This window comes from Streptomyces sp. PA03-5A (genome assembly GCF_033792725.1).
In the GTDB taxonomy this organism is placed as follows: Bacteria; Actinomycetota; Actinomycetes; order Streptomycetales; family Streptomycetaceae; genus Actinacidiphila.
The window spans coordinates 112,402-170,072 of sequence record NZ_JARAVL010000014.1; the positions used below are offsets into that span (position 1 = coordinate 112,402).

Here is a 57,671-nt window from a genome sequence, read left to right on the forward strand (position 1 = left end):
AGGTGTCCACCGCACCGCGCAGTTCCGTCATCACCTTGACCGATTCCTGCTGCCGGTAGGAGTTGAGCGCCACCGTCGTGGAGGACGTGTCGCCCTCATCGGACGTGCGACTGACGATCTTCGCGACCTGCCACACGGGCTGGTACCTGCCGACGAACGCGGTCATGTCGTTGAGCGGCTTGCACCGCGCGGGGACGGGGGCAACCGGGCCCACCACCGGCTGACCGGCCCCCACGTCGCCCACCACGGGGCCGACGCTGAATCCGTCGACGTCCCCCGACCCGAGAGCGGTCCGCTCCAGTTCCCGGTGACCCAGGACTTTCGCGGGTGCCGCGGCCTGCCTCCCGGAGTGCGAGGCCCCCGCACCGTCCAGGCCCCCGTCCCCGCCCCCGCGCCCGCATCCGCATCCGCATCCGACAACGGCCACGGTCAGCACGCACACCGCCGCGGCTGCCCGCGCCACCCCTCTGCCCACGTTCCCCACCTGGTTCCGACGACGCACCGGCACGGAGCGGCAGTCCCGCGGTACCGGCGATGAACAGCGCATGCTCCCACGCGAGTGGCGCCACAGCAACGAGATCCACCCCCGGAAGTAGAAAGACCGTTCTATGCTGTAGCCATGTCGAACGTTACGCACGCATCCGCGCCGGTCCGCCGCTCCGAGGCCCGTGAACGGTTGCTGGGCACGGCGAGCCGGCTCTTCTACGGCGAGGGCATCCGGGCCGTGGGGGTGGACCGCGTCATGGCGGAGGCCGACGTCGCCCGGGGCACCTTCTACCGGCATTTCGCCGGCAAGGACGACCTGGTGCGCGCCTACCTCGAGGCGACGGATCAGGAGATCCGGGACCGGATCACCGCGGCGCAGGCAGGCATCGGTTCGCCTTCCGACTTCCTCTCCGCCGTGGCGCACGGCATAGGTGAGGAAGTGTGCGGCGCCGGGTTCCGGGGCTGTCCGTTCATCAATGCCACGGCTGAGTACCCGGACCCCGAAAGCCCCGCCCACCAGGCGGTGCTGCGACACCGCGCCTGGTTCCTCCAGGTACTGCAGGACGCCTTCCAGCGGCTCGGTGCAGCCGATCCCGCACGTTCGGCCGACGCCATGATGGCCATGCGGGACGGTGCGATGGTGGCCGGCTACCTAGGCGACGCCCGGGCCGCGGGCGCCGTCCTGGAGCACGGGATCGCCGTGCTCATGGCCGCGGCCTGAGTCCGGCTCCTGCGCACGGCCCCCGGCCCCCTCCCCTAAGTGCCGGGAGGAGGCCGCGGGCGGGGGTGGGTCAGCGCGCGGTCGCGGCCTTCTCGACGAGACGCGTCACGGCCTTGGGATCGGTCAGGTGGACCGCGTGCGGGCCGTCTACCTCGATGGTGCGGGCGTGCGCGCGCGACGCCATGAAGCGCTCGGCGGCGGGGGGTATCGTCCGGTCGCCGCGGGCGACGAGGTACCAGGAGGGGATGGTCCTCCAGGCCGGAGTCACGGCCGAGGGCTCGCTGACGGCCTGCGCGGTGACGGGGCGCTGCGTCGCGGCGAGCGCGGCGGCCTTGCTCTTGCTGACGCGGTTGCTGAGGAAGACGTCGCGGAACTTGTCGGGCTTGATGTAGAGGTCGACGCCGGTGCCGCCGTCGGCCTGGGTGAAGGGGACCGCGTTCAGCGCCGTGGGCAGGGGGGCGTCGGGGTCGTCGCTGAGGTGGCTTCCGGGGAACTTGCCCACCAGGTTCGTGATGCTCTCACCCTTGTCGGGGGCGAAGGCGGCGACGTAGACGAGTGCCTTGACGTTGGGGTTGCCGGTGGCGGCATTGGTGATGACCGCGCCGCCGTAGGAGTGGCCCACCAGGACGACCGGGCCGTTGATCGTCTTGAGGTAGTCCGCCAGGTAGGCGGCGTCGCTGCCCAGACCGCGCAGCGGCGTGGCGGGGGCGGTGACCGGGTAGCCGTCGGCCTGCAGGCGCTTGACGACGCCGCTCCAGCCGGCGGAGTCCGCCCAGGCACCGTGGACGAGGACGACGGTCGGCTTGGGCTTCGGCTTGCCTGCCGGCTCGGCGTGATGGTCCGAGGTGGCCGAGGCGGTCGTGGCCAGTCCGGCGGCCAGGGCGAGGCCGACCGCGCTGACGACGGCGAGACGGACGGGGCGAACGGGACGACGGTGGGACATCGCTACTCCTTCAGTGGTGCGGGCGAGGGACGTGAATAGATAGAACGTTCTATCCACACAACCTAGTGTGCGACTTCCTCCGCGGGCAATCAGGAGACGAGAGTGGTGGGTCACATCACGGAGCGTGCGCGGGCCGCTCGGGAGGCCGAGAACGCCGCGACTGCCGAACCGACCCTGAACACGGAGCAGTTCGCCACCCTCGATGCCCTCACCGTCACAGGGGAACGGGAGACGGCCTCCGCGATGGCCGCGACCAACTGGTTCACGGCATCACGCCGCCGGCGCGGCACATCACAGGGCCAGGAACCGAACTGTTGCGGACCGACGTCCCTCGCACCATGACTTCTGACGAGCAGCAAGGGCACGCGAGCCACCACGGGCGCACCTCGCCGTCGGCCGTGACGGTGGATCCGCCGAAGGTCAACGACTACACCAGCTTCGCCGAGGCGTACACGAGTGAGAACGAGACCAACCTGATCAATGCCTACTACGAGCGTCCCGCGATGCTGGCCCTCGCCGGGGAGGTGGCCGGCCGGCGGATCCTCGACGCCGGCTGCGGCGCCGGGGCCCTGTCCGCGGCGCTGCGTGACCGTGGCGCCCTCGTGAGCGGCTTCGATGCGAGTTCCGGGATGCTGGAGCTGGCCCGGCGCCGGCTCGGCGAGGCGGCGGACCTGCAGGTGGCCGACCTGGGCCGCCCCCTTCCCTACGCCGACGACACGTTCGACGATGTCGTCGCGTCCCTGGTGCTGCACTACCTGGAGGACTGGGGGCCGGCGCTGGCCGAACTGCGCCGCGTACTCAAGCCCGGCGGCCGGCTGATCGCGTCCGTCGACCATCCCTTCGCCATCGCCACCATGCACCGCGAGGCCGGCCGCGCAGCCGAGCACGGCTATTTCGACACCACCGCCTGGACCGACGAGTGGACCTTGGGCGGCCGGACCGCCCTGATGAGGCTTTGGCACAGGCCGCTGCATGCGATGACCGATGCGTTCACCGCGGCAGGCTTCCGGATCACGGCCATCAGCGAGCCGGATCCCGACCCCGCCGCCCGTGAGCTGTTCCCCGAGGCCATCGCGGCCCAACCGCGCTTCCTCTGCTTCCTGTTCTTCGTCCTGCAAGCGGACTAGGCGTTTCCCTCGGATTGTCTGATCGTTGGTGGATGTCTGTCGTTGACTGATGCCCAGTTGGGGCAGATCGAGCCGCTGCCGCCGGACCGGGCATCGAGGCGGGAGCGCGGTGACGTGATCACTGGCAGGTGATCGACGTGATCCCGTTCAAGTACCACACCGGACATGATCCTGGCCGACAAGGCGTATTCGTCTCGGGCGACCCGCAGTCACCACCGATGGTGTGGGATGCGTCCCTGATCCCGCGGCCGGCCGACCAGGCCGCGAACCGCAAGCGGCTCGGCGCGGCAAGGTAGATGGTGGCGGTCTTGTCGTAGCGGGTGGCCAGGTCCCGAGGATTCACGGCCCGACGTCACAGGGCGGCCGGCTGTCCGGTCTCACCGTATGCAGGCCGACCCGGGGCCGGAAGTCCGTGCCGGCACCCGGGCCGCCTGCACCCCGGCACGGGGAACCCGCGCTCCGGGCTCCGCGCGAGGCAGAGGCCACGAGCCCGGCAGAACGACCGACGCCCGCCCCACGGCGGTGGGGCGGGCGTCCGGTCCTGGGGTCCGCGCGGGGGGACCGTCGACCACCGGCGAACGCTCGGTCGGCCCGGTCGGTCGAATCCTGACGCCGGATCTTCGCACGTCAGCGCCACGCCGTCACTTCTCCGCACGCTGGTGGCCGGACCGAACGGCACGGGGCCCCGGGGAACGCCCCCGGGGTCCCGCTGCGTACTGCGGCCCTTTCAGCGGGTCAGGCAGGCGTGAGGCCCGGGTTGCCGGCCTCGGTGACGAAGGAGGCGGCCGTGGTGATGGGGGCGCCGGGTGTGGTCACCGCGGACACGGTCTTGAAGTCGGCGCGCGCCGCGTCCTTGCCGAGGGTGACCACGGCGTAGCCGCGGCGGCCGTTGTAGAACTTCAGGTGCGGGTTGGCCTGCAGGTAGGTGGCCCAGTTGGACGGCTTGTCGGAGCCGTCCTTGCCGCTGGTGATCGAGCTGGTGACGATCTCGGTGCCGAGGGTCTTCGAGGCCGGGTCGTCGAAGTCCTTCTTGATGTCGAAGCCGTAGTGGACGTGGACGTCACCGGTGAGGACGACGAGGTTGTCCCGGCCGGCGGACTCCCAGCCGTCGAGGAGACGCTGCCGGGAGGCGGGGTAGCCGTCCCAGGAGTCCATGGAGACCTTGAAGTCCGGTGTCGTGCGGTCCTTGCGCTGGGCGAAGGTGACCTGCTGGGGGACGACGTTCCAGGTCGCCTTCGAGGTGCGCCAGCCGTCGACGAGCCAGCGCTCCTGGGTGGTGCCGGTCATCGTGCGGGCCGGGTCCTGCGACTCCGGTCCCGGGACCTGCCAGCCGTCGCCGTACGCCTGGTCGGAGCGGTACTGGCGGGTGTCGAGGATGTCGAACTGGGCGAGCCGCCCGAACTGCAGGCGCCGGTAGAGCTGGGCGTCGGGGCCGTGCGGGAGCTGGCGGCGCCGCAGCGGCTGGTTCTCCCAGTACGCGCGGTAGGCGGAGGCCCGCCGCAGCAGGAACTCCTCCGGGGGCACGTCGTTCTCGGGGGTGCCGTCCGCGTAGTTGTTCTCGGTCTCGTGGTCGTCCCAGGTGACGACGAAGGCGTGGGCCGCGTGGGCCGCCATCAGGTCGGGGTCGGACTTGTAGAGGGCGTACCGGAGCCGGTAGTCGTCCAGCGTGAGGGTCTCGCGGTTGAAGATCCCGGGCAGGACGCGGTCGGTGTAGGCGCGGGCGCCCCCGGTCGCGGTGACCGCGTACTCGTAGAGGTAGTCGCCGAGGTGGAAGACCGCGTCGAGGTCCTCGTCGGCCAGGTGGCGGTAGGCGGTGAAGTAGCCGTCGTGGTACGCCTGGCAGGACACCGCAGCGAGGCGCAGCTCGGTGAGCCGGGCGCCCTTCGACGGGGCGGTGCGGGTACGGCCCACCGGGCTGACCCACTGGCCCACGCGGAACCGGTAGTAGAGGACGCGGTCGGCGTCCAGGCCGCCCACCTCGACGTGCACGGCGTGGTTGTACTCCGGGTGCGCGTCGACGCTGCCGCGCTTGGTGACGCGGGTGAAGCGCTCGTCGTGGGCGAGTTCCCAGCGGACCTTGAAGCGCTTCTGGGGCAGGCCGCTGCCGGTCTCGTAGGGGCGGGGGGCGAGCCGGGTCCACAGCAGCACCGAATCGGGCATCGGGTCGCCCGAGGCCACGCCCAGCGTGAAGGGATTCTCGGTGATCTGCACGGCGCTCGCCTCGGCTGCCGCGGCGGTGCCGCCGAGCGGGATGTTCGCGGCGAAGGCCAGCGTCGCCGCCGCCCCGGTGACGGTCAGGAAGCGGCGTCTGTCCAAGCGGCGTACGGCGTCACGCAGTTCGGCGGAGTGTCCGGACGGAGAAGGTGATGCGGAAGGCTGCATGTGGGTGCGCAATCCCTGGCGTGCGGAGTTCGGCCGTGAGGCCCGGTTGGTGGTGCCAGGGCATTGCAGTTGTGCAGGACGGCGTGCAGTTGCCGGATGGTTGGCGCGTACATGGCCGGAGGGTGACCGTTGGTCCTCCCCGTCACCCCGGAGCCCGCCCTTCACGGTTCCCGCACGGAACGGCCATTCCCGGAGGGTTGCCCGACGCGGCGCACCCCCCCGGACCCCCGGGATCGGGGCGGCGTCGGAGCCCTCAGGGGTGGCCGCGTTCACCGGGAGCCTTCGTCCACCGGGAACGTCACAACGGCGGAAGGCGGGGGCGCGGGCCAGCCACTTGGCGGGGGAAATCCCGACACCCGCCGGATGGCGTGCGACCGGTGACCTCACAAGTCTGGGGCGCATGACCCACCCAGCACTCGTCGCGGCCGAGGACTCGCCGCCGCTCGACAAGAAGGTCCCGGCGGCCCCCTCCCCGTTCCGCCCCGCGGGGGCTGGGCGGTTGATCGGCGTCGACCTCGCGCGAGGTCTGGCCATCCTGGGGATGTTCGCCGCGCACGTGGGTCCGGACCCCTCGGTGGGCGGCCCGCTCGGCTGGGCGATGGAGCTGGCCCGGGGCCGGTCCTCGGCGCTGTTCGCCCTCCTGGCCGGGTTCGCCCTGGTCCTGCTCACGGGCCGGCCGGAGCCGCGTACCGGCCGCGCGGGACGGCAGGCCATCGGCCGCGTGCTGATCCGGGCCGGCCTGCTGATCGTCCTCGGGTACCTGCTGACGGACCTGGGCACGTCCATCGACGTGATCCTGTCCTACTACGGGCTCGCCTTCCTCCTCGTCCTGCCCCTGTACCGGTTGCGGGCCCGCACGCTGGCGCTGATCGCGGCGGTCACCGCGCTCGTACTGCCACAGGTCCTGTACGTACTGCGGGTCGCCATCGACAACGGCGGCTGGAGCGATACGGTGATCGCACACGATCCGCTGGCCCGGCTGACCGGCTCGGACGGATTCCTGGAGCTGCTGGTCACCGGCGACTACCCGGTGCTGACGTGGGTGTCCTTCCTCATCGCCGGAATGGCCGTGGCCCGGCTCGACCTGCGGCGGCCCGGCGTGCACGCGAAGGTCGCCGTGTGCGGGGCGGCACTGGCCGTGCTCGGCTACGGCGGCTCCTGGCTGGCCCTGCACCTGGCTCCGGGCGCGCGGGCCGCGATCAGTGCGGCCACGGACGGCGCTCCCACGGCCTCGGCCTGGTGGTCGGACGCGTTGTCCCAGGCGTACGGGGACCAGGTCGTCGACACGCCGTCCTGGTTGCTGGTGGCCGCGCCGCACAGCCAGACGACGTTCTCGATCCTCGGCAACACCGGGGTCGCGCTCCTGGTGCTGGCCACCTGCCTGGCGGTGGTCGAACGGTCGGCACGCGTGCGGTGGGCGGCCACGCCCGTGATCGCCGTGGGTTCGATCTCGCTGACCGCGTACGTCGGCCACATCGTCGCCATCAAGGCCCTGGGCGTCGACGACCTGCCGGACTCCGCCGCCCTACCGGTCCTGCTCTCCTTCGCCGCGGCCGCGATGGTCCTGGCCCTGGCCTGGACCCGGATCTTCCGGCGAGGGCCTCTGGAGGTCCTCGTGCACGCGGCCACCACCCCGGCCCGGCTGATCACCTGAGCGTCAGCGGGGCCACGACGGGTGTGCGGGGGCGGTCCGGCGCCGTCCTCGCACACCGCCGCCGGGGTCAGGGGGTGCCGAGCGTCTGCCGCGGGCGGGCGACCTCGCCATGCTGAGCAGCGACGGCGGCGAGCGTGTCCCGGTTGCCCGGCCCCGCCTCAGGACCGCCTGGCGGCGGGGTGCGCCGGGCACCCGGCAGCTGGTGGACGGCGGCGGCCTTCCGGGCGGGGTTACCGCCCCACTCCTCACGGGAGGGGACTTCCTCGCCCTTCATGAGGAAGGAGTCGGCGGCCAGCACGGCCCCGTCGCCCACGGTGGTGCCGTAGTGGACGAATGCCCCGACCCCGAGGGTCACACCGGCGCCCAGCCTGGCGTGGTCGGACTTGAAGGCGCCGTCCTCCTGGGAGTGGCACTGGATGACCGTGCCGGTGTTGAGGGTGCAGTGGTCGCCGATGGTGACCAGGCCCCGTTCGATCAGGGAGCAGCCGTCGTCGAAGACCCTCCGGCCGATCCTGACGCCGAGGAGCCGCCAGACGAGGTTCTTGAACGGGGTGCCGTTGAAGAGCTGCATGTACCGGTGGGTGGTCAGCTTCCAGAAGCGCTCGTGGCGCCAGAAGGACGGCTCGTAGATCGAGCAGTACAGGGGCTTCAGCGGCCGTACGCGGGTGACGACCCGCTCGACCAGCGCGTAGTAGGCGACGGTGAACATCAGGGTGATCAGGCCGGCCAGGGCGACCGGCGCCACGCCGTGGACGTGGTACAGGTCGACGGCGGTCATCGCCACCAGGGCGGCGACGTGGAAGTGGAACCACTGCATCAGCACGTACAGGAGCGCGGTGAGGGCATTGTGCCTGTTCTTGCCTGCCAGGCGGCGCCGCCGCTCCTCACCGGTGGCGAGGTGGTCGAGCCGCTGGTCACGTTGCACGGTGCGCGGGATCTCGAAGCTCGGCGAGCCGAGCAGGCCGACGCCTTCCCGCGTGGGGCCGTCGATGGGGACCATGACCTTCGTGGCGAGCAGGCAGTTGTCACCGGCGCGCCCGTGCGCGGGGTAGACGATGTTGTTGCCGAGGAAGCTGCCCGCGCCGATCGCCGCCGGGGAGAGGCGGAAGGACGTGCTGGAGAAGTCGGCGTTGATGACGGACAGGCCGTCCGCGACCATCGTGCCGTTGCCCACCTCGCACAGGTAGGGCGTGTCGTGCTTGACCAGCGAGCCGAAGTTCGAACCCGTCTGCTCGACCCGGCGCAGGCCGTACCCGAGGCAGCGCAGGTAGTGGACGATGGCGGAGCTGTCACCGAAGAGCAGCACGAAGAACCTGATGTTGGTCATCCGCGCGAGGGCCCGCTGGACACCGTGGTGGAAGCCGTACAGGGGGTAGGTCCTTCCCGGTTCGATCGTCCGGCGGAGCAGGCGAGGCAGGGCGTTCACCGCCACCAGGGAAGCCAGGAGACCGCCGAAGAAGGCCACGAGCGAGGCGGTCAGTGCGTCGATGTGGAACGCGGGACTGGAGAAGGCGTGCTCAGGGGCCGACACCACGTCCAGCTGCGGCAGGGCGGCGAACAGCGGGGCGAGACCGCCCACCGCCACCGGCAGGTACACCCCGAGCAACAGCACCAATTGTGCGGCTGTGTAGCGGGCCTTGCGCCAAGTGCCGCACGCGAGCGGCTGGACGACCCGGAAATCGGTGCCGCTCGGCTGGGCGGGGGAACCGTGCCAGGAAGCGCCGGCGGGAACGGCCTGGCCGCTGTGGAGCGCGGAGGCGTGGGCGAGCCGGGCACCGTCGCCCATCGAGGTGTCGATGTCCAGGACGGCCTGCTCGCCGACCGTCACGTTCCGGCCGAGCGTCACCGGACCGGTCTCGATCATTCCGGCACGGGCGCGGTAGCAGGAGAAGAGCGCGTCCTTGCGGATGACGGTCCCCTGCCCGACGGTGAGCAGGTCCGTGCACACCGGCACATGGTGCGAGAGGACCACGCTGTCGCGTCCGACACGCGCTCCCAGCGCCCTCAGGTAGAGCACGTACAGCGGGGTGCCGGCGAACAGGCGCATGGGGCTGGTGCGGATCAGGGCCTTCACGCACCAGAACCGCAGGTAGGTGAGGCTCCACACCGGGAAGCGCCGTGGCCGGAAGCGCCCCATCAGGATCCACTTGGCGGCGACGGGCAGGGCGCAGAGACCGGCGAACCCCGCGCCGGCGGACAGCGCGGACCGCAGGTACACACCGGCGAATCCCGAGCCGTCCCGGATCCACTCGTACCCGCGGGTGACCGCGAGGGCGGATACGAAGGACATGCCGAGGAACACGAGCAGCTGGAGCGCCCCGCAGAGCACGTACCGCGCGGTGCCCGTCGCGGCGGGTGCTGCCGCCGCACCGGGTACCTCGGCGCCTGGTCCGGCCGGAGGCTCTTCGGGCCTTTCCACCCGCAGCTCCAGGGCGGCGGCGAGGCCGCGGATGGTGGGATTCCGGTAGACGTCCTTCATCGAGACGGTGGGTAGGTCGTCGCGCTTGCGTACGCGGGCGCAGAAATGAGCCATCAGCAGAGAATCCGCACCCAGGTCGGTGAAGAAATGACCGTCTGCCGGTACCTGCTCGGTTCGCAGGACACCCGCGAGAACTTCGGCAAGAAGTGTCTCGACGCGATTCTCCGCCCTGGATCCCGAAGCGCCGGCCACGCCCTGCGAGCCGGCCGAAGCCGCAGTGGACTGCTCAAAGCTGTTGCAGGTCACGGTCGTTCCTCCTGCCCGTCGGGACAGGAGGAGCTCGCGGATCGTGGCTCGTCATTCCAGTGCATGGTCGTTCACCCACAGTCGGTGCCGCGATATCGGGTCGATGGCAGAGGCGATGACGGAAGTCACCCCTTTTGCCTTCCGGAACGCCTCGCATTCCATTCGGCCCTACCGTTCGGATTCCGTCACGTCACTCCAGTTCGGGGCTTGACATGAAAAGAGGGACTGGATGTGCACGCACCGGTCGGCGGAGCGCCGCGAGCGCCACACCCGTCGTCGCGGAGACGGCCCGGTCAGTTCGCCTGGTCGATGACGTCGCGGAGGTACTGCACGGCGAGCTTCTCGGCGTGAGGGTGACGTTCGATCGCCACTCCGGCCTCCCCGAGCCACCGTGCGTAGAGCGTGACGCCGGCGAGGAGGGCCCGGCCGGCGTCGTGCCGGTCGTCACCGCACAGGGTCGCCCGGAGGTCACGCGCCTCGTCCGGCGCGATGGATTCGAGGTGGCGCACACCGCGGGGGGCTGCACCCACCCGGAGGGCCGCCAGGGGGCCCAGTACGGCCTCGCGCAGGTAGCCGAGGAGGCCGATGACCTCGAACAGTTCACCGCGGCCGAGTTTCGTCGCGCCGTAGTGCACCCAGGTCCAGAACCGGTCCTCGATCCATTGGAGGTCGAACGACGGGGTGGCCGGCGGATGCTCCGCGAGTGAGGTGGCAAGGCGGCCGTCGCGGTCCCACAGGATGTCCGGGTCCTCGGTGCGGTCGGCGAAGTCGGAGCCCCGCACGAACTTGAAGTCGACGTGGAGGAGGGGCGGCCCGACGAGCGTGATGATCAGGCGGGGTTCGCCGACGTGCTCCCCGGTGAATCCGGCCACGAGGGCGGCCCAGCAACCGATCAGCGTGAGACGCTCCGCCATGACCGAGTCGAACGCCTCGTCGTCGATGACCACGATCAGGTCGACATCGGAGTAGATGTCGGGGTGTCCACCGGCGATCGACCCCGCGATGGCAACACCACTGACGCGGTCGTCCCGTTGGATCCGCGGAAGCACGTCGTCGAGGAACCGGCCGTGCAGGGAGGGGACGTCCATGGCAATCCTTCCGATCGGGGCAAAGTCTTGCAACGTAGCAGGCTGTTGGACCGGATCTCCAAGGGAATAACGGCACGGACACCCCGGTGGCGGATCTCCACTCCCCCACGCCGGCACGAGCACGATCGGGCACACTGTCACCACTGTTTCCGCCATCGCCCTCCCCCGCGGCAGGCGAGGGATACGGCGCGCGTTCACCCCGGCTGTCACCTGCATCAGCCGTTGCCCAGAGGCCACTTCCCCCGAATACGGTGCAGACGGATGCACTGAGCACCCACCGCGCGGAACGCATCGTTGCCCCGAGTTTCACAAGGTGGAGGCACCACTCTTCACAGTGAATTCATACATGCATATGATCACGTCGCCCAGGTGACGCCAACCCGCTGCGGTGTGACGCCCCTGGACGGCTGGGGGCGATCGTCCCCTGCCCGGACCCCAACCAGGGAAACCCTTGAAGCGACACCACAGACGCTGGAGCGTGCCGGTCATCGCCGGCGCTTCGGTACTCGCCCTCACGAGCCCGATCACGGCTCAGGCAGCCGCCCCTTCCGACGCTCCCACTCCATCACCCGCATCCGCATCCGCATCCGCATCCGCCGCGGACCATGTGCCCGCGGGCGACCACACCGTCACACTGATCACCGGCGACGTCGTGACCACCGGTCAGGCCGCCCGGGGCGGCGGACAGTCCGGGGGCACCGTCACCGTCCGCGGTGCCGACGGGCTGCCGGCGCGGACCCGCATCACGACGTCGGGCGACGACCTCTACGTCTACCCCGAGTCCGCCCTGCCCTTCCTGGCCCAGGGCACGCTGGACCGGCAGCTGTTCAACGTCACGGACCTGATCGCGGACGGATACGACGACGCGCACCGCGCCCGGCTGCCGCTGATCGTCTCCTACACGCAGCCCGGCGCCGCACGCCGCTCGTCCGCCGTCCCCGAGGGCGCGGCCCGGGTGCGGAACCTGGACAGCATCCAGGGCGCCGCGCTGACCGCGGACCGCTCCCGCGCGGACGACTTCTGGAAGTCCGTGGCCGGGGCGGCGGCGAACGACGGCGCCCGGGCCCAGAACGCCCAGCCGTCCTTCGGCGGCGGCATCTCGCACATCTGGCTCGACGCCCCCATCCACGCCGACCTCGCCGACAGCACCACGCAGATCGGCGCCCCGCAGGTCTGGCAGGGCGGTGACACCGGGCAGGGCGTGGACGTCGCCGTCCTCGACACCGGCGTCGACGCCGGCCACCCGGACCTGGCGGACCGCATCGCGACCCGCCAGAGCTTCGTACCGGACGAGAACACCGACGACCACGCCGGACACGGCACCCACGTCGCGTCCATCATCGCCGGAACCGGTGCGGCCTCCGGCGGCAAGGAGAAGGGCGTCGCCCCGGGCGCCCGCCTGAGCATCGGCAAGGTGCTGGACAACCACGGCAGCGGACAGATCTCCTACGCCCTGGCCGGCATGGAGTGGGCGGCCGTCGACCGGCGCGCCAAGATCATCAACATGAGCCTCGGCACCAGCCAGGTGTCCGACGGAACCGACCCGATGAGCCAGGCCATCGACCGGCTCAGCGCCCAGACCGGCGCGCTGTTCGTGGTCGCCGCAGGCAACTTCGGTGAGGATCCGAACACCATCGTCGCACCGGGGGCGGCCACCTCGGCGCTGACCGTGGGCGCGGTCGACTCCACCGACTCGCTCGCGTCGTTCTCCAGCAGGGGCCCCCGTATCGACGGCGCGCTGAAGCCGGAGATCACCGCCCCCGGCGTCGACATCCTGGCGGCCAACTCCCAGTTCGACGGGAACGACCAGGGCTCCTACCAGTCCATGAGCGGCACGTCGATGGCCACACCGCACGTCGCGGGCGCCGCCGCCCTGCTGGCCGCGGCCCATCCGGACCTCACCGGGAGCCAGTTGAAGGACCTGCTGGCCAGCAGTTCCCGGCAGACCCCGACGTACGACGCCTTCGAGGCCGGCAGCGGCCGGCTGGACGTCGCCGCGGCGGCGCGGGCCGGGGTCTTCGCCTCGGCGACCGCCTTCGCGGCCCAGTACAAGGGCGGCGCCCTCCAGCGCCCGGTGACGTACACCAACGTCACCGACGCGCCGGTCGCGCTCTCGCTGTCCGTCGACGCGGCGCACGCCCCGTCCGGGATGTTCCGCCTGTCGGCCTCCCAGGTGGTCGTCCCCGCGCACGGCTCCACCCAGGTCACGGTGACGATCGACGGCTCGGCGGGCACCGCCAAGGAGCACTACTCGGGCCAGGTGCTCGCGACGGACACGGCCGGCAGGGCCGTGGCGCACACCGCCGTCTCCCTCGGCTTCGCGACGATGCACAAGCTGACGCTGACGTTCAAGGACTCCGAGGGCAATCCCACCTCCGGCGACGTCATGCTGATCAAGGCAGGGAGCAAGGACCCCGTCCCGGTGGGTGTCGGCCCCTCGGGCACCGTGGAGATCTTCGTGCCCGACGACGTGTACTCGGCCCTGTCCTACCAGGAGGTCCAGGGCGTCCACGGTCCCCATTCCAGGGGCCTGGCGCTGCTCGGCGACCCCGACGTGCTGGTGGACCGGGACACCACCGTCACGTTCGACGCCTCCAAGGTCAAGCGCATCGACATGACCACCCCGCAGCGCAGCGACGTGACGTTCCAGAAGCTGGGCTACAACCGCGTCATGAACGGCGTGAGGTCGGGTCTGTCGGCCGAGAGCGTCTACTACGACAGCATCTGGGCGCAGCCGACCACCCACAAGGTCACCCACGGGGACTTCCAGCTGACCGCCCGTTGGCGCGCCGAGAAGCCGGCGCTGGCGGTCTCCACCCGCACGACCGAGTTCACCGGCATCCTGCGCCAGGAGGGCATCACGCCGCTGGCCAGGGGCACCTACAAGCTGCCGCTGGTCTTCGCCGGCCAGGGGTCGAGCGAGGACTACGCCCACCTCGACGCGCGCGGCAAGGCCGTGGTGGTCCGCCACAGCGACGACGTCAGCGACCTCGACCAGGCGGCCAACGCGATCGCCGCGGGCGCCGAGCTCATGCTGGTCGTGGAGAACGGCTACGGCCGCCCGGTGCGCTCCTACGCACCGCTCGGTCAGCGGCCCGTCGCACTCGACGTCGGCCTGCTCGGCACCGAGGAGGGCGAGAAGCTCATCCGGCAGGCCAAGGACGGCGGGGCCAGGATCACCGTCGACTCCGAGACCGCGAGCCCGTACGTCTACGACCTCGCGCACGCCTGGCAGAACGAGATCCCGTCGAAGATGACGGTCAAGGGCGACACGAAGAACCTCGCCCGGATCGACGTCACCTTCGCGAGCCCGAAGCCGGAGGTTCCCGGCGCCGAGTTCCGCTTCGAGTGGCTGGACGGCGTCGACTGGTCCTCCGGGCCCATCATGCCGGAGCCCGCGAACGGCCAGCGGACCGACTGGGTGTCCACCGACGGTGTCCGCTGGCACCAGGAGGCGTTCGCCGAGTCCATCGGGTTCGAGGAGGGAGCAAAGACCGCCTACCGGGCCGGCAGCAGGCAGTCCGAGGAGTGGTTCAAGCCGATCCAGCGCCCCTTCCTGAACGACGCCTTCTTCAACAACCTGCCGCCCACCCGCAACGGCAGCCTCCTGTACATCGACATCCCGGCCTGGGGCAGCGGCAACCACGTCGGGTGGAACCAGGACCCGGCCGTGACCCAGCAGCAGACGCTGTACCAGGGCAACACCCAGCTGGGCCAGGGGAACTTCACGAACGTCTGGGGAGACGCCCCCAGCCGCGGCAAGCTGCCGTACAAGCTGGTCGTCACCGGTGAGCGGGACGTGACCTACACCCCGTACTCCTCCCGTACGCGCACCGAGTGGGACTTCACGTCGGCGCAGCCGACCGATGCCGCCACCGTGGTGCTGCCGCTGGTGCAGCTCGACTACCGGATCGGCACCGACGCGGCAGGCCGCGCCGGGCGGCACGACACCCTGTCCGTCACCGCCGCCCACCTGCCGGGCGCCAGCCTCGCCGGCAAGCTCGGCGCGGTCGGCGTGGAGCTGTCCTACGACGACGGCCGGACCTGGCACAAGGCCGCCTGCGGCAGCGACGGGCGGCTCCGCCTGGACGCCCCGAACAGGGCGCCCTTCGTGTCGCTGCGGGCGAGCGCGAAGGACTCGGCGGGCAACTCGGTGCGCCAGACGGTGATCCGGGCCTTCGGCCTGCGCTGAGGCGCGGCCGTTCACCGCACCCGCCACGGGTGCGGCCGGTCCGTCCGCGGTGGTTCGACCACCGCGGACGGACCGCGCACACGCTCGCGGACGACACGACCTAGCGGACCGCCGCGGGTGGCTCGCCCGACAGCAGGGCCGTGCCGAGCGGGGTGAGGCTGTGGAGGACGGCGATGCCGATCCGGGTCGTGCGCACCAGCCCTGCGTCGCGCAGGACGCCGGCGTGCTGGCTGGCAGTCGCGAGCGAGACCCCGAGCCGCTCGGCGAGCGCGGTGGTCGTCGCCGGATCGCGCAGGGCCTGGAGAACGGCTGCCCGGGTCCGCCCCAGCAGCTGTCCTAGGGCGGCCCCGGGCGGGGCGCCCGGGTCGGTGGGGGGCTCCTGCAGGTGCATCGGGTAGGCCAGCACGGTCGGTTCGCCGGGCTGGTACCTGATCATGGGGCCGGTCGCGAACCAGGAGGGCATGAGCAACAGGCCCCGGCCGCAGAGCGGGATGTCATACGTGTTCCGGGACGGCAGGTGGAGCACCGGCGGTTGCCAGCGCCAGGTGGGGCCGAGCGTGGTCAGCAGGGCGTCGACGCCGCCGCGTAGCAGCATCTCGGCCCGCAGGGCGCGGTCCCCCGCGCCGTCGGTGCGGACCCGCGGCCACAGCGGGGCGATCGAGGAGGCGAAGTAGCTCCGCAGGTCGGCCGTGAGGACGCGCCGTGCGGCGGCCGATCCGGCCGCGAGTTCGAGCGACCAGCGGCTGGGCGGCTCCTGCGCGCCGCCCCGGCCGCCAGGGGCCCGTGGGAGCCGCAGGTCCTCGGCGATGCGGGCGGCGGGGGTGCGCCCGGCCAGGTCGACGGCCGTGGCGAGGTCCCCCGCGGCGGGCTGGAGCAAGAAGTCGGGCACGTGGCCGTCTCGGGGCACCAGGTCGAGCAGGACCCCGGCGCGGTCGGCGAAGCTGCCGTTCACCTGGCGGCGCCACCGCCCGGCGGCAGGGTGCGCCCGGCCCGCTCCGGCGGTCGCGGTGCGCAGGCCGCGCACGCTGAGGACCGCCTCCCACAGGGCGTTGGGCGCCGGGGCGAGCGTGATCCGGCACAGGTCGGCGGCGTCGAAGTGTAAGCGGATCACGCCGACCGATTATCGGCCAGTCGGAGCCTTTCGCCTAGACGTGAAAGGCGATGCGGCCGCCGTACTGCCCCGGGCAGGCTCTCGGACGTCCCCGCGTCGCGGGGGCGTCCACCACGCACCCGGAGGTAGCCACGATGCCCGGCTCCACCCGACTTCCGCGGCTCGGCGCCGCGGCCTTGCTGGCCGGCCTCGCGGCCCTGCCCGCCGCCCCTGCCACCGCGCACGAACTGCCGCGCACCTACGTCGTCTCCGAGGCTCGCGGGGTGCTGCCGGAGGGGATCGCGATCGACCGCGACGGCACGATGTACGTGTCCTCCGACGGCACCGGCGCGCTGTACCGGGGCGACGTACGCGCCGCGCACCTGCGGTCATTCCGCGCTGACGGCCTGGCGAACCGCCCTAGCACGCTGGGGGTGCACACCGACGGCCGGGGGCGGGTGTACTCCGTCGGGGGAGGCGAACTGACCGTCCACGACCATCGGGGCCGACTGCTCGCCACGCGCACCGCGCAGGGCGGTCCGCTCGGCGCGCCGGACCTGAACGACCTGGTGATCACCGACGACGCCGTCTACGTCACGGACTGGGCCAACCCCGTGGTGTACCGGGCCGCCCTCCGCCATGGCAGGCTCGGGCCCCTGGAACCGTGGCTGGACATCCGCTCCGCCTTCCCGCAGTTCCCCGCGCGGTACTGGCTGCTCAACGGCATCGTCGCGGACCGGTCGGGCAGCACACTGCTGGTGGCGTCCAACGGGACCGAGGCGGTGTGGCGGGTGGACGTCGCCACCGGTGAGGTCGTCCAGCTCGATCTGGGCGGCGTGTCCTTCGGGGCCGATGGGATGCTGCTACGAGGGCGGACGCTCTACGCCGTGCTCAATTACGGCGCCCCGAACGGCGTCTACATCGCCGAACTTGACCAGGGTCTGCACGCCGGCACGGTGACGCACCGCATCACCGGCGAGCCTTTCGACCTGCCCACCACCCTGGCCCGCCACGGCTGCCGGCTCTACGTCGTCAACAGCCAGAACGACGACCCGCCGGGACAGCCCCCGTACACCGTGAGCGCGGTCGACGACCCGGTGTGCGCGGAGGCTGCCCCGTAGCCGCGCCTCGCGTCACGGTACGGGCCGGGTGCGGTCTTCCCTCAGCGGCGGAGGCGGCCCGTCCACCAAGGGATGGGCCGTCGATCAGATCTGCCGGACGCGGAGAAGAAGGAGTTCACCAGCAGGCCACGGGCCTGCGGCGTCTCGTGACAAGCCTGTCAGCCCCTGAACTCATGCAGTTGATCACTCGCTGCGGCACAGCCTGATGAGCGGCAGCGTCCCTGTACGGAGCGAGCGCTGCGCTCGGCATGAGTCAGGCCGTGCCGGACGCTCGGCGGTGCGATCGGCGCTGCACTGGGGCAGGCTGAATGCATGCGGTCACCGTCCTGCTCGTCTCCCGGGCCGGGAGCGGGCGGCCACAGCAGGCTCCTCCTGGCACTCACGCAGGCTGTGCCCTTCGTGATAGCGCTGGGCGTGCTGGGGATCGAACTGTCACCTGCGCATTTCCTGATGACCGGCCCCCTCCTCACCGCCGTGCCGGCGCTGGCAGCACTGACGATGGGCCCGAAGGGCACCCTGTCGGCGGCGGCTGCTGCCTTGGTCGTCAACGTGACCACGGCCACCTACAACCATGCGTGGGGAACCCATCTGGTCTTCGGCAACCTCGTGGGTCTGCTGGTGGTGTCGGTGGCCAGTGTGATGCTGAGCAAGGCGGTGCGTGCGCGTCGGCGCAGCGAGCTCGATCAGGTTCGCCGTATCGCCGTGGCGGCACAGGACGTCATCCTGCGGCCTGTTCCGGCGCGGCTGGGTCCGGTACGGACGGCCAGCTTGAGCCTCGCGGCGGGGACGGGCGCGCAGGTCGGCGGTGATCTGTACGAGGCGGTGCTGACACGCTACGGCGTCCGTCTGATCGTGGGAGACGTCCGCGGCAAGGGCCTGAATGCCATGCGGGCGGTCGCGGTGGCGCTGGGCGCCTTCCGGGAAGCCGTGCACTACGAGAACGACCTGGTGGACGTCATGGACCACTGTGGGGCCGCGCTGCTGCGGGAGGCGGACGTGCCGGGGGCGTTCGAGCCAGAAGTCGCCCTGGAGGGATTCACCACCGCCCTACTGGCCCAGATCCCGGGCACCCCGGGCGAACATGTGGTGGAGCTGATCAACCGTGGCCACCCGCCGCCGCTGCTGCTCCACCAGGGCACAGTGCAAGCCCTGACGCCGTCCTGCCCGCTGCCGCCCTTCGGCCTGGAAGACCTCTACACCGGACCTCCGCCCAAGGCGGAGAGCCATCCGTTCCTCCCCGGCGACCGGATGCTGCTCTACACCGACGGCGTCATCGAAGCCCGCAACCGCGACGACGAATTCTTCGCTCTGCCCGAGGCCATGGAAGCGCTACACGCCGCCACCCCGGAGGAGTTCCTGGCACGACTGCACCAGCGGCTGCTCCACCACACCGAGGGCCACTTGAGCGACGACGTGGCAGTGATCCTTGTCGACCTCCCCGGCGGCGACTCCGACGATCCGACCCACCGGGAAGGAACGAGCTGACCACTGAGGTCCGCCGCGTAAGGTGCCGGCGTTGGACGGCTCGCCGTGCTGCGGGCGATCTCAGGCCGGCCGACTACGCGCTCGGCTTGATGTAGTCGAGCTCGAACGCCGAGCGGTGTTCGGTGATGAACTCCTCGACCGTCGTGAGCGGCTGCCCGTTGATGCGCGGGGCCGTATCAGTGATGCCCGCCAGGCGGCCCTCCTGCTGGTCGAGGGTCACAGCCTCGAAGTGCTTGAGCTTCGCCATGTCCTGCCCGATACCGAGCATTTCCAGGAAGGTGGCCACGGTGACCTGCTCGAACGGAAGGTCCTTGCCCAGCACCCGGCCGACCTCGGCCGCGAGCTCTTCGTGGCTGTATTCCACAGGGCCGGTCAGGGCGTAGACCCGCCCACCGTGCTCTTCGGGCGAGGCGAAGATGTTGGCAGCGGTCAGCGCGATGTCGCGGCCCGCGATCGGGGCGAAGCGGCTCTCCTTGTCGAACGGCATCGCGTAGCGGCCGTAGCGGATCAGCCCGGAGATGTAGAGCAGCCACTGCATGAAGAACGTGACCCTCAGGTGAGTGGTGGGGACTCCCGACCAGTCGAAGATCTGCTCGGAGAGCCAGTGGTTCTGCGTGGCCTTGCTGCGTGCGTGGGGGCGGGACTGGAAGTGCGACATGTTCACGATGAGCTCGAGGTCCTCCTCCTTGGCGGCCTGAGCGAACATCACCGCGGCCTCCACCAGTCCCTCACCGAGCGGGTAGTTGAAGTAGGCGCGCTGGACGCCTTCCATGGCCCTACGGACGTCGCGGAGGTCGAGCAGGTCTCCGAATACGACCTCGGCGCCCTTGTCGCGCAGCCGCTGTGCCCGCTCGTCGTCCGTGCGGACCATGGCGCGCACGTGGAAGCCCTCCGTGAGCAGGTAGTCGACCATCGGTCGGCCGGTCTCCCCGTTGGCTGTCGTGATCAAAATCGTGGTCATCGATTCTTCGCCTCTTCTTCGCCGGTGTTGCCGGTGCGGGCTCGGGATCCCCGGTGGCACGCGGGCAAGGCCGGTGTCCGGAGGTCCGTCACCTACCGAGGAGGAAACCCCCACGCTGGACAGCACTGCCTGCGGCCGGACCTACAACAATAGATTACATATGGCATCTAAATGGGGCAAGGGCGACGAGCCGCTCCGCGAAATCACGCACCCCGCCGTCGGGCCGTGACGCCCTCTACTGCCGGTCGTTGAATCCTGGGAACGAGACACACCCCCAGCACGGGACCCCGGCCGCCATCTGCCGGGGTCCCGTGCCGTGCCGGAACGCGCCGGCGCAACGGAACCGTCACCGCGCGTGTCGTGTCTTCCCTCGTGGCCGTAGGCCGTCCGAGGGTTTCTTCCGCCCCTTGGGATGCCCGTTAATATGACCATCCAGTGGGGCCAGGCCGTGCCGCACACAAGCGAGCAGCCGCCCTTGCACATGAGGTGACCCGATGACGTCAGTGCCGGTCTACGCGATGTACGTAATCGTCGCGGCGTTGTACGTCCATGCCCTGGTCGACTGCATCAGGACCCCTGCCGCACGGATTCGAACCCTGCCCAAGGTGGGCTGGCTGGTCATCATGGTCCTGTTCCCCATCGTGGGCGCCATTGCCTGGCGAAACCTGGGCAAGCGGCCCGCTCCTGTCGAGGTCCGGCCCTCCACCGCCTGAGTCGACTGCTCGCGCTGATCACAGCCCTTCGCTGCCGGGGGGGGATCAGCCTTCGAACTCGGAGGCGTCCAAGAGGTGCGGACCGTTGTTCCGGACGCTGTTGACCTTCAGTGACACGGGCCTGACCGACAGGTGGCCATCGGCGGGCGCGGTCAGCAGGGCGCGGAGTTCGTCGGGGTCCTGGTGCTCGGGGTCGAGCCAGGCGTCGTAGTCGGCGGCCGCGATGGTCAACGGCATCCGAGGGTGGACCCGGCCGGCGGCGTCGGTCGCCTCGGTGGTGATGATCGTGCACGTGGCCAGCCAGGCGCCCGGGTCGTCGTCACCGACGACCGCCTTGTTCCGCCACCACTCGTACAGGCCCGCGAAGGCCATGCCCTGGTCACTGCCCTCCGGGCTGACGAAGTAGGGCTGCTTGTGCGCCTTCTTGTCCTCGGTGGACGGGACGGGCACCCACTCGTAGTAGCCGTCGGCCGGCAGCAGGCAGCGGCGCTTGGTGAAGGCACGGCGGTAGGCGGGCTTCTCGTGGACCGTCTCCATCCGCGCGTTGATCATCTTGGAACCGATCGCCGGGTCCTTCGCCCAGGACGGGACCAGACCCCACCGCAGCGGCCGCAGCTGCCGCTCCAGCGCCCCGGTCTCCCGGTCGACGCCCTCGAAGACGCTCCACACCTGGTTGGTCGGGGCGACGTTCCAGTTCGGCGCCACGAGGGCTTCGGGGTTCCATTCGGTGACCCGGAACTGCTTCACCAGGTCCTCGGGGCGTCGGGTGGAGACATAGCGGCCGCACATGCCGACCAGCCTGCCACGTTTCCCTGGGATACCTGTGCGAACCCTGGATGTCGGGGCCCGGTTCAGGTGGCGGCTCCTGCACTGCCCTCCGCTTGGTCCGGTTGCGACGCCGGGACGGCGCGTGAAGGTCAGGAGACCTACGGGTGCGGGCTGTCCGTCGGCCTGTCGGGTGCCGTGCCGGCGGAATCGGTGCGTGAGAGTGCGGCAAGGAGCTGCAGTTTCTCGTCGCTGTCGCCGCCCTTGTCGGGGTAGTAGACGACGAGGATGACATCGCCGATCGCGAGTTTGTCGCGGTGGAGGCGTAGTTCACCGACGACGGGGTGGTTCACCGTGGTCGTGCCACCGTCCAGAGTGCGGACGTCGTGCCGGGCCCAGAGGGTGCGGAAGCGCCGGCTGGACAGTGCGAGCTCGCCGACGAGCTCGACGAACCGGGGGTCGTCGGTGTCGTCCCCGATGGTGGTGCGAAGGGCGGCGACGAAATCGGCGGTGGCTTTCGTCCAGTCCTGCTGGAAGGCTCGCTCCTCGGGATCGAGGAGAAGCGAACGAAGCCGGTTCTGGCCGGGCTGCAGGCGGGGGGAGAGCGCGACGGCCATGGGGTTGGAGGCCAGGACATCGAACGCGCGTCCTTCGACGAACGCGGGGATCTGCAGGTGGGCGAGCAGCTCGTGCACCCGCGCCGGCACGTGCTCGGGCCGGCTGCGGCGCGGCGCCCTGGGGCGTGCCGCCGCGAGGCCGAGCAGATACGTCCGCTCGATGTCGTCGAGCTGCAGGACGCGTGCCAGTGATGCGAGGACCTGCGGCGAAGGGTTCCTGTCGCGGCCCCGTTCCAGGCGCAGGTAGTAGTCCGGGCTGATTCCGGCGAGCAGGGCGACTTCCTCACGGCGCAGGCCCGGGACGCGGCGGTTGCCGCCGGGCGGGAGCCCCGCTTGTGCCGGGGAGACCAGCTCGCGCCGGGCACGAAGGTAGCTGCCGAGCCGGTTGCCGGATTCCTCGTCCTTCATATCGACACCGTAATGCGGTGGGCGTGCCTCAGAGGGGGCCCTGGCAGGACCAGGGAAGAAGGGGGCCCTGCCTCATTCAGCGGATGCCGTCGAGACTTCGGTTGCGCTGCTTCGAAAGAGACAGCGGACATCACTGTCTGCGCCGCGGCCTAGCGCCGTTGGCGCCCTGCACCGAAGGGAGGATCCCGTGGATCTCTCCAATCGCACCGTTCTCATCGTCGGCGGGACCTCGGGAATCGGCCGAGAGCTGGCCCGCCGGTTTGCGGCGGCGGGCAGCACGGTGGCCGTCGGCGGGCGCAGCCCGCAGGCGCTCTCCGACCTCGCCGCCCAAGGCTTCGCCACGTTCGACATCGACGTCACCGACAGTTTCTCCGTAACGACTGCCCGTGACGCCGTGCTGGCCCGGTACCCCGAGCTGGACACCGTGGTGACGATGTCGGGCGTCATGCTCCTGGAGAATCTGCGCGACCCCGCGCACTTCGAGGCGACGGAGACGACGATCGACACCAACCTGCTCGGCACCATCAGGGTCATCGACGCCTTCACCCCGCACCTGGTCCGGCGGGGCGCCGGCACCTTCATCACGGTCACGTCCGGCATCGCCTTCCTGCCGTTCCCGCCCATGCCCAGCTACGCCGCGTCGAAGGCCGCGGTGCACGCCTACTCCGAGGCACTGCGCGCGCAGCTCGCCGGCACAGGTGTCGGCGTCGTGGAGCTCGTTCCCCCGGCCGTCGCCACTGCGGGCCAGGAGAAGGTGAACCCGCACGCGCTGCCGCTCGACGACTTCGCCACCGAGGTCATGCAGCTGCTCTCCGAGGACCCCACCCCCAACGAAGTCCTCGTGAAGGGCGTCCTCATGCACCGCTGGGCCGAGCGCGACGGCACCTACGACGGCCTCGTCGCACAGCGCTCCCAGGCCCTGACCATGCTCCCCGGCCGCGAAGACTGACGCCCGCCCTTCCAGTAACTGCCGCCTTCATGACGGTCGCGCGGACAGGGCGCCGCAGGATCAGGCCTCATCGAGGGCATCGTGCCCTCAGCGCTCAGGACGGCGCTCCTAGCCACCGAGGGTCTTGACCAAGGCGTCCAGGCCGTCACGGTAGATGCCCGTGAAGAGGTCGACGACCTCCTCGTCCGTGGCTCCGCTCGGAACGAAGCGGCCGGACCAATGGACTTCGGCGGCGTTCTCGTTGCCGCTGATCCTGTAGACCCGCAGGGTCGACAGGTAGTCGACGACCGGGAAGGGCGCCTGCAGGATGTGGTAGGTGTAGTACCGCTGCTCCTCGTCGAACGCCATCAGCCGCTCCACGATGGGGTCACCTTCGGGGTTCTTCAGGTGCCGCACTCGACCACCTTCCGAGAAGGTGCTTTCGGGGATGTACGGCAGCCAGTCGGGCAGCGATCCGAACCCGCCGATCACTTCCCAAACGCGTGCGGGAGAGGCCGGGACGACCCTGCTCACCGATGTGGATGCCATGTCGCTCCTCCAGGACTCGTTGGACGCCTGTTGACGGCGATGCGACCTACGCCCCGCCCGGCAGGGGCGCTATGGGGCTGACCAGGCCGGAGGCACGCAGATCGGCCCAGAACTCGGCGGGCACCTTCTCGTTGAGCGCGGCATGGTCTTCAACGGTGTGGGCGGGCTGGGTCGCGCCCGGGATCACTGCGTCGGCGACCGGGTGCGCCAGCGAGAAGTGCAGGGCGGCGGCCTTGATGGTCACGCCGTGCCTGTTGGTGAGTTCCTTCAGCCGCTCGACCTTTGCCACGATCTCGGGCGGGGCAGTGACGTACTCGAAGTGGGTGCCGTCGGCGAGGATGCCGGAGCTATAGGGACCTCCTACGACCATGCCGACGCCTTGCTCCTCTGCCATGGGCAGCAGTCGCTGCAGGGCGTGCGCATGGTCGAGCAGGGAGTAGCGACCGGCCAGCAGGAACCCATCCGGTTGTGGCTCTTCGAGCGGCTTGGCGACTGGACTTGTTGAGCCCCACCTTCTGCGTCCGACCGGGAGCCGACAGCAGACGGCGGTCGTACAGGGTGCGAAGGCGCCTCGTCCCTTCCACGGCTACCGCCGGCACCGCGTCGAACATGCCGCAACCCTCGGCACCGATGTGCGGACCGTCCGCCGCGACCACGGCTTCTTGGCTGCACCGCTCCACCCGACCGTGGTTCTCCGCGCGAAAGTGGCGGGTGCTCCGGCGGCGCACGCACCACCCCCGAGGGAAGCACGGCTCCCTCGGCGCACTTCGTCCCGGATCATCGTGAAAGCCCGGCTTTCGTATTGCTGCAGGACTGCATGAGAATGACACCCCGCGGCTTGTTGATGACAGATTTCGGGACCGCTTGTTCCGCTGCCCGGCGGGGGCTCGAGGTCGTTCCGTGGCATCGCCCCGCGTACCGCTTCCGGTTCAGCATGTGCCCCCGTAAGACACCCGCCGGGCACACCACGACCTCCGCCGGATCCCGGCACACACGCGCCCCGCGCTCACAAACCCGAGCGCGGGGCGTACCCGTGAGCACGCCAGCAAGGCGGGAACCCACACCGCACAGACCGAAAGTTCACCGGGACGCCGGTCACCCCGACGACCACGCCACGCCACGCCACGACGGCAACGCGCCCTCATCCGCCGCAAGACGGGCCTGCCGGCGGCCGCCGACGACACCTTGTCTGCCTCCTGACAGCTGTGGTTGAGTAACACGGGAAACAACTGAAACGATTCATTGCCGGCTTGCGTGCGCGCCGCATGCCGAAGCGTGTGTCATCGATGGGAGCAAGCGTGAGGAAGCGAAGAATCGCTGCCGGGCTGGTGCTGTCACTCGCGGCGGCGTGGGGGCTGGAAGCGGCGCCGGGCGCGGCAGGAGCGCCCGTCCCGGAGCTCCAACAGGGCCCGGCCGCAGGCGGGTCGGCGCTCGCGGTGAGCGGGCTCGAGGTCGAGCACCAGGTCCAGCCCCTGGGAGTCGACGTCCCCCGGCCGAGGCTGAGCTGGCACGTGGCACCGGGCCATGGCGCAGCCGGTCGCACCACCGCCGGGCAAGTGGCCTACGAGGTCGAGGTGTCCACGTCCCGCGGCGGCCGGGCGGATGTCTGGAACAGCGGACGCGTGCGCTCTTCCCGGTCCTTCGACGTCGCGTACGACGGCCCCGCTCTCGCGTCGCGTTCGGGCTACTACTGGCGTGTACGCGTCTGGGACGGGTCCGGAAAGGCGTCGCCGTGGAGTGGCGAGGCGCGATTCGAGACGGCCTTCGTCAACCCCGGTGACTTCCGCGGGAATTGGATCGGGGCCCACGACAAGGCGCCCTCACTGCGGCTCGACGACGCGAGCTGGATCTGGTACCCCGAGGGCGACCCGGCCGACTCGGCTCCCGCCGGGACGCGCTATGTGCGCCGGAGCTTCGACGTGCCCGCCGACGCGCAGATCACCTCGGCGGAGCTGCAGCTCACCGCAGACGACCGCTTCTCGCTGTACGTCAACGGCACCGAGGTGGCGAGCTCTCCACGCGTCGCGGACTCCTGGAGGACGGCGAGCGTGATCGACATCGCCCCCTACCTGCACGCGGGCAGCAATGTGCTGGCGGTCGAGGCGACGAACACCAATCAGGGACCGGCGGGCGTGCTCGGAAGCCTGCACTTGCAGGGGGCAGGCTCGCCCGCCGACATCGTCACCGACAGCGGCTGGAGGGCCTCGTCCTCCGCCGGCGACGGGTGGGAGCAGCCCGGGTACGACGACACGGCGTGGCCGAACGCGCGCGTGGCCGCACGTTACGGCTCGGGCCCCTGGGGCCGGTCGGTGTCGGCGCCGCCGCCGCCCGAGACGCTGCTGCGCGACGAGTTCACGGCGAAGAAGCACGTGGCGTCGGCGCGCGCCCACATCGCGGGCCTGGGCTACAACAAGCTCTACCTGAACGGCCGGCGCATCGGCGACCGGGAACTCGAGCCCGGCTTCACGGTGTACGACAAGACGGTCCTGTACTCGACGTACGACGTCACCGACGCCCTGCGCACCGGTGGCAACGCCATCGGGGTCAGCCTCGGGCGCGGCTTCTACGCGATGACCGACCCGGACGAGTGGAAGGCGTCGTCCTGGTGGGGCGAGCCCAAGCTCAAGCTGGAGCTGGACATCACCTACACCGACGGTACGCACCAGCAGGTGGTCAGTGACGACTCGTGGAAGGTGTCCGACGGGCCGACGACCACCCAGTCGCTCTGGTTCGGGGAGGCCTACGACGCCCGCCTGGAGCAGTCCGGTTGGAACGGTGCCGGCTTCGACGACGGCACCTGGCGCCGTGCGCTGACGGTCGACGGCCCGAAGGGCACGCTCCGCTCGGAGAGCTTCCCGCCCGTCAAGGTGACCGACCACCTGAAGGCCGAGCACACCAGCACCCCGGCCGACGGCACGCACGTCTACGACTACGGCAGCCCCACCGCCGGCTGGGCGCGCATCGGGGTCCAGGGACCTGCTGGGGCCACGGTCACCGTCACCTACGGCGAGAAGTTGCGCGCCGACGGCACTGTCGACAACACCGGCGCCTTCGGACTGGGCCTGCAGAAATACTCGTACACCCTGAAGGGCGATGGGGTGGAGCACTACCAGCCGAGCTACAGCTACGCCGGTTTCCGCTACGCCCAGGTCGTCGTCCCCCAGGGGGTCGCCCTCCGGTCGGTCGACGGGATGAGGGTGCACACGGCGGTGGCGTCCACCGGCGACTTCACCAGCTCCAGTGACCTGCTGAACCGCTACCAGGACGCGCAGGCCGACACGATCCTCAACAACCTGCACTCGATCCCGACCGACACGCCCATGTACGAGAAGCGGCCCTACACGGCCGACGGGTTCCTGTACGCCGACTCGGCGATCGCGAACTTCGACATGCAGAACTTCTACGACAGCTGGCTGCGCTCACACCGCGACGACCAGAACGACGACGGGTCCATCGGACCCACGGTGCCCACCACCGAGTCGGGCAAGCAGGTCAAGGATCCGATCTGGTCCGCCAGTTTCATCCTCGGTGCCTGGGACCTGTACTGGTATTACGGCGACACCAAGGCGGTCGCCGACAACTACGACGGCATGAAGGCCTGGCTCGAGCACTACGAGCACGACATCGCCGGCACCGGCGGCATCTACACCGGCTTCAGCTACGGCGACTGGCTCTCCCCGGAGGGCGCCAACGCGCCGGAGGGCACCCGGCTGTCCGGAACCGCGTACATCTACCTCACCGCGACGCGGCTGGCGACGATGGCGAAGGCGCTGGGCCACGACGCGGACGCCCGTCACTTCCGCGCCTTCGCCACACAGGTCAAGGACACCTTCAACGCCACGTTCTACGACCAGGACAAGGAGGCCTACTACGACGACGAGGCCGCGGGCTACCGGCAGACGTCGAACCTGCTGCCGCTGAGCTTCGGCCTGGTGCCCGAGGAACACCGCCGAGCCGTGGTCGACAACCTCGTCGAGGACATCCACGCCCGCGGCGACCACCTGGATACCGGCGCGCTCGGCACCAAGGCGCTCCTTCCGGTCCTCACCGACGCCGGGCATGCCGACCTGGCCTACACGGTGGCGACCAACCCGACCTACCCCGGCTGGGGCTACTGGTTCGAGGGCCTGGGTGCCACGACCATGTGGGAGGAGTGGAACGCGAACTCGCGCTCGCACGACCACGCCTTCATGGGCACGGTGGACGACTGGCTCTACCAGGACGTCGCCGGCATCGAACCCGCCGCGCCCGGCTACACGAAGGTGACGATCAGCCCGCACGCCGTCGGCGACCTGACGCACGCCTCCGCCCACGTCGAGTCACCGCTCGGCCGGATTGCGTCGTCGTGGACCCGTTCGCACGGACGCTTCACCCTGCGCGTCGACGTCCCGGTGGGGGCGACCGCCGAGGTCCTCGTACCGGTGAGCGGCGGGCAGACGGTGCACGCACCCGCAGCCGCAGCGGCCGGCGAACGCAGCGGCGGCACCGCCCGCTTCACCGTCGGCCCGGGGACCCACCTGTTCCGCGTCACGGGGTAGGTGCGATGTCCCAGGTCGTCGGTGACACACGCCGGATGACGGAGAGGCGAGGACCGTCTCGGTTCGGTGGGCATTGCGACAATCCACCGCCGGCCGGTGAGGTCCTCGCCGCGCCCCGCGCTCACGAACCCGAGCGCGGGGCGCACCCGCGGGCACTCCAGCCCGGCGGGGACCCACGCGGCCGGACGCGGCGTCAGACGTTGGCGTAGCCGGGGATGCCGGCTTTGATGCGCTCGAGTTCGCGTACGTCGGAGATGCCCTGGAGGTCGTGGCGGGGGGTGTAGGGGGCTTCCAGGCGGTGGGCTTCCTCGTCGGTGATGTCGAGGTCGAGGGACGCGACGGCGTCGTCGATCTGCCGGATGGTGCGGGCGCCGACGACGGGGGCCGCGACGACGGGGTTGCGGCGCAGCCAGGCGAGGGCGATCTGTGCGCGGGTGCGGCCTCGGGCGGCGGCGATGGCGCCGACCTCGTCGATGATCTGCCGGTCGCTTTCGGTGTTGCCGTAGAGCGTGTCGGCGTAGGCGCCGTCGGTCGCGGCGCGGTCGCCGGTGGTGGCCTGGTCGAAGGGGCGGGCGAGGCGGCCGCGGGCCAGGGGGCTCCAGATCATGGTGGCGACGCCCTCGTCGGCACAGAGCGGGAGCATTTCGCGTTCCTCCTCGCGGGCGAGCAGGTTGTAGTGGTCCTGCAGGGTGACGAACCGGGCCCAGCCGTGACGTTCCTGGAGGTGGAGGGCCTTGGCGAACTGCCAGGCGTGCATGGAGGACGCGCCGAGGTACCGGGCCTTGCCGGACTTCACGACGTCGTGCAGCGCTTCCAGCGTCTCCTCAACGGCGTGTCGCTGTCGAGGCGGTGGATCATGAAGACGTCGACGTGGTCGGTGCCCAGGCGACGGAGGCTGTGCTCGACCTCGCTCATGATCGCCTTGCGGGACAGGCCGCCGCCGTTGGGGCTGCCGGGGCGCATGACGTGGCGGACCTTGGTGGTGATGACGACGTCGTCGCGGTCCGCATAGTCCTTCAGCGCGCGGCCGAGGATCTCCTCGCTGGAGCCGTAGGAGTACAGGTTGGCGGTGTCGAAGAAGTTGATGCCCGCTTCCAGGGCGTGCTTGATCAGGGGCCGGCTGGCCTCTTCGTCCAGGGACCAGACGGGGTGGCCGCGGTCGGGTTCGCCGTAGGTCATGGCGCCGATGGCCACCGGGGAGACGTCCAGGCCGGTGCGGCCGAGTTTGATGTAGCGCACGAGGGGACTCCTACAATGGAGGACGACATTAAGCGGAGATCTCTCCGCTTGACCTCGGCCACGTTAACGGAGAGCTCTCCGTTTCGCAACGGACGGCCGTCCGCACGCCTGGAGGACCCATGCCCGACGCCGCACGGCAGCGCTCCGACGCGCTGAAGAACCAGGAAGCCATCCTCCAGGTCGCCCACGACGCGCTCGCCGAATCCCCGGACGCCTCGCTCAACTCGATCGCCAAACGCGCGGGCGTCGGCCCCGGCACGCTCTACCGGCACTTCCCCACCCGGGAAGCGCTGATCCTGGAGGTCCACCGCCGCGACGTCGACCGCCTGGTGGACTCGGTGCCGGGCATTCTCGCCGCCCACGCCCCGCTGGACGCGCTGCAGCACTGGTTCACCACCCTCGCCGCCTACGTACGCATCAAGCACGGCCTCGGAGAAGCACTGCACTCCGCCGCCGCGCAAGAGGTCGTCAGCGCCTCGTGGCCCCCGGTCACCGCGGCCGTGGGCCGACTCCTCGACGCATGCGAACGCGCAGGCGAGGTACGCCCCGGCATCGACCCCGTCGACGTCATCATGCTCATGAGCTGCCTGTGGCGTACCCCCGACAACCCCGAAGGCGCCGCCCAGGCCAAGCGCCTGCTGGAACTGGCGATCGACGGCTTCCGGCCGTAGAGCGGTTCCGTTCACCAAGGGACTCGGTGGCGGGCGGGAGGCAAGGCGACCCCCCGGAGCCGCCCGCGACCGGTCCGTCAGGCGTGTCCAGGCCTCATGCCTGCATGCCGCCGTCGACCGGGAGCACGGTCCCGGTGACGTACGAGGCACGGTCGCTCAGGAGCCAGGCGGCGGCCTGGGCGATCTCGTCGGGGTCGGCCGCACGGCGCAGCGGGGTGCGCGCGTTCAGCTGGTCGACGACGCCGGGTGCGCGGTCGTTCCACTCACGGATCATCTCGGTCAGTGTGGTGCCGGGGGCGATGGCGTTGACGCGGATGCCCTCCGGGCCGTAGGTGACGGCTGCCGACTCAGTGAGGCTGTTGACCGCGCGCTTCATCGCACCGTAGGCAGGCAGTGTGGGGTTGCCCCTGAGGCTGCCGACGGACGAGTTGTTGACGATCGCCCCCGTGCCGGCGGTGGCCCGGATGGCGGCGACCTCGGCGGACATGGCCAGCCACGGACCCTTGAGGTTCACGGTGTAGACGTGGTCGAAATCCGCCTCGGGCACGTGGTCCAGCGGGGCTGGCGGCACGCTGGTCGCCGCGTTGTTGAAGGCGACGTCGAGCCGGCCGTACAGGTCCACGGCGCGGTCGACGGCGGCACGGACACTGGCCCCGTCGGCCAGGTCGCACACCGCGTACCCGGCGGTGCCGCCCGCCGCCCGGATTTCCTCGGTCACCGTCTTGAGCTGGTCCTCCGTGCGGGCCGCGAGCAGCACCCGGGCGCCCTCCCGGGCGAACAGCCGCGCTGCGGCGGCGCCGATACCGCGACCGGCACCGGTGATGAAGGCGACTTTGCCGGCCAGCAGGCCCATGGCGGCGGGGGCGGAGGTGTCGATGGTCTGTGCGTCGTCCATGGCATCGAGCCTCCGTCCGTCCGCGCAGCCCATCCAGGCACCGGCGGTACCTGGATCGGCTTTGGGGCACCGCGCACACTGGACGGCGTGGACAGACGGGAACTCGCAGGCTTCCTGCGCAGCAGGCGTGAGGGCATCACCCCCGCCGACGTGGGTCTGCCCGCCGGGCCGCGCCGCCGCACCCCGGGGCTGCGCCGCGAGGAGGTGGCGCAGCTGGCGTTCATCTCGACCGAGTACTACACCCGGCTGGAGCAGTCCCGCGGCCCGCGCCCGTCGCGCGAGGTGCTCGCCGGTCTGGCCCGGGCCCTGCGCCTGTCGGACGCCGAACGCGACCACCTGCACCACCTCGCCGGCGCCCCGCCCGGCCCGCCCGCCGGGCCCCCGCGTGAAGTGCGGCAGAGCATCCTCGACCTGCTGCGGCGGCTGCCGCACGCCGCGGCGATCGTGCTGTCCGCGACATACGAGGTGATCGCCTGGAACGACCTGGCGGCAGCTCTGCTGGAGGACTTCTCGGCTCTGTCCCGGCCCGAGCGCAACCTGGTCCGCCGTGCCTTTCTCGCACCGCGATCGCGGGAGCGGCTGGTGTACGACCCGTCCGAGGCGGCGGCGTTCGCCCACGCCGCGGCCCGGCACCTGCGTGCCACCGCCGCCCGCTACCCCGACGACCCCGAGGTGGCCGCCCTGGTGGAGGACCTCCTCGCCGGCAGCGCGGAGTTCGCCCGGCTGTGGGCCGCCCACGACGTGCATGCCGAGCCCACCCTGCGCAAGACCGTCCACCACCCGCTGATCGGCCGCATCACCGTGAACTGCGACGTCCTCGACATCACCGACCGCGACCAGCAGGTCGTGATCTACACCGCGGACCCCGGCTCGCCCGCGGAGGAGGCGCTGCGGCTCCTGTCGGTGATCGGCACGCAGCGCATGGACGTGTCCGGCTGAGCCGGACCACGGTGGCAGTCCGGTCACGACATGTTCAGACTCCGCCGGGCCGTGCGAGTGACCGCGCGAGGCGCTGCGCCACGTCGTCCACGACGTCGGGCTCGGGTCCGGTCCAACTCTCGAATCGTCCGCCGATCGCTTCCTCGACCAGCGCCTCCCCCGTGGCCGCCGGCACGCCCCAGCGTGCGAGGAACCAGGCGAGCACCTGCTTGCAGTGCCCGTACCACGCATCCCCGGCGCGGGTGCGGTCCACGACATGCGTGACCAGGCGAACGGCAGCACGCTGCCATGCGTGTTGTCTGTCCTCGACCGAGACGGAGTCCAGTCGGTACCGGTCGAAACGCCCGGCCAGGTCCTCCAGCCAGGCGCGCCACTCACACAACGCCGTGGCGACTCTGGTCAGAGTCTCGTCCGGGCTGGTGATCGAGTCCCGTGGACAGCACCAACTGCCGACTGGGCCACCACCGATGTCCCCCTCGTCGTGCCCCCGTTATCTTCTTCGCGGTCCTGCAATGGGGCTGCTGGCCTTTGGGCCCGGCATGACTGTTGCCCCCTGTCGAACGGATGACCTGGGGGGTGGTGTCACCGGGCCCGAGGGGTGCCGTCGGAGACGCTGATCAGAGGCCCGACCACCGCCCGGCCGGGCGCAATGCCCGGCCACTCACGGCCTGCATAACGTGGATGCGCGCGAACGGCCCCGACAGCCAGGCCGGCACGGCATCGACACAGGTGGGGGCACGGTTGATCGACATCAGCAAGGTGGGCGTCTTCCTAGGTCTGGACGTCGGCAAGAGCACACACCACGGGCACGGCCTGACCCCGGCCGGCAAGAAGGTCTTCGACAAGCCCCTGCCGAACAGCGAGCCGAAACTGCGGGCCGTGTTCGACAAGCTCCGGGACAAGTTCGGCACGGTGCTGGTGATCGTGGACCAGCCTGCCTCGATCGGCGCCCTCCCGCTGACCGTGGCCCGTGACGCTGGCTGCCAGGTCGCCTACCTGCCAGGGCTGGCGATGCGCAGGATCGCCGACCTCTACCCCGGCGAGGCCAAGACCGACGCGAAGGACGCGACCGTGATCGCGGACGCCGCCCGCACGATGCCGCACACCCTGCGCTCGCTGGAGCTGACCGACCAGATCACCGCCGAGCTCACCGTCCTGGTCGGCTTCGACCAGGACCTCGCTGCCGAGGCCACCCGCACCTCCAACCGGATACGGGGCCTGCTCACCCAGTTCCACCCCTCGCTGGAACGCGTCCTCGGGCCCCGCCTTGACCACCAGGCCGTCACCTGGCTGCTCGAGCGCTACGGCTCCCCGGCCGCCCTACGCAAAGCCGGCCGCCGCAGACTCGTCGAAGTGATCCGGCCCAAAGCCCCGCGCATCGCCACCCGGCTGATCGACGACGTCTTCGATGCGCTCGACGAACAAACCGTCGTGGTCCCGGGAACCGGCACCCTCGACATCGTCGTCCCATCGCTGGCCAAGTCGTTGGCGGCCGTCCACGAACAACGACAAGCCTTGGAGGCCCAGATCGGGGTTCTGCTGGAGGCCCACCCTCTTTCCCAGGTCCTGACGTCGCTGCCCGGCGTCGGCGTCAGGACCGCCGCAGTCCTCCTGGTCACCATCGGCGACGGCAGCTCGTTCCCGAGCGCCGCCCACCTCGCCTCTTACGCCGGCTTGGCCCCCACCACCAAGCAGTCCGGCACCTCCATCCACGGCGAACACGCACCCCGAGGCGGCAACCGGCAGCTGAAACGGGCGATGTTCCTGTCCGCGTTCGCGGCCCTGCACGACCCCGCCTCACGCACCTACTACGACCAATGCCGGGCCCGCGGCAAAACCCACACCCAAGCCCTCCTCCGCCTCGCCCGCCACCGCATCAGCGTCCTGTTCGCCATGCTCCGCGACGGCACCTACTACGAACCCAGAACCCCCGCGCCGCTTGACGAAACACATAGAGGCACCCCCCAGCGCCAGCCGAGCGCCCAGCGACCGAAGCGCTCGACGAGGGCGCGGGTCATGGCATCCGCCCAAACCTGCCCTTCGCCGTCGGACCAGCCGATCACAGCCGGGTCCGCAGCGGACCCCGCAGGTCGGACGGGCACCTGCCGGGCAGGCCCAAGGGCGGCAACCACCTCGGGGGTCGACGGAGCATCGAAAGGGTGGAGGCGGGGGTCGACCTCCGCCCAGGTAAGGTCGTAGGGAGCGAGGTCATACGGCACTGGCTAACCCTGTCACAGCAGGCCACCGACCGCTCAAGGTGACCTCACACCGAGCGGCCTCCTGCGATTGAGGGACAACCCTTAGCTGAGGGCGATACCACCGTTGACCTTGATGCGTTCGCCGGTGATGAAGCCGGCGTCCGGTGTTGCGAGGAAGGCCACGGCGGCGGCGACGTCTTCCGGTCGGCCCATGCGTCCCAGTGGCACTTCGGCGGCGTATGCGGCCAGGGAGTCGGGGTCCGCTCCGGCGTGCCGTTCGACCGGGATCCAGCCTGGGGCGACGGTGTTCACGGTGATCCCGAACGGGCCGAGGGCTTGGGCCCAGGACTTGGTCAGGCTGTGCTGGGCGGCCTTGGCGGCAACGTAGGCCGACATCTCGGGCACCGCGCGCTCCAGCACGTCCGAGCCGATCTGGATGATCCGGCCGCCACCGTGCTCGCGCATGGTCGGCAGTACCGCCTGCATCAGCAGTGCGGGGCTCTTGACGAAGAACACGAGCTGGGCGAGATGGTCTTGCCAGGTCACCGTCGCCGGATCCACGTCGGGCTGCGGGCCGGTTGCGTTGACGACGAGAGTGGCAACCGGGCCGAGGCGGGCCGTCACGTCCGCCACGAGCCTGGTGACGGCGGCCTCGTCGGTCACGTCTGCGGCGAAGGCCTCGGCGGTGCCGCCCGCGGCGCGTACGTCCGTCACCACCCGGCGAGCGGCCTCGGCCCCCGACCGGTACACAACGGCCACCGGGTGCCCGTCGGACGCGAGACGTCGGGCGATCACTGCGCCGAGGCCACGCGAGGCCCCGGTGACCAGCGCGGTACCGGTGATCGCTGCACCTTCAGACATGAATGCAGCGTACATGGAGATATGAACGTGACTGGCTCGCGCGGGCACGATGTGACGCGGCAGACAGTTAAGCATCACAACAGTGTCATAAAGGCGCCACATCAAGAGAGCGGCCCTCCCCCGAGATAACGCCAACAGCACGCCCAGATAGCCGTCTACCTGGCGCTTCGCCTACCCTTCCCACGCAAACACGCCGTCCACCTTGATGATCAGACAGTGTGATACGTTCATCCAGCATTGAGTTCAGGGGGCGGTCCGACCTGGATCCCGCGGCAAGCAGGACCACACCGCTCAGCGCGCGTCCCACTGGGCCTGCCATGAGCCGTGGTGATGCGACATTGGAGGCCACTCATACGTGCGGGTGATGACCCAGACTCCCTTGAGCAGGCGACGAAGGACTTCATGGCCGCGCGTCCCCGGCTCTTCGGTATCGCCTACCGCGTGCTGGGCAGTGCCGCGGAGGCCGAGGACATCGTCCAGGAAACGTGGCTGCGGTGGCAGACCGTCGACCGTGGCGACGTCCAGGATCCGGCCGCGTTCCTTGCGACGATCACCAGCCGTCTCGCCATCAATTGCGCCAAGTCGGCCAGGATGCGGCGCGAGTCGTACGTCGGGCCCTGGCTTCCGGAGCCGGTATACGGAGTGCCGCTCGGCATACCGATGCTCGTGGCCTACAGCCACTACCGGGTCCGGCACCTGCAGCACCACCGCTACCTCGGTACGCCGCAGGACACCGAGTTCTTCGGCTTCGACACCCGTGAACCCCTGACGAAGGGGATGCTCCTGCGCGGACTGTTCGACTACCGGCGACTCGCGGTGGTCGTCCGCGACGTCGCCCGCGCGGCAACCGGTCGCTGGCAGTACGAACTCGGCGGCATCAGCCGGAAGATGAGCCGCCGGATGATCACCGAGCACCTCGTCCTCGGCGGCGTCATCGCCTCGGTGGTCGTCCTCACCGCCGCCGGCTACCACGAGGAGGTGCTGCTCCTGTGGCTGCTGCCCCTGCTGCTCTCCGTGCCGATGCACTTCCTCGTGGAGCTGCCGGAACACATCCTCTGCGACACCGACACCGCTGATGTCCTTCGTAACACCCCTTCCATCCGGGGGAGTTGGTTCAGCACCTGGTTCACCAACGGCAACAACCTGCACATCGAGCACCACGCGGCGATGAGCGTCCCGATCAACCAGCTGCCCACCCGCCACGCGGAAACCGTCCGGTATGCCGTGCACGTGGAACGGACCTACCCCGACTTCTACCGCGCCCTGTGGCAGACGGTGCGGCGCTGAACCGGAGGCAGCCACTGCGTTCAGTGCGGTGGCGGTTCCGGGTCCAGGGCATTGCCGACGGTGCAGCCGCCCTCTCCGGGCATCCGCTGGATCCGGGGCGGCACCCACACCTCGGTGGCCCCGGGGCCCACGCGGGCAAGAAGGCAGTCCTGCGCGTCGAAGCCGTTGCCCTTCACCGACAGGAGAACGCCGACCAGGCCGCCGTCCGCCTTCACTTCGGTACGGATCGCCGGATCCAGGTCCAGGGCGGCGAGCGTACGGCGCACCTCGGCCTCGTCCACCCGGCCGCCCTCCGGCACCCGGGGGAGTTCCGCGCGGAGCTCCTCGTACGGCAACCGGGGCGGTTCGGGGGGTGGGGCGAAGGTCAGCGGAGGCCCATCCGGGCACTCCACGTCACGCGGATCCTCACGCCACTCCGACCTGGGCGACACGCGCACCGCAAAACAGCGCCGCACGACGACCTCCTCGGCGTCGAGCCATCCGTCGTACGCCGAGCCGGACGTGCGGACGACCACGTCGACACCGTCCCCGTCGTGTGTCGAGGTACCCGTCACCCGCAGTACCTCCACGCCGTCGATGCCGGAAGCGGCGCGCCCGACCTCCTCCGCCGTGCGCGGACGCTGGCCGTAGAGCCGCTCACCCGCGGTCCTGGCCACCTCCCGTGCGGCGTCCGTCGCCTCGTCCTCGGAGGACTGCACCACCCCGCAGCCGACGGCGAACAGCAGCAGTGGGGTGAGCAGCAGTAGTCGGCGCATGCGTCCACCCTTCCGGCGCCGCACGCGGCGGGTAACCGTTCGCGTACTCAGACCGGCGTGGGTGATCGTACTCAGCCGGTGCGGCGATCAGAGACGGGCGCACCCCGTGAGGTTCCGGCGGCGGGCGTGAGGATGCTCAGTCGATACAGAATTCGTTGCCCTCGATGTCCAGCATGGGGATGCACGACTCGTTTTCCTCATCGGCGTACAGCGTTTGCACATGGGTGGCGCCGAGCGCGACGAGTCGTGCGCACTCAGCTTCGAGCGTGGCGAGGCGCTCGTCCCCCACGAGCCCGGTGCCGACCCGGACGTCGAGATGCACGCGGTTCTTGACGATCTTGCCTTCGGGGACGCGCTGGAAGTACAGGCGCGGGCCCACGCCTGAGGGATCACTGCACGCGAACCATGAACCCCGCTCCGCAGGAGGCAGGGTGCCGTTGAATTCCTCCCAGGTGGCGAACCCCTCCGGGGGCGGCGGTACGACGTACCCCAACACCTCGCACCAGAAACGAGCGAGGCGCTCAGGTTCTGCGCAGTCAAAGGTGACTTGGAACTTCTTGATCGCTGACATCGGCGCACCATAGCAGGCGGACCAGGGTGGGATGCCCGCACCCGGACCGCCGACCGACGGCAGTCGCCCTCAACAAGTGCTTCTACCTGGCATACGACAGAACAGCGGCAACGGCCGCTGGTTCTTCTAGATGAGGTGCGGGGCGGTGCGCGATGAGCCGTGGGGCAGAGTAGGGGCATGTCTACGTACGAGACGATGTCGTTCCACCTTGAGACCGAGCGGCTGATACTGCGGCCGTGGGCCGAGTCGGACGCCGCTGAATTCAGCGCCCTCCTCTCCGAACGCGGCAACGGCACGCCCACGGTCGAGCGCATCCGGACGGCCATCGCGGAACTGCTCGCCGCAACGGAGAGCACGGGGATCGCCCTGCTGCCCATCCAGCGTCGGGATGAAGGCGACTTCATCGGCTATTGCGGGTTGATCATCGGCCGCTCCACCCTGGACGAACCCGAAATCGCGTATGAGTTGTTCCAGCGCGCGCATGGGCATGGTTACGCCACCGAGGCGGCCCGTGCGGTGCTCGACGCCGCAATTGCGACCGGGCGGAAACGGCTCTGGTCGACCGTCGGCACGTGGAACACACCGTCGCTCCGTGTCCTGGAGAAGCTCGGGTTCGAGCGGGATCACGTTTCCACGGAGGACAACGGCGAAGTGGTCTGGCTGACACGCTCGTTGCCGTAACCCGCGGTGGTAGCCGGCCCCGAGGCCGCACCCAGGTCCGCGCCGGCCTTCACCGGCAAGATCATGATCTGCAGCCGACGCACCAGGGCGGGCATCGAAAGTTGATCTTCCGCGTGAACGGAGTCCGTTGCGGGGGTGGCGCCCGGCGGGCGCCTTGCCAACACTGGTGACGTACAGGCGACGGGGGGCACAGTCATGGGGACGCGCACAGAACCGGCGCAGGCACCGCTACCGGAGCGGCGACCGGAGCTGGACGCGATCCGGCTGCTGGTCGTGATCGGGCTGGTCTTCTTCCACTCGGCGCTCGTATTCGCTGCCGACGACGACTTCTACGTCAAGAACGCCGAGACCACCGAAGCCGTCATGATCATCGCCGGGTTCGGGGTCGTCTGGGCCATGCCACTGCTGTTCCTCATCTCCGGCCTGGGTGCCTGGCACTCGCTTCAGCGCCGCGGCGCGGGAGGCTTCGCCGGCGAGCGGCTGCTGCGGCTCGGCGTTCCGCTGGTCTTCGCGACCCTCGTGCTGAACCCGCTGCCGCAGTGGCTGCGGCTGCGCTCGGCCGACGCCGACTACCACGAGTCGTACCTCGGCTTCCTGCCCCGCTTCTTCGACGTGCACCTGGAGCCGGAGGAGTTCCCCTTCCTCGTCCAGGGCGAGCACTTCGAGACCGGCCATCTTTGGTTCGTCGTGCTCCTCCTGGCGTTCTCCCTCATGCTGCTGCCGTTCCACCGGTGGTTACCGCGCGAGCGCGTCCGCCGCATCGGCGACCGGGTGGCGGAGGCGACCCTGCGCCGGCGGGGCGTCGTGTTCCTGCCGGCCCTCGCCTTCGCGGCGATCTGTGCCTTCGCACGGCTGGAGGAGGACTTCGCGGGTTGGCACCGCTGGTCGTACCTGCTGTTCTTCGTCGCCGGCTTCGCGCTCGCCACCGACGACCGCTTCCGCACCGTGATGCGGCGCGACGCCGGGACGGCAGCCTGGCTCGGCGCCCTGCTGTTCGCGGCAGCCGGCCACGGCTTTGCCCTGACCGAGGAGCCCTTCACGGAGATGACCGCCCTGGCCACCGTCTCACGGGCGCTGTTCGGTGCGGCCGGATGGTGCCTGGTGGTGGCCATCCCGGGCCTCCTCGACCGTCGGCGGCCGGAGCAACCGCGTGCGGCGCCGAACCCGACCCCGACGACGCGTCGGCGCCTCTACGGCTATCTCGCCGCAGCCGTGCTGCCGCTGTACGTCCTGCACCAGCCGATCGTGGTCGCCGTCGCATACTTCGTGGTTGGCTGGTCTGCGCCGATCCTGGTTGAGTACGCCGTGCTCGTGGTGATCGCCCTCATCCTCACCCTCACCGCGTACGAGCTGCTGGTCCGCCGCACACGGGCGACGCGCTTCCTGTTCGGGATACGACCCTAGGAGCGCAGCGAATGGCACGTCTGCGCAGGTAAGCGGGGTGCTTGCGGGAGGCGTACACTTTGGCGGCGCGCACCCGCCGCGGCCGGGTGGCAGCTCCTTCTGCAGGTCCCCCCCCTCTTCCGCGCTCCGTCGGCGTGCCGGTGGGTCGCAAACGCTGGGGCGACACTCATGGCGAGGACACCGTGCCCCGGGTCGACTTCATCCACAACGTTTGCGGCGAAGTCTTCGGCGCAGAGGTCGTGTGCCAGGCATGCGGCAAGCCGATCCGGTCGGGGAGTTCTCGGTCCACCACGCACCCGAGGGGTGCTGACGACTCGGGATGGACGCAAACCCTTCACCGACCGATCAGTGTCTGCCCGGCGTGCCCGGCCAGGCGGCCACCCCGGTCGTGCACTCGAAGGATGGGTGTGAACCTGGAATCGGGTACGGCTGCCGCGCAGTGGCACGGGCGGCGGATGGTGATCCACGGAGGTGCAGCACCATGTCGGACGAGACATCAGTGGACAGGACCGAAGAGCAGCCCCGCTCGGAGCTGTGGAAGTCGCAGCTGAAGACGCTGCAAGACGTCAAGCCGCCTTTCGTCCCCGAGGGCGCCACGTCGATGACCATCATCGTCTGGCGGGAACCCGGTGATCCCGGCGCGCCTCCGCACCGGCACTCGGGACCGGCCTTCGGCTACGTCACCGAGGGCGCGGTGCGTTTTGAGCTCGAGGGCGAGCCGGAGCGCGTGATCAAGGCCGGTGAGACGTTCTGGGAGCCGGGCGGGGACGTGATCCACTACCAGGATGGCAACGCCCTGGATGACCAGCGAACCGAATTCGTCGTGACCATGCTCTGCGCACCGGGCCAGCCGATGCTCACCGTGGTCGAAGAGGATGAGCTGGCCCAGCGCGCCCATCTGCGTGCTCCCCGCCCCACCGGTAGCGCTGCCTGAACATCCGGCAGGTGGGGCCGGCACCGCGGGGACCGGCTTGCCGCCCGGCGAGCCCGGCGCTCAGCCACGGGTCACACGGGGGCTCCTTACCCCTGCCCATCACCGCTAGTCGGCATTTCTGCAGGTCAGAGCAGTATCGGTACTGAGCCTTCGCCCTCTTTGTATTGGCCTTTCAACAGGGCGGCCAGTTCGATGACCACGAAGAGCTTTGACCGCCTGGCACTCGGTAACCAGCCGAGAGGCTCGACATACCCGACGCGGCCATCGCCCTGCTGGACGGGCAGGGGGTCGTCGCCGCATGGACACAGGCCGCCGAACGCCTGGTCGGGTACGCAGCCTCGGACGTAGTGGGCCGGTCGGCCGCTCTGGTGCTACCGCTCTTCGGCGAGGGGCAGACCACGCCGGACTTCGTCAAGCACTGACGGGCCCAGAACGGCTGGTCGGGCACCACAGCCGTACGCCATCGAGACGGACGGGTGATCGAGGCGTGCCTGCGGATCACGATGGCGCGCGGGCGGGCCGGAGCGGCGCAGTGGCTCGTCTCGCTGACCGAGACCGGCACGTGGACCGGGAAAGCCATGAGTGGTCTGCTGCGGGGATCGCTCCTGGCTCGCACGCCCATCGGGGCGCCTCCCGCCGCGCACGGCAGTTGGTGGGCAGTCAGCTGGCCCGCGTGGGGCCTCGACGAGCTCGCGGACTCCACGAAGCTGCGGTCACCCACCGCCCGGACACCGCCACCCGTCACAGCGACGACCGTTGCCGTACTCAGTCGGCACTCTCCCCCAGGATTGGGCAGCAGGGACCGCCAGGCTCAGACCACGATCTTGCGCGGGTTGAAGTTGCCACCCGGGTCCACGGCGTCGAAGAGGCCCGACATGACCGCGACGCCCTGGGCCGAGATGTCCTCCTCCAGCCACGGCGCGTGCTCCAGGCCCACCCCGTGGTGGTGCGAGATCGTGCCGCCCGCGTCGACGAACGCCTGCTGGATCGCGCGCTTGACCGTGTCGTACTCGCCGAGCGGGTCGTCACCGAACACGAAGGCGAAGGTGAAGTACAGGCAGGCGCCTGAGTGGTACGAGTGCGACATGTGGCACATCGTCCAGCCCTTGCGGCCGATCTTCTCGTAGGCGCTGTCGGCCGCCTCGTAGACCGCCGCATGGATGCCACGGAGCTTCGACCACGGCCCGGCGGTCTCGCTCACATCGCCTGCGGCACCGTGGTCGAGCAGGAAGTCGCGGATGTAGGGCGTGTCGAACTTCTTCTGGTCGTAGAGTGCACCGGGTCCCTTGCCGACGCCGATGCCGTGGTGCTTGCGCACGATCCGGTCGACGATCGACTTCTGACGCTTCGCGTGCGCCGTGCCCCCTTCGAAGCCGATGAACGAGAGGCAGATCTCGTCGAGGTCCCAGCCACGCCGCTTGAGGTACGCCATGAGGCCGGCCTGCGCCGTCCTGGCGACACCCTTCGACTCCTTGGTCGTCGCGAGAGAGAAGCCCGTCTCGTGCGCGTCCGAGATACGGGTGACCGAGGGCGAGGCGTCGCTCCCGGCGATCTCCTGCATCGCGGCGAGGCCGTGGTCGAAGTTCTTGAAGAAGTAGGCGTAGATGCCACGCCTCTCGGGGAGCCGGTGCACCTGCACCGTGACCTCGGTGATGACGCCGAGCCGCCCCTCCGAGCCCACCACCATCTCCCGCACGCTCGGCCCGGTCGACGCACTCGGAACGGCACGGATCACGAGGACCCCGCCGGCCCGCACGACACGCAGTCCCTTGACGATGTCCGCGATGTCGCCGTACTTGTCCGACTGCATGCCCGACGAGCGCGTGGCGACCCACCCGCCGAGCGAGGAGTGGGTGAACGAGTCGGGGAAGTGCCCCATCGTCCAGCCACGCCGGTTGAGTTGCGCCTCGAGGTCAGGACCCAGCGCGCCGGCCTGGATGCGTGCCAGGCCGGAGTCGGTGTCGATCTCCAGCACGCGGCCCAGGCGACCGAGGTCGAGCGAGACGACCACCCGCGACTCGTCCGCGTGCGGCTCGAGGCTGCCCGCGATGTTGCTGCCGCCCCCGAAGGGGATGATCACGGCGTCCGCCTCGACGGCCGCGTCGACGACGCTCTGCACCTCCGCCTCGTCGGCCGGGTAGACGACCACGTCGGGAGTGCGCGCGATCTCGCCGGCTCGGAGTCGGACCAGGTCACGCAGGCTCTTGCCGTACGTGTGGACGACCCGGGACAGGTCGTCGACGACGGCGTTCCCGGGCCCGACGATGCCGCTCAGAACCCTGCCGAACTCCTCCGGCACCGTCGAGGCCGGCACCTTCAACTGTGAGAAGTCGGGCTGTCCGGTGCGCTCGCCCGCCCGGAGGTCGAGACCGACCGCCTTGTGCGCGAACGGGGCGAAACCAGGCTTGTCCTCGTGGTGGAAGCCGACGCCTTCCACGCCCCAGCCCCACCACTTCATGTGTTTCACCTCACCGGTGCGCATTGCGTCGGTGCGGGAGGTGGGTTCGGTCACGGACGGTCTCCTTCAGATAGGACGACGTGAGGTGGCGTGGGCGCCGAGGATCCGGTCGGAGTTCTCCTCGGCCAGGCTGACGATCGCGGAGCGGATGCGTTCGCTGAACTCGTCCACCGACTCTCCGGGAAGGGCAGTGAGCGGTTCGCCGAAGACCACCCCGACCGGCAGGCGGCCCGGTTTGGGCCAATTCGACCCGCGAGGATGCGCCGCGTACGCCCCGATGACCGCGACGGGGAGCACCGGCACCTCGGCCGACGAGGCGAGCGCCGCCGCCCCGGGCTTGAACGCCCCGAGCGATCCGTCGCGCGAGCGGGTGCCCTCGGGGAAGATCAGGAGCGGCACTCCCCGGTTCAGCAGCGCCCTGGCGCTCACTCTGCGCGCGCTCGCTCCGGTGCGGTCGACCGGGAAGGCGTTGAAGAAGAGGGCCGTGAGGCCGCGCCGCCGCCACACGTCGAAGAAGTAGTCGGCGGCGGCTCCCACCGCGAGGTAACGCGCCAAGCGGCGGGGCAGCGCACCCATGATGAGCGGCGTGTCGAGGTGGGACGTGTGGTTGGCGACGACCACATAGGCGTCCTCGACCTTTTCCAGGCACTCGCGCCCGAGTACCGTGACGCTGGTCACACTCCACACGACGGGCTTCAACAGCCCCCGCTGCGCGACGAATCGCGCCGCAGCGTGAGAGCGTGAGGTGAAACGGTCGCGCATCGTCGCGGGCATCCGCTTCCTTCCCGTGCGGGCTCGCCCGCACCATTTCTTTCAGTGCGTGCGAGAGTCGTTGCGGCTGGACGAGATCCGTCGCGAGATCCACCGCACCGTGTGGCGCGGAAGATGACGTGTGAACCAGATGAGCAGCCGGTACCGGAGGCTCGGCATGGAGATCACCCGTCCGCGCCGCACGTCGCGAAGGCTCGTCTCCACGAGTCGATCGGCGTCGAGCCAGAGGAAGTTCGGAATGCTCGACGACCGGATTCCGGCCCGGGCGTGGAATTCCGTGCGGACCCAACCGGGACACAGAGCCGTCACGGTGACGCCCGTTCCGTGCAGTTCGTTCGCCAGTCCCTCGGTGAGCGAGGTCACGAAGGCCTTGACGGCCGAATAGCTCCCCATCGTGACGAAGCCGGCCGTGCTCGACACGTTGACGATCGCACCCTGTCCGCGTCCGCGCATGGCCCGCCCGGCGGCACCGGCGAGCACCAGCACCGCGCGTCCCATGACCTCGATCGCCCGGTCGTGGGAAGCGGTGTCGGCCGAGGTGATCGATGCGTGCACGCCGAAACCGGCGTTGTTCACGAGCATGTCCACCGGACGGGCGGGGTCCTCCAGTCGCGCGACGACACCTTCGACGTCGGCGCGATCGGACAGGTCGGCGGGCAGCACCTCGACGGCACGGCCCCGGGAACCGAGCTCGACCGCCATGCGGCCAAGCCGCTCCCTGTCGCGCGCCACCAGGACGAGGTCCCAGCCGCGATCCGCCAGGGCGCGCGCGAACGCTGCTCCGATACCCGACGTCGCACCGGTGACAAGTGCGACTCCCGTACGGCTCAGCATAGTTTCATATGCCATCTGCTCGGCATCCGGACTCCCCGCTCGTAGCGTTCACATGGGGTGGCGAGCGGGTCCATGCCATCGGGCGCGGCAGCAGCCGATGGCTGACTCCTCGCGCCTGACGCACCCTTCGTTTCCCGGCTCATCACGTACGACCGGGCACGCATCAACCCTGTGACACGAACTTCCGCACGTGCTCATGCGGACGAGACGCAGAGTGAAAGGCCTCGACACCGGCAGAACGCCATCCGTCACGATCGAGCGGGTTTGCCCTCATTCATCCTCTGGCTCGCACCGTCCCCCACGAAGCGGAACCCGGCCGGCTGTCACACATGCGCGGGTTTCCCGGTCGGACGTCATAGCCCCCGACAGCCTTTCGCGCCTTCCGGGGCCGCTCCAGAGTTGCCCCTCCTCCGGCCCCAGAAAGCCCGCGCATGAACTCAAACGACGAGGCGACGACCGCGCCACCCGGGACAGCGGGCTTCGACGTGCGTGAATTCGCCCGCACGGCACACGGCAGCCACCGCGGAAGGCTCGACCTCGGGTCGCTCGCCGAAGAGCCGCTCGACGCCGAATCCGTCCGGCTCGTTCGCGCGCTGCGCGACATGGAACGCGCAACGCTGCACCGCGTACGCGACCTCCTCGTGACGGCGACGCACAAGGACGCCCGGGTCACCGCGTTCCTCACCACGTGGATGTTCGAGCGATTCTGGATCGCCGACGCCCTCGACGCCGTCCTGGATGCCTCCCCGGCCGCCCGCGGCCTGCCTTCGACCGCCGGGCCGGCACGGTGGGTACTGGCGGAACGGCGCGAGCGCCGTGGCCCGATCCGTCGCTCCCTCATCGCCAACATCACCGGTACGCAGATCGTCGCCGAACACGTGACGACGAGCCTCGTGGACGAATGGATCACGCAGGGGGCCTACCGGCGTCTGGCCGACGTGTCCCCCGCCATGGCGTCGATCACCGACCCCATCGTGGAGATCAAGCAGCGTCACATCCACTTCCTCGCCGAGGAGGCGGAGCTGCGGCTCCGGCGCTCGGTCCGCGCCCAGCGCATCACCCGGCGCGCCCTCCGGCACTCCGCCTGGCCCCTCGGCTCGGTCGATCGCTCCCGGCACGAGCGCACCTTCTTCGAACGCCATGTCTTCGGCGACCAGAGCGGAAGGGCCGAGGCGGGCCGGATCCGCGCGATGGTCGCCGCGCTCCCCGGCATCGGTCCCGGTGTCGCATCCACCGTGGAATCGAGGCTCCTTCCGTGACGCCGCACACCGCGAAGACCGAACTCGGCAACGCGCACGTCCTGCTCACCGGCGCGACCGGCTTCGTCGGGCAAGCCGTCCTCGAGCGGCTGCTCACCGATCACCCCGCCACCCACATCTCGCTCCTCGTGCGCGGGAAGGGCACACAGACCGGGCAGGACCGGCTCCGGCGGCTGCTGCGCAAACCCGTGTTCGGGCGCTGGCGGGACGCCGTGGGGGCCGAAGAGGCCGAGCGCGTCGTCCGTGAGCGGATCACCGTGCTCGACGGCAGCATGACCAGCATTCCCGAGCTGCCTTCCGACCTCGACGTCGTGATCCACTCGGCGTCGACCGTCTCGTTCGACCCGCCCATCCACGAGGCGTTCGACACGAACGTCCACGGTGCCGTGAGCCTCTACCAGGCCCTTCTCGCCTCCGGATCGGACCCGCACGTCGTCCACGTGTCGACCTGCTACGTCGGGGGACTCCGCCGCGGTGTGGTGCCCGAGGCCAGGCTCGAGCACGACGTCGACTGGCGCGCCGAATGGCGCTCCGCGACACAGGCCCACGAGCGCGCCGAGCTCACCTCGCGGGAACCGGCGCGGCTCGAGCGGTTCATGTCCCGCGCCCGCGGCGACCACGGCAAGGAGGGCCCGATCGCGGCGGCCCGCGCGAGCGAGGACGCACGGCGCGAGTGGGTGCGTTCCCACCTCGTCGACGCCGGCCGGCGGCGCGCCCAGAGCCTGGGGTGGACCGACGTCTACACACTGACGAAGGCACTCGCGGAACGTGCCGCGGAAGACCTGTGGGGCGAGGCCGGACACCGGCTTTCGGTGGTCCGGCCCGCGATCATCGAGAGCGCCCTGGAGCATCCGTTCCCCGGCTGGATCGACGGCTTCAAGGTCGCCGATCCGCTGATCTTCGCCTACGGCCGCGGCCAGCTGCCGGACTTCCCGGGGCTGCCCGACTCGATCCTCGACGTCATCCCCGTCGACTTCGTCGTCAACGCCATCCTCGCCGCGGCGGCCAACCCGACCCCCGTCGACCAGCCGACGTACTTCCACATCGCCTCGGGCGCATCGAATCCGCTGCCCTTCCACCGCATGTACGAGAACGTACGCGACTACTACATGCAGCACCCGCTGCCCAAGGACGACGGTTTCGTCAAGGTGCCGACCTGGAAGTTCGCGGGCGAGCGCAGGTTCAACCGACGTCTTCTGCTGGCGAAGAAGAAGGCCGACCTCTGGGACGCCGCTCTGCGGCTGATGCCGAACGACGAGCGCAAGCGCGCCCTGGCGGCCGAGAACGCCAAGCTGCGCGCCGGCATCGCCACCTTGAGCAACTTCACCGACCTCTACCGCGCCTACGTGCAGACCGAGATCATCTTCGACGACCGCAACGCCCGCGCGCTGAACAACGCCCTTCCGGGCGAGGTGCGCGAGGACCGTGGCTTCGATGTGGAGCGGATCGACTGGGAGGAGTACCTGCAGAAGGTGCACCTCCCCTCCCTGAGCGAGCTGACAGCGGCCCACCGCCGCCGGAAGGCCGCGGGCGCCCGGCCGGCGAACGCCCGCCCGAAACCCGCGCTGCCGGAGCGTACCGACGTGCTCGCCGTCTTCGACCTCGAACGGACCGTCGTCGACTCCAACATCGTCGAGCAGTACCTCTGGGTGCGTACCTCGGGCTTGCGCAAGGCGGCCTGGCCGAAGGAGGCCGCGGACCTGCTCGCCTCGCTGCCCGGCTACCTCCGCGCCGAGAAGCGCGACCGCGGCGAGTTCATCCGGGCGTTCCTGCGCCGCTACCGCGGCCTGCCCGTCGCCCGTCTCGAGGAGGTCGTGCGGCGCGGGTACGCCGACACGATGCTGCGGCACACGAGTGCGGACGCCCTGGCGCGCATCCGCGAGCACCGTGCGGCGGGTCACCGCACCGTCCTGGTCACCGGCTCCATCGGCCTCCTCGCCGCTCCGCTCGCCGGCCTGTTCGACGAGGTCGTCGGCAGCTCCATGCACGCGAAGGACGGTGTGCTCACCGGCTACCTCGCGAAGCCGCCGCTCGTCGACGAGGCGAGGGCCGCGTGGCTCCTGCGGTACGCCGAGGAAGGCGGCTACGACCTCGCGGCGTCCTACGGCTACGGCGACAGCCACTGCGACCTGGCGTGGCTGTCCTTGCTGGGCAAGCCTTCGGCGATCAACCCCGACGCCGAACTGACGCGCGAGTCGCACAAGAGGAACTGGGACATCCACCGCTGGAAGAGGGGCGGTTCGGGTGCGCGCAGCGAGGTCATCGCTGCACGGGTGACGGATACGGCGCGGACCGAAGAGGAGAGTGCCTGATGGCTTTCGACATAGACAAGTACGCCAAGAACTCCACCGGGGTGCAGTGGTCCGACCTCGACTTCGACGAGTTCGAGCGCAACCCGCTGCCCGAGGGGACGCTGCGGACGTTGCGCTACATGTGCGACATCGAGTACCACACGGTCTGCTACATGCGTGATCTGCTGACGACCCCGTCCCACAACGAGCCCGCGGTGGGCACTTTCATGACGATGTGGAACCGCGAGGAGTTCTGGCACGGCGAAGCGCTCGCGGCCGTGCTCGAGCGCCACGGCGTCCGCGTCGACTTCGACGAGCTCAAGGCGACCCGTCTGAAGCTCGGCTGGAAGGACCGCTTGGGGACGGTGAAGCAGACGGCGATGAGCCGCCTCATCGGACATGACTTCGTCGCGGTGCACATGGCGTGGGGTGCGGCGAACGAGTGGTCGGCGCACGCTGCCTACCACCGGCTCGCGGCGCTGGAGAGCCACCCGGTTCTGGTGCCACTGCTGAAGCGGATCGCGCAGCAGGAGACGAAGCACGTCGCGTTCTACGCGTCGCAGGCCCGTGACCGGCTCGCGGCGAGCAAGAAGGCCCGCGTGGTCGCCCGGTTCGCGCTCGAGAAGGCCTGGGGCCCGGTCGGCTCCGGCGTCATGCCCGAGAGCGATGTCACGCACGTCATGACCCACCTCTTCGCAGGCGCCGAGGGCCGCAGGCTCGTCCGCGACGTCGACTCGCACATCGCGAAGCTGCCGGGCTTGGAAGGGCTGCGCATCGTCGAGGACTCCATGGACAAGCGCGGCATCGCCGCCTGAGTCGGCGGACGCCACGCCCCAGGCGAAGAGCAGGGCCGAATGCAGTGGCCTCGGGGTGGCCGGGTGGGTATCTTCCAGCAAGTGATCACTGTGTCGAACGATGAACTGATCGCTGCCGCGGAGGCCGTGCTCCATCCGCACAGGGTGGGTGACCGGCTGTTCGGCGACGTGGGTTCCACGCTGGTCACCGATGCCGGCAACCTGTATTCAGGCGTGTGCATCGACACCGGGTCGGGGACCGGGTTCTGCGCGGAGCACTCGGCCATCGCCGCCATGGTGACCGCTCGGGAGTACCGGATCGCGAAGGTGGTCGCCGTGTGGCGGAATGACGAGGGCGTCTTGCACGTCCTCCCGCCATGCGGCCGGTGCCGGGAGTTCATGCGCCAGATCGACCCGGCGAACCTGGATGCCGACGTAGTCCTGGGACGCCACAAGACGGCGAGGCTGCGCGAACTCCTGCCCGCCCATCAGTGGCCTGACCCGTTGGACTGATCTGTGACGGTGTCAATCCAGGCCTGCTGATACCCGGCCTGGAACCATGCGCTGCGTCAAGACGGCCCGTCCGGTTTCTGACCTGCGGCCGGTCGCGCCATGGACTGCGCAATCTGTACGGGGTTGCCGTCGGGGTCAGCCGTCCAGGCGATCAGCAGCCGATCCAGCCAGGCATGCGGGGGCGCCAGGGCGGGTGCTCCGTCCGCGACAAGAGCGTCGTAGGCCGCGGTCGTATCGTCCGTCCAGAGGACGACGGCCGCGCGCTGGCCGTGGACAAGCGGGTCAAGGCCGTGGTCATCGCGGGTGGAGGCAGCGGAGGCGATGCCGATCTTGTATCCGTCCAGGCTGAGATCGACGTGAATCGGCTCGCCCTCCATGGGCACACGGAACGTCTCGGTGAATCCCAGCCGGACGTAGAAGGCAACGGCCCGCGGGAGATCATCACTGAACAGAATCACTTGAGGCGTCCGGAAGGCCGACATGGGGCCACCGTACCGGCGGCGCCCCGCGGACGCACCAAGGGACGTCGGCGATGTCAGGATGCTCCGTGCGGTTCCATGGGCTCGGCCCGGCATCGGCCCAGCCCATGGAACCCGACCGGGGCGCGTCCCGCCCCCGGTCCACGGACGTTCTACGGCGTGATGCGCAGGGCGTCCACCATCCCCACCGAGGTGCTGCGGTTGACGATGCGGATGGTGTGCGTACCCCGGGTCAGGCCGCTGCGTTGCCAGACGGTCTGCTGCGCCTGCCGCGCGCCGGAGACCCGCAGGTCCACCGTCGCCTGGAAGGCGCCGTCGAGATTGACGTCGACCGGTCCCATGTCGCCGTTGCGTTCGGAGAGGTAGGCGACTCCCGTCCCGGTGAAGGTGTACTGGGCCACGGCGTTCACCGTCGTGCTGTGGTGGGTGTCGTCGTTGTAGTCGCCGTAGCCTCGCCCGCTGGTCGCGTACCAGCGGCAGACCACCGGGCTCCGAGCAGCGGGCAGGCCCGGGGACAGGTCAGCGGAGGCGGCGGATACGTATGGGGCCGCGGGCCTTGTCCGGCTCGACGGGACGGCCGGCCTGGGTAATCTCGACCTCGCCGGCTGCGGCCAGCCGCCGGGCCGCTCGCCGGGCCGGTTCCATGAGCGCGCGCCAGCCGTCGTCATCCCCTTCGTAAACCGCCCGCGCGGCGTCAGAAGGGCAGATCGTCGCGGTCGGCGCACGACGGTCCAGCAACTCCAGGATGGCCCACTCCAGGCGCTGGTCCGTCTGCCGTTCCCTGTGCGGCACTCAATCAGTGTCGCAAAGACGACGAGCGGTCGCTCCAGCGGCCGTCGCCCCGACGCGCATCGCCGACCGGATCCGCTCAGCTCTGCGGCTTCCTTGATCACGTCGGTGAACCTGGTCACCTGCCCGGACAGGTGGAGACGCAGGCTTACCTTGCCGGCGGCCCGCCGAAGCGCGGATGTCCTCCGCCGCGCCGTCGCGGGCGGGAACGACCGGGCCGTCGGGGTGACGCCGTCCGGCGCCTTCTGCCACGCCACCGTCTCGCGCACCTCGAGCCAGCGCTGCAGGTGGTCCGGCGCGGGCCCGGCGGGGTCCACGCCGTCGTTCGGCCGCAGGGACAGCGCAATCCGTTCCGCGATGTCCTCGACGAGCACCATGTCAGGGCCGGTCCAGCTCTTGAACCGACCGCCGATGGCCTGGTCGACCAGCTCCTGCGCGGCATCGGTTGCGACTCCCCAGCGGCTGAGGAACCAGATGAGCACTTGCTCACAGTGCCCGTGCCAACCGCTGCCGCACCCGGTGCGGTCGGTCACCTGGAGGATCAGGTTGCGCGCGGCGCGCTCCCACAGGATCCGCTGGTCCTCGACGGCGGCCAGGTCCAACGGGTACGCCTCGAACCACCCGGCGAGGCTCTCCAGCCATCCGCGCCACTCGCACAGCGCCGCGACAACACGGGCGAGCGTCTCGTCCGGAGTGGTGATCGAGTGACGGGGGCAGCACCAGTTCCCGACCGGCCCGCCGTCGAAGTCGCCCTCGTCGTGCGCCCAGCGCCAGCCCACGGCCCAGCGGCCATAGCGCTCCACGAGGACATGCGACATGGCGTCGGCCCAGAGTTTGCCCTCGCCGCGGCTCCAGGCACTCACTGCCGGGTTGGCCGAAGCAACGTCAGGGCGGCGGGGCACACGCCCGGCCGGCCCGAGCGAAGGCACCACCTGCGCTGCCGACGCGCTGTCGAAGGGATGACGGGTGGGGTCCGCCTCGTCCCAGCTCAGAAAGCCAGGGGCCAGCACGGGAATCACCGCGCAAGCCTGCACGTCTACTGGCGCCCGTTCAAGGGGATTACCGCACGGCGCTGCCCATCGGCGCCCCTTTCCCCGACGCACTGGCTTGGCAGGGACGCAGATGCCCACCAGCCTGCCACTGCCGGCCTCCAGGAGGGGGAAGGCCGGATGAGCCGGGACGGCAGCCGGTACCCGGACGTTCAGGGCGGGCCGGACACCACGGAGCGGCGCGATCGGCGTCGGCAGACCCACTTCTCGGTGAATCCGCGCGGGCCCGCGGCCGGGGCGGTGAGATGAGACGCGGAGCGTCACACCCGGGTTCGGGTGACCTCGACCACGACGACCGTCGGCCGGTCGGGGATCACCGCACCCTCAGTCGGGTCGTGCGCGGTGTAGACGCCGTCCTGGGACTCGCCGTACTGCAGAACGTCGGTCTGCACATCGAGCACCGCGTTGTATCCCCACGGTCCGGTCAGCCGGACGACGGCACGGATCCTGGCCGGTGCGGAGCGTGTGTTGACAACCCTCACGCCGACCCGGAAGGCGTCGCCTGTCTCCTTCAGCACGGGCTCACGCACCATGACCCCGTCCTTGAAAGCGGCGGTCCCCGCGTCGCCTGTTCCGCCGCCCCGCGGCTCGGCTTCGGACCGCGACGGGCTCGGGTGAGCCGTCACCACGACGAGCGGGGCCGGTGACGTCGTGCGAGCCGCGGACGGCTTGCCCTCCGACGGGCCGCATCCGGCCGCGAGAGCGGTCGCGGCCACGACCGCCAGCGCCCGGCCGATGCAACGGCCGGCAGGGCGCAACACTGCAGCGTCGAAGTCCAATGTGGTCCCCTCGGTCACGGAAGCCGCCTTCGGCCTCTGGTCACCGGCCCGGTATGCGCGCTGAAGCCGCCCCAGCCGGGGCCATGACGGGGGTGTTGCCCTCAGGTGACGGGAGGCCTGCCCCCTTGATCATGCAGAAAGGGAGATTACGGGAACGCGCGTTCGCATCGGAAGGGTGTAACCGCATCCACCCGGGCATCGGCCGGTTCTCGCTGATCGGTGACCGAAAGGCGGCACACGTGCCTCCGTCACCTCAGCACCTGGCCGCACAGCCCACCGGGACGAAAACCCCCAGTGCGTGACTCGCCATGTTCACTCAACCCGCTGTCAGCCGACGCTCGCCATTGGGTGCGACATTGGCCCGTGTGACCGGCCCCGACCTGGCTACCCGCACCTGCCACGAGAGCCGGTACGATCGGGCACCGGCGAAACTCGGGGGAGGCCGCGTGTCGGGACAAGTCGCTGCACGCCGCAACACGTTGCTGGTGGCCGCCGCGACCGGTGTGGTCGCCGGACTGGGCCTCACCGGCGACATCATCTTCGACGTGTTCAAAGGCCATACCGCGTGGGCTGTCTGCGGCGGCGCGGCTGTGATCGCGGCCGGCCTGGGCGCGTACGGGACACTCAGAGCCCAGCATGCCGAGGAACCGGTGCCTGCCCCGGAGTCGGCGCCCCAGGCGCTGCCTCCCCGTGAACTTCCCACCCGGGAAACGCTGGCGGGCGACACCACTGCCCTGGACGGATTACTCGCCCACCTGCGAGACGTGCCCGCACCCGGCAACCGCACGCTCCCCTCAAGCGGCCTCCAGAGCCAGTCGAAGCTCATCGTCGTCCATGGTCAGCCCGGCGTGGGCAAGACGACCCTGGCGCTCAATGCCGCGCACGAGGTGAAGGACGCCTACCCGGACGGCCAGATCTACCTCGACCTCCACGGTGACAGGGCGACTCCGAGGAGCACCGCGGACGCCCTCGCCCACATGCTCCGCAGCCTGCACGTGGCGCGGGAGGACATGCCGGACTCCGCCGACGAGCGAGCGGCGATGTTCCGGACGCTCACCGCCGACCAGAGGCTGCTCGTCCTCCTGGACAACGCGCACGGTACGGATCAGATCGAGCCTCTGCTGCCCACGGGCGCCGGGTGCTCGGTCCTGATCACCTCCAGGCGGGTGCTCTCCCTCAACAGCACCACCCAGCGGGAGCCCGTCGCGGTGCATCTGCCGGACGACCAGAACGCACTTGCCGTGCTCTCCCACTACGCGGGGCAGGAACGCATCGCCGCCGAGCTGGCGGCGGCGATGGACATCGTCCGCTTCTGCGGCAACCTCCCTCTGGCCCTGCGGCTGGTCGGCTGCAAGCTGAAGCAGCGTTCCGGCTCCAGTCTCGCCCGCATGCGCATGCTCCTGGAGGACGAGAGGAGCCGCCTGGACCACCTGAAGTTCGAGAACCGCAGCCTGACCGCTTGCCTCATCTTCAGCTTCCAGGGCCTCACGCCGACCACTCGTGCCTCCTTCGCCATGCTCGCCTCCCTGCCTGCAGGTCGCTTGACGGACTGGCACTTCGCCCGGATCGAGGCGACCCGCGGGGCCGGCGTCACGGCGGGCGACGAACTGGTCGAGGTCGCGATGATGGAGACACGGGACGGGGAAGGCGGCGGCTCCGAAAGCAGCTACCGCATCCACGACCTGATCCGTGTCTTCGCTGCACGCCAGTACGAGGAACTGCCGCCGGAGGAACGGAACGCTTCGGAGGAACGCCTGGTCCGGGCCTACCGGGACGCCGTTGTCCACTGGGCGGCTCAGCGCGCCCCGGAATTGCGTTCCGAGATCGACCCCGATCGCGTGACGGACCTCCGTGACTCTCCGACGACGGCCGCCGAGTGGGTCGCCGGAGAGCAGGACCGTCTGTTCTGGGCGATCGAGCGTGCGCGGAACCTCGGGCTGAACACGGTGGCGGCGGAGATCGGGGAGGGGCTGTCCTACTTCCTCGACGACATCACTTTGGCCCCGAACTCCGCCGACTGGCTCTTCAATGCTCCTGGAGAAACCCGGTCGCGGGTGCTGGCCGGTCTCCGCAGGGCACGCGCCAGGGCCGCCCTGGCCGAGGGCAACCCGGACAGGGTGCTTTCGCTCCTGGGCCCGAACGGCGACGATGCAGCGGGGAGCTCGGCGGACGGGGTCTCAGAAGCGCGGGACGCGATGCTCGTTGCCCGGGCGCACTCCATGAAGGACGACTACCGCATCGCCCTCGACGGCATGACGATCGCGGTGGACCGGCTCCGCACGGCCGGCGACTCCTGGCACACCCTCGGTTCCCTCGAGTTGCTGGGCGAGCTCCAGCGCTGGCGTGGCAAACCGGAGCTGGCCGAGCAGAGCCAGCGGGAGGCTTTGCGCATCGCCGAAGAGGCGGGCGACCTAAGGGCTCAGGCACGTCTGCGGCGCACCTTGGCCGAGACACTGGGCTATCTGCGCCGCCCGGCGGAGGCCGCCCCGCTGCTCGATTCCGCCAGGGACGACTTCAGGCTCCTCGGTGACCGCCGCTGGGAGGGAGCCACCGAGTACGCCCTCGGCAAGATCTACCGGCTCCTCGGAGAGCGCCAGAAGGCGAGCGACTGCTACAGCAGGGCGGAGGGCATCTTCGGCCCGATGGGCGAGCGGCTGTGGGTGGGCCGGGTGAACAACGCCCGTATCCGCGTCCTCGCCGGCATGGGACAGCCCGATGAGGCCGCCGCCACCGCCCGCGAGGCGATCGCGTTGTTCGAGCAGCTCGGCAATGAGATGTGGGTGGCGCACACCCAGCGGGACGTCGGCTGGCTGCACCTGCGTGCCGGACGTCCCCAGGACGCCGAGGCGCCGCTCACTCACGCCGTGGACGCCTGCGCTGCAGCCGGCGATGCCTACGCGGGTGCCATGGCACGTCACTTACGGGGGGTGGCCTACCGTGAACTCGGCCGATACCCGGAAGCCCATGGCGACTTCGACGCCGCGCTGGAGGTCTACAGGTCCGGTTCGTACGAGTGGAACGAGGCCGCTGTCGCCCACGACGTGATCCGCACCCTTCGAGCCGAAGGCCGCACTCAGGAAGCCGACATGATGGAGCGGAACTCGTCAGCCGCCAACCCGGTCTTCGACCGGATGCACGGCCGGGACGGGGCGGTCGCGGTGCCGGACGAGGACTGAACCAGCCAGAGATGGACGTGCAGGGCACGCGACGCTCCGCTGCGCGTTAAGTATCAGCCGGCCTTGGGAGGTCGACGTCAGCGAGATCATCGTCCGGCCGACTGCCAGCGCTGCCTGAACAGCGCCGCTGGGCGGCCTGCCGCACAAGCAGTGGGTAGTTCGCTGGGCTCACGCCCCAGAGGTCGCGTGGTTCACATCCCGTCCCCGCTGCCAACGTCCGTCCCCTGCCTGACTTCTTGTCGGGCAGGGGCCGGAGCAGTTTGTACGGCCCGCCGGCCCCTCGACCGGCCGGCGAACAACAGCAACGCGAGCGCCGTCCTGATCTCCACGGCGCTGCCTGACCGGCCGCATCTGCTGCTGCCGGTCCTCGCCTACGGCCTCTTGCAGAAGGCCGCCGCCAACCAGGTCATGCGCAAGGCCGGACAGCGGTAGAGGCCCTGGCCGTCGCTGAACGTGGTGGTCTTGACGGTGTTCTGCCTGCGTTTGCCGGAGACGGAGGCCCGGAGTCCATGACGGGCCTGCGGGCAGGTCACGGCCCGACCGGACGCTTGCGGCGCCCGCCACGGCCGTACGGCTACTCGGCCTGGATCGCGTCAGCGGGAACCTCGAAGACGAGCTCGCGCCCGTCGCGCTCGTTCCCCCGCTCGCCGACGCACGTGAAACCGAAGCCCGCGATGGTTGCCAGGGAGGCGTGGTTGTCGGATCTGACAGTGGCCCGCACGGTCCTGACACCGGGTTCGGCGGCGGCCCGGACGAGCAGCGCTGCCAGCATGGCGCGGGCATAGCCCTGGCGGCGGTACCCGGGCACGACGGTGTAGCCGACCTCGACCGTCCCGGCCTCGTCCGGCGGCCCGTGGAACCCGGCGTCGCCGACGACGGCCCCGTCCGGCTCGGACACCGCGGCCCGTACGATCCAGGGCGCGGCAGACGGGTCCGCGGCAAGCTGGCCGGCGCGATAGCCGAAGATCCCGCGGGCCCGGTCGGAGACGAAGTACTCGTCGAGGGCGACCCCGGCTTCGGCGCTGCCGCCTGCGAGGTCACCCTCGGACAGCGCCCGTAGCGCCTTTGCGCTGAGCTCGACGAAGCGGACGCGTTTGGGGGCGGAGTGAGGTTCACTGGTCATCGCGGAGATGCTCGCCCAGCGCCGTAAGGCTGTCCACCGCTTTACGGCTTCAGCAGTCACGTTGACCGTCCGCGACACCGCTCGACCGCGCACAAGCCGCCAGGCCGGCACACCCGAAGCCCCATTTCCCCCGCAGTCGTTGGGCCTGCCGCTCGTCCCCCAGGCTCTTGGGCTCACCTCGTTCGAGCCGCAGGGTCGGCTCACCGGGAGCAGGTGATCTCTAAGGCCGGCCTAAGGTTCCCTGAGAGTTTCCTTGAGTTCCTGATGGTCTTCTCGGCCGTGGGCGCCGGCAGCCGCCGGACCGCCCTGGGAGTTCGAAGGAGACCAGGTATGAGCAGTAGGGCGCGTTGGATCACCGTGGCGGGTGCGGCCGCCGCGGTGGCCTGCCTGACGGCGTCCGCGGTTGCGGCTCCGTCGCCCGGCCCGGC

At 70.2% G+C, this 57,671-nt stretch carries 46 protein-coding genes and 4 pseudogenes (2 of these 50 only partly in view); 25 read left to right on the forward strand and 25 right to left on the reverse strand.

Annotation, left to right across the window (positions count from 1 at the left end; genetic code table 11):
- Positions 1 to 247 carry the 5' portion of a hypothetical protein gene (locus tag PV410_RS19210; RefSeq protein WP_500326053.1) on the reverse strand. Its footprint begins 299 nt before the window's first position, so 247 of the gene's 546 nt are visible here — the first part of the coding sequence; it begins with the start codon at positions 245 to 247; its stop codon lies beyond the left edge, outside the window.
- Between the two features lie 372 nt (positions 248 to 619).
- Here PV410_RS19210 and PV410_RS19215 point away from each other — a divergent pair, with 372 nt between their 5' ends.
- Positions 620 to 1,207, forward strand: a complete 588-nt coding sequence (locus tag PV410_RS19215; RefSeq protein WP_500326055.1) for a TetR/AcrR family transcriptional regulator — start codon at positions 620 to 622, stop codon at positions 1,205 to 1,207.
- A 70-nt stretch (positions 1,208 to 1,277) separates the two neighbouring features.
- On the opposite strand, the gene PV410_RS19220 is transcribed toward PV410_RS19215, so the two are convergent.
- The gene (locus PV410_RS19220; protein ID WP_500326057.1) at positions 1,278 to 2,150 is read right to left on the reverse strand and encodes an alpha/beta fold hydrolase; all 873 of its coding nucleotides are present in this window, start codon (positions 2,148 to 2,150) and stop codon (positions 1,278 to 1,280) included.
- Positions 2,151 to 2,488: 338 nt separating this feature from the next.
- Between PV410_RS19220 and PV410_RS19225 the strand changes: the two genes are divergently transcribed.
- Positions 2,489 to 3,277 carry a class I SAM-dependent methyltransferase gene (locus PV410_RS19225; protein WP_500326059.1) on the forward strand — a complete coding sequence of 263 codons (789 nt, stop codon included), beginning with the start codon at positions 2,489 to 2,491 and terminating at the stop codon, positions 3,275 to 3,277.
- A gap of 128 nt (positions 3,278 to 3,405) precedes the next feature.
- A complete protein-coding gene (locus PV410_RS19230; RefSeq protein ID WP_500326061.1) occupies positions 3,406 to 3,573 on the forward strand; it encodes a hypothetical protein in 168 nt (55 codons plus the stop codon).
- 439 nt (positions 3,574 to 4,012) lie between these two features.
- Here PV410_RS19230 and PV410_RS19235 read toward each other — a convergent pair whose 3' ends face one another.
- Positions 4,013 to 5,659 (reverse strand): alkaline phosphatase D family protein, encoded by a 1,647-nt coding sequence (locus tag PV410_RS19235; protein ID WP_500326063.1) that lies wholly within the window; start codon positions 5,657 to 5,659, stop codon positions 4,013 to 4,015.
- A gap of 400 nt (positions 5,660 to 6,059) precedes the next feature.
- Here PV410_RS19235 and PV410_RS19240 point away from each other — a divergent pair, with 400 nt between their 5' ends.
- A complete protein-coding gene (locus tag PV410_RS19240) occupies positions 6,060 to 7,313 on the forward strand; it encodes a DUF418 domain-containing protein (RefSeq protein ID WP_500326065.1) in 1,254 nt (417 codons plus the stop codon).
- Between the two features lie 67 nt (positions 7,314 to 7,380).
- On the opposite strand, the gene PV410_RS19245 is transcribed toward PV410_RS19240, so the two are convergent.
- A complete protein-coding gene (locus tag PV410_RS19245; protein WP_500326067.1) occupies positions 7,381 to 10,038 on the reverse strand; it encodes a Pls/PosA family non-ribosomal peptide synthetase in 2,658 nt (885 codons plus the stop codon).
- 293 nt (positions 10,039 to 10,331) lie between these two features.
- The gene (locus PV410_RS19250) at positions 10,332 to 11,126 is read right to left on the reverse strand and encodes a nucleotidyltransferase domain-containing protein (protein WP_500326069.1); all 795 of its coding nucleotides are present in this window, start codon (positions 11,124 to 11,126) and stop codon (positions 10,332 to 10,334) included.
- A 652-nt stretch (positions 11,127 to 11,778) separates the two neighbouring features.
- On the opposite strand from PV410_RS19250, the gene PV410_RS19255 reads away from it, so the two are divergent.
- On the forward strand, positions 11,779 to 15,318 hold the full coding sequence (locus PV410_RS19255; protein ID WP_500326071.1) for a S8 family serine peptidase: 3,540 nt from the start codon (positions 11,779 to 11,781) through the stop codon (positions 15,316 to 15,318).
- A 100-nt stretch (positions 15,319 to 15,418) separates the two neighbouring features.
- Here PV410_RS19255 and PV410_RS19260 read toward each other — a convergent pair whose 3' ends face one another.
- A complete protein-coding gene (locus tag PV410_RS19260) occupies positions 15,419 to 16,429 on the reverse strand; it encodes a winged helix-turn-helix domain-containing protein (protein ID WP_500326073.1) in 1,011 nt (336 codons plus the stop codon).
- A 134-nt stretch (positions 16,430 to 16,563) separates the two neighbouring features.
- On the opposite strand from PV410_RS19260, the gene PV410_RS19265 reads away from it, so the two are divergent.
- Both PV410_RS19265 and PV410_RS19270 read left to right on the forward strand, forming a co-directional pair.
- The gene (locus tag PV410_RS19265; protein WP_500326075.1) at positions 16,564 to 17,529 is read left to right on the forward strand and encodes an SMP-30/gluconolactonase/LRE family protein; all 966 of its coding nucleotides are present in this window, start codon (positions 16,564 to 16,566) and stop codon (positions 17,527 to 17,529) included.
- 390 nt (positions 17,530 to 17,919) lie between these two features.
- Positions 17,920 to 19,014 carry a PP2C family protein-serine/threonine phosphatase gene (locus PV410_RS19270; RefSeq protein WP_500326077.1) on the forward strand — a complete coding sequence of 365 codons (1,095 nt, stop codon included), beginning with the start codon at positions 17,920 to 17,922 and terminating at the stop codon, positions 19,012 to 19,014.
- 73 nt (positions 19,015 to 19,087) lie between these two features.
- On the opposite strand, the gene PV410_RS19275 is transcribed toward PV410_RS19270, so the two are convergent.
- A complete protein-coding gene (locus PV410_RS19275; RefSeq protein ID WP_500326079.1) occupies positions 19,088 to 19,975 on the reverse strand; it encodes an NmrA family NAD(P)-binding protein in 888 nt (295 codons plus the stop codon).
- A gap of 494 nt (positions 19,976 to 20,469) precedes the next feature.
- Here PV410_RS19275 and PV410_RS19280 point away from each other — a divergent pair, with 494 nt between their 5' ends.
- On the forward strand, positions 20,470 to 20,688 hold the full coding sequence (locus PV410_RS19280; RefSeq protein ID WP_500326081.1) for a PLD nuclease N-terminal domain-containing protein: 219 nt from the start codon (positions 20,470 to 20,472) through the stop codon (positions 20,686 to 20,688).
- Between the two features lie 45 nt (positions 20,689 to 20,733).
- Here PV410_RS19280 and PV410_RS19285 read toward each other — a convergent pair whose 3' ends face one another.
- Both PV410_RS19285 and PV410_RS19290 read right to left on the reverse strand, forming a co-directional pair.
- Positions 20,734 to 21,477 (reverse strand): SOS response-associated peptidase, encoded by a 744-nt coding sequence (locus PV410_RS19285; protein WP_500326083.1) that lies wholly within the window; start codon positions 21,475 to 21,477, stop codon positions 20,734 to 20,736.
- Positions 21,478 to 21,614: 137 nt separating this feature from the next.
- Positions 21,615 to 22,478 (reverse strand): helix-turn-helix domain-containing protein, encoded by an 864-nt coding sequence (locus tag PV410_RS19290; protein ID WP_500326085.1) that lies wholly within the window; start codon positions 22,476 to 22,478, stop codon positions 21,615 to 21,617.
- A gap of 187 nt (positions 22,479 to 22,665) precedes the next feature.
- Here PV410_RS19290 and PV410_RS19295 point away from each other — a divergent pair, with 187 nt between their 5' ends.
- Positions 22,666 to 23,427 carry an SDR family oxidoreductase gene (locus PV410_RS19295; RefSeq protein ID WP_500326087.1) on the forward strand — a complete coding sequence of 254 codons (762 nt, stop codon included), beginning with the start codon at positions 22,666 to 22,668 and terminating at the stop codon, positions 23,425 to 23,427.
- Positions 23,428 to 23,535: 108 nt separating this feature from the next.
- Here PV410_RS19295 and PV410_RS19300 read toward each other — a convergent pair whose 3' ends face one another.
- Together PV410_RS19300 and PV410_RS19305 are read right to left on the reverse strand one after the other, a co-directional pair.
- Positions 23,536 to 23,955: an SRPBCC family protein gene (locus PV410_RS19300; protein ID WP_500326089.1), complete on the reverse strand. Its 420-nt coding sequence runs from the start codon at positions 23,953 to 23,955 to the stop codon at positions 23,536 to 23,538.
- Positions 23,956 to 24,001: 46 nt separating this feature from the next.
- Positions 24,002 to 24,436 (reverse strand): annotated as a pseudogene (locus PV410_RS19305) (aldo/keto reductase); the annotation flags it as partial.
- Between the two features lie 817 nt (positions 24,437 to 25,253).
- On the opposite strand from PV410_RS19305, the gene PV410_RS19310 reads away from it, so the two are divergent.
- The gene (locus tag PV410_RS19310) at positions 25,254 to 28,493 is read left to right on the forward strand and encodes a family 78 glycoside hydrolase catalytic domain (protein ID WP_500326091.1); all 3,240 of its coding nucleotides are present in this window, start codon (positions 25,254 to 25,256) and stop codon (positions 28,491 to 28,493) included.
- Positions 28,494 to 28,686: 193 nt separating this feature from the next.
- Here PV410_RS19310 and PV410_RS19315 read toward each other — a convergent pair.
- Positions 28,687 to 29,672: pseudogene (locus PV410_RS19315) on the reverse strand (aldo/keto reductase).
- A 179-nt stretch (positions 29,673 to 29,851) separates the two neighbouring features.
- Here PV410_RS19315 and PV410_RS19320 point away from each other — a divergent pair.
- Positions 29,852 to 30,403 carry a TetR/AcrR family transcriptional regulator gene (locus PV410_RS19320; RefSeq protein ID WP_500326093.1) on the forward strand — a complete coding sequence of 184 codons (552 nt, stop codon included), beginning with the start codon at positions 29,852 to 29,854 and terminating at the stop codon, positions 30,401 to 30,403.
- 94 nt (positions 30,404 to 30,497) lie between these two features.
- On the opposite strand, the gene PV410_RS19325 is transcribed toward PV410_RS19320, so the two are convergent.
- Positions 30,498 to 31,298 (reverse strand): SDR family NAD(P)-dependent oxidoreductase, encoded by an 801-nt coding sequence (locus PV410_RS19325; RefSeq protein ID WP_500326095.1) that lies wholly within the window; start codon positions 31,296 to 31,298, stop codon positions 30,498 to 30,500.
- An 87-nt stretch (positions 31,299 to 31,385) separates the two neighbouring features.
- Here PV410_RS19325 and PV410_RS19330 point away from each other — a divergent pair, with 87 nt between their 5' ends.
- Entirely contained in the window at positions 31,386 to 32,237 is an 852-nt protein-coding gene (locus PV410_RS19330; RefSeq protein WP_500326097.1) for a helix-turn-helix transcriptional regulator, read from the forward strand.
- A 34-nt stretch (positions 32,238 to 32,271) separates the two neighbouring features.
- Here the strand turns inward: PV410_RS19330 and PV410_RS19335 are convergent, their stop codons facing one another.
- On the reverse strand, positions 32,272 to 32,619 hold the full coding sequence (locus tag PV410_RS19335) for a hypothetical protein (protein WP_500326098.1): 348 nt from the start codon (positions 32,617 to 32,619) through the stop codon (positions 32,272 to 32,274).
- Between the two features lie 359 nt (positions 32,620 to 32,978).
- On the opposite strand from PV410_RS19335, the pseudogene PV410_RS19340 reads away from it, so the two are divergent.
- Positions 32,979 to 34,169, forward strand: a pseudogene (locus PV410_RS19340) (IS110 family RNA-guided transposase); the annotation flags it as partial.
- Positions 34,170 to 34,537: 368 nt separating this feature from the next.
- On the opposite strand, the gene PV410_RS19345 reads toward PV410_RS19340, so the two are convergent.
- On the reverse strand, positions 34,538 to 35,296 hold the full coding sequence (locus PV410_RS19345; protein ID WP_500326100.1) for an SDR family NAD(P)-dependent oxidoreductase: 759 nt from the start codon (positions 35,294 to 35,296) through the stop codon (positions 34,538 to 34,540).
- A 351-nt stretch (positions 35,297 to 35,647) separates the two neighbouring features.
- Here PV410_RS19345 and PV410_RS19350 point away from each other — a divergent pair, with 351 nt between their 5' ends.
- Entirely contained in the window at positions 35,648 to 36,583 is a 936-nt protein-coding gene (locus tag PV410_RS19350) for a fatty acid desaturase (protein WP_500326220.1), read from the forward strand.
- Between the two features lie 20 nt (positions 36,584 to 36,603).
- Here PV410_RS19350 and PV410_RS19355 read toward each other — a convergent pair whose 3' ends face one another.
- Together PV410_RS19355 and PV410_RS19360 are read right to left on the reverse strand one after the other, a co-directional pair.
- Positions 36,604 to 37,338, reverse strand: a complete 735-nt coding sequence (locus tag PV410_RS19355; protein WP_500326101.1) for a translation initiation factor IF-2 — start codon at positions 37,336 to 37,338, stop codon at positions 36,604 to 36,606.
- Between the two features lie 136 nt (positions 37,339 to 37,474).
- Positions 37,475 to 37,909: a VOC family protein gene (locus PV410_RS19360; RefSeq protein WP_500326103.1), complete on the reverse strand. Its 435-nt coding sequence runs from the start codon at positions 37,907 to 37,909 to the stop codon at positions 37,475 to 37,477.
- 177 nt (positions 37,910 to 38,086) lie between these two features.
- Between PV410_RS19360 and PV410_RS19365 the strand changes: the two genes are divergently transcribed.
- From PV410_RS19365 to PV410_RS19380, 4 genes are all read left to right on the forward strand, one after another.
- Positions 38,087 to 38,590, forward strand: a complete 504-nt coding sequence (locus PV410_RS19365) for a GNAT family N-acetyltransferase (protein ID WP_500326105.1) — start codon at positions 38,087 to 38,089, stop codon at positions 38,588 to 38,590.
- Positions 38,591 to 38,785: 195 nt separating this feature from the next.
- Entirely contained in the window at positions 38,786 to 39,994 is a 1,209-nt protein-coding gene (locus tag PV410_RS19370; protein ID WP_500326107.1) for an acyltransferase family protein, read from the forward strand.
- Positions 39,995 to 40,475: 481 nt separating this feature from the next.
- The gene (locus tag PV410_RS19375) at positions 40,476 to 40,928 is read left to right on the forward strand and encodes a cupin domain-containing protein (RefSeq protein ID WP_500326108.1); all 453 of its coding nucleotides are present in this window, start codon (positions 40,476 to 40,478) and stop codon (positions 40,926 to 40,928) included.
- Between the two features lie 272 nt (positions 40,929 to 41,200).
- A complete protein-coding gene (locus PV410_RS19380; RefSeq protein ID WP_500326221.1) occupies positions 41,201 to 41,350 on the forward strand; it encodes a hypothetical protein in 150 nt (49 codons plus the stop codon).
- A 389-nt stretch (positions 41,351 to 41,739) separates the two neighbouring features.
- On the opposite strand, the gene PV410_RS19385 is transcribed toward PV410_RS19380, so the two are convergent.
- The 3 genes from PV410_RS19385 to PV410_RS19395 all read right to left on the reverse strand — a co-directional run bounded on the left by PV410_RS19385 (position 41,740) and on the right by PV410_RS19395 (position 44,991).
- Entirely contained in the window at positions 41,740 to 43,440 is a 1,701-nt protein-coding gene (locus PV410_RS19385) for an FAD-binding oxidoreductase (RefSeq protein ID WP_500326110.1), read from the reverse strand.
- A gap of 12 nt (positions 43,441 to 43,452) precedes the next feature.
- Entirely contained in the window at positions 43,453 to 44,064 is a 612-nt protein-coding gene (locus PV410_RS19390) for a lysophospholipid acyltransferase family protein (protein ID WP_500326112.1), read from the reverse strand.
- 135 nt (positions 44,065 to 44,199) lie between these two features.
- Positions 44,200 to 44,991, reverse strand: a complete 792-nt coding sequence (locus tag PV410_RS19395; protein WP_500326114.1) for an SDR family NAD(P)-dependent oxidoreductase — start codon at positions 44,989 to 44,991, stop codon at positions 44,200 to 44,202.
- A gap of 431 nt (positions 44,992 to 45,422) precedes the next feature.
- Here PV410_RS19395 and PV410_RS19400 point away from each other — a divergent pair, with 431 nt between their 5' ends.
- The 4 genes from PV410_RS19400 (at position 45,423) to PV410_RS19415 (ending at position 49,848) form a co-directional block, all read left to right on the forward strand.
- The gene (locus tag PV410_RS19400) at positions 45,423 to 46,250 is read left to right on the forward strand and encodes a hypothetical protein (protein WP_500326116.1); all 828 of its coding nucleotides are present in this window, start codon (positions 45,423 to 45,425) and stop codon (positions 46,248 to 46,250) included.
- Entirely contained in the window at positions 46,247 to 48,562 is a 2,316-nt protein-coding gene (locus PV410_RS19405; protein WP_500326117.1) for an SDR family oxidoreductase, read from the forward strand. Before PV410_RS19400 ends, PV410_RS19405 begins: the two co-directional genes overlap by 4 nt.
- Positions 48,562 to 49,356 (forward strand): ferritin family protein, encoded by a 795-nt coding sequence (locus PV410_RS19410; RefSeq protein WP_500326119.1) that lies wholly within the window; start codon positions 48,562 to 48,564, stop codon positions 49,354 to 49,356. Before PV410_RS19405 ends, PV410_RS19410 begins: the two co-directional genes overlap by 1 nt.
- Before the next feature lie 63 nt (positions 49,357 to 49,419).
- Complete coding sequence (locus tag PV410_RS19415; protein WP_500326121.1) at positions 49,420 to 49,848, forward strand: cytidine deaminase family protein; 429 nt, start codon at positions 49,420 to 49,422, stop codon at positions 49,846 to 49,848.
- Between the two features lie 56 nt (positions 49,849 to 49,904).
- On the opposite strand, the gene PV410_RS19420 is transcribed toward PV410_RS19415, so the two are convergent.
- From PV410_RS19420 to PV410_RS19435, 4 genes are all read right to left on the reverse strand, one after another.
- Positions 49,905 to 50,330 carry a VOC family protein gene (locus tag PV410_RS19420; RefSeq protein ID WP_500326123.1) on the reverse strand — a complete coding sequence of 142 codons (426 nt, stop codon included), beginning with the start codon at positions 50,328 to 50,330 and terminating at the stop codon, positions 49,905 to 49,907.
- Positions 50,331 to 50,479: 149 nt separating this feature from the next.
- Positions 50,480 to 50,812 (reverse strand): hypothetical protein, encoded by a 333-nt coding sequence (locus PV410_RS19425; protein WP_500326124.1) that lies wholly within the window; start codon positions 50,810 to 50,812, stop codon positions 50,480 to 50,482.
- A 34-nt stretch (positions 50,813 to 50,846) separates the two neighbouring features.
- Entirely contained in the window at positions 50,847 to 51,119 is a 273-nt protein-coding gene (locus PV410_RS19430; RefSeq protein WP_500326126.1) for a DUF3253 domain-containing protein, read from the reverse strand.
- Positions 51,120 to 52,425: 1,306 nt separating this feature from the next.
- Positions 52,426 to 52,698: a hypothetical protein gene (locus PV410_RS19435; protein ID WP_500326128.1), complete on the reverse strand. Its 273-nt coding sequence runs from the start codon at positions 52,696 to 52,698 to the stop codon at positions 52,426 to 52,428.
- Positions 52,699 to 53,390: 692 nt separating this feature from the next.
- On the opposite strand from PV410_RS19435, the gene PV410_RS19440 reads away from it, so the two are divergent.
- Positions 53,391 to 56,120, forward strand: a complete 2,730-nt coding sequence (locus PV410_RS19440; protein WP_500326129.1) for a tetratricopeptide repeat protein — start codon at positions 53,391 to 53,393, stop codon at positions 56,118 to 56,120.
- A gap of 294 nt (positions 56,121 to 56,414) precedes the next feature.
- A pseudogene (locus tag PV410_RS19445) lies at positions 56,415 to 56,552 on the forward strand (bile acid:sodium symporter family protein); the annotation flags it as partial.
- A gap of 142 nt (positions 56,553 to 56,694) precedes the next feature.
- Here the strand turns inward: PV410_RS19445 and PV410_RS19450 are convergent.
- Complete coding sequence (locus tag PV410_RS19450) at positions 56,695 to 57,243, reverse strand: GNAT family N-acetyltransferase (protein ID WP_500326130.1); 549 nt, start codon at positions 57,241 to 57,243, stop codon at positions 56,695 to 56,697.
- Between the two features lie 330 nt (positions 57,244 to 57,573).
- On the opposite strand from PV410_RS19450, the gene PV410_RS19455 reads away from it, so the two are divergent.
- Positions 57,574 to 57,671 carry the start of a hypothetical protein gene (locus tag PV410_RS19455; RefSeq protein WP_500326132.1) on the forward strand. Its footprint extends 625 nt past the window's final position, so only the first 98 of its 723 coding nucleotides appear in the window; its start codon is at positions 57,574 to 57,576; its stop codon lies off the right edge, out of view.

Excerpts from the sequence above, each read along its gene's own strand:
- PV410_RS19235 (WP_500326063.1), bottom strand. The coding sequence starts at position 5,659 with ATGCAGCCTTCCGCATCACCTTCTCCGTCCGGACACTCCGCCGAACTG.
- PV410_RS19225 (WP_500326059.1), top strand. The coding sequence starts at position 2,489 with ATGACTTCTGACGAGCAGCAAGGGCACGCGAGCCACCACGGGCGCACC.
- PV410_RS19360 (WP_500326103.1), bottom strand. The coding sequence starts at position 37,909 with ATGTCAGCGATCAAGAAGTTCCAAGTCACCTTTGACTGCGCAGAACCT.
- PV410_RS19280 (WP_500326081.1), top strand. The coding sequence starts at position 20,470 with ATGACGTCAGTGCCGGTCTACGCGATGTACGTAATCGTCGCGGCGTTG.
- PV410_RS19300 (WP_500326089.1), bottom strand. The coding sequence starts at position 23,955 with ATGGCATCCACATCGGTGAGCAGGGTCGTCCCGGCCTCTCCCGCACGC.
- PV410_RS19420 (WP_500326123.1), bottom strand. The coding sequence starts at position 50,330 with ATGTCGGCCTTCCGGACGCCTCAAGTGATTCTGTTCAGTGATGATCTC.
- PV410_RS19370 (WP_500326107.1), top strand. The coding sequence starts at position 38,786 with ATGGGGACGCGCACAGAACCGGCGCAGGCACCGCTACCGGAGCGGCGA.
- PV410_RS19215 (WP_500326055.1), top strand. The coding sequence starts at position 620 with ATGTCGAACGTTACGCACGCATCCGCGCCGGTCCGCCGCTCCGAGGCC.
- PV410_RS19375 (WP_500326108.1), top strand. The coding sequence starts at position 40,476 with ATGTCGGACGAGACATCAGTGGACAGGACCGAAGAGCAGCCCCGCTCG.
- PV410_RS19290 (WP_500326085.1), bottom strand. The coding sequence starts at position 22,478 with ATGAAGGACGAGGAATCCGGCAACCGGCTCGGCAGCTACCTTCGTGCC.
- PV410_RS19400 (WP_500326116.1), top strand. The coding sequence starts at position 45,423 with ATGAACTCAAACGACGAGGCGACGACCGCGCCACCCGGGACAGCGGGC.
- PV410_RS19395 (WP_500326114.1), bottom strand. The coding sequence starts at position 44,991 with ATGCTGAGCCGTACGGGAGTCGCACTTGTCACCGGTGCGACGTCGGGT.
- PV410_RS19285 (WP_500326083.1), bottom strand. The coding sequence starts at position 21,477 with ATGTGCGGCCGCTATGTCTCCACCCGACGCCCCGAGGACCTGGTGAAG.
- PV410_RS19220 (WP_500326057.1), bottom strand. The coding sequence starts at position 2,150 with ATGTCCCACCGTCGTCCCGTTCGCCCCGTCCGTCTCGCCGTCGTCAGC.
- PV410_RS19435 (WP_500326128.1), bottom strand. The coding sequence starts at position 52,698 with ATGGTGCGTGAGCCCGTGCTGAAGGAGACAGGCGACGCCTTCCGGGTC.
- PV410_RS19345 (WP_500326100.1), bottom strand. The coding sequence starts at position 35,296 with ATGTCTGAAGGTGCAGCGATCACCGGTACCGCGCTGGTCACCGGGGCC.
- PV410_RS19320 (WP_500326093.1), top strand. The coding sequence starts at position 29,852 with ATGCCCGACGCCGCACGGCAGCGCTCCGACGCGCTGAAGAACCAGGAA.
- PV410_RS19265 (WP_500326075.1), top strand. The coding sequence starts at position 16,564 with ATGCCCGGCTCCACCCGACTTCCGCGGCTCGGCGCCGCGGCCTTGCTG.
- PV410_RS19325 (WP_500326095.1), bottom strand. The coding sequence starts at position 31,298 with ATGGACGACGCACAGACCATCGACACCTCCGCCCCCGCCGCCATGGGC.
- PV410_RS19240 (WP_500326065.1), top strand. The coding sequence starts at position 6,060 with ATGACCCACCCAGCACTCGTCGCGGCCGAGGACTCGCCGCCGCTCGAC.
- PV410_RS19450 (WP_500326130.1), bottom strand. The coding sequence starts at position 57,243 with ATGACCAGTGAACCTCACTCCGCCCCCAAACGCGTCCGCTTCGTCGAG.
- PV410_RS19275 (WP_500326079.1), bottom strand. The coding sequence starts at position 19,975 with ATGACCACGATTTTGATCACGACAGCCAACGGGGAGACCGGCCGACCG.
- PV410_RS19410 (WP_500326119.1), top strand. The coding sequence starts at position 48,562 with ATGGCTTTCGACATAGACAAGTACGCCAAGAACTCCACCGGGGTGCAG.
- PV410_RS19250 (WP_500326069.1), bottom strand. The coding sequence starts at position 11,126 with ATGGACGTCCCCTCCCTGCACGGCCGGTTCCTCGACGACGTGCTTCCG.
- PV410_RS19355 (WP_500326101.1), bottom strand. The coding sequence starts at position 37,338 with ATGCGCCGACTACTGCTGCTCACCCCACTGCTGCTGTTCGCCGTCGGC.
- PV410_RS19365 (WP_500326105.1), top strand. The coding sequence starts at position 38,087 with ATGTCTACGTACGAGACGATGTCGTTCCACCTTGAGACCGAGCGGCTG.